The organism is Kitasatospora sp. NPDC001095 (assembly GCF_053598615.1).
In genome coordinates this window covers 85,876-141,829 of the sequence record NZ_JBSFKQ010000007.1, presented here as the reverse complement: position 1 = coordinate 141,829, position 55,954 = coordinate 85,876, and the positions used below count along the sequence as shown (strand labels likewise).

General features: G+C 70.6%; 56 protein-coding genes and 1 pseudogene (1 of these 57 cut by a window edge). 23 read left to right on the top strand and 34 right to left on the bottom strand.

Annotation, left to right across the window (positions count from 1 at the left end; all coding sequences use genetic code 11):
* A pseudogene (locus tag ACWDBB_RS09460) lies at positions 1–421 on the top strand (IS5 family transposase) (it extends 446 nt beyond the left edge of the window).
* Positions 422–468: 47 nt separating this feature from the next.
* Here the strand turns inward: ACWDBB_RS09460 and ACWDBB_RS09455 are convergent.
* Together ACWDBB_RS09455 and ACWDBB_RS09450 are read right to left on the bottom strand one after the other, a co-directional pair.
* Positions 469–1,503 carry a SpvB/TcaC N-terminal domain-containing protein gene (locus ACWDBB_RS09455; RefSeq protein ID WP_449789017.1) on the bottom strand — a complete coding sequence of 345 codons (1,035 nt, stop codon included), beginning with the start codon at positions 1,501–1,503 and terminating at the stop codon, positions 469–471.
* A gap of 93 nt (positions 1,504–1,596) precedes the next feature.
* Positions 1,597–1,989 carry a lipocalin/fatty-acid binding family protein gene (locus tag ACWDBB_RS09450; protein ID WP_449789016.1) on the bottom strand — a complete coding sequence of 131 codons (393 nt, stop codon included), beginning with the start codon at positions 1,987–1,989 and terminating at the stop codon, positions 1,597–1,599.
* 297 nt (positions 1,990–2,286) lie between these two features.
* Here ACWDBB_RS09450 and ACWDBB_RS09445 point away from each other — a divergent pair, with 297 nt between their 5' ends.
* A complete protein-coding gene (locus ACWDBB_RS09445) occupies positions 2,287–2,892 on the top strand; it encodes a 2'-5' RNA ligase family protein (RefSeq protein WP_449789015.1) in 606 nt (201 codons plus the stop codon).
* Between the two features lie 282 nt (positions 2,893–3,174).
* Complete coding sequence (locus ACWDBB_RS09440) at positions 3,175–4,467, top strand: hypothetical protein (protein WP_449789014.1); 1,293 nt, start codon at positions 3,175–3,177, stop codon at positions 4,465–4,467.
* Positions 4,468–5,327: 860 nt separating this feature from the next.
* Here ACWDBB_RS09440 and ACWDBB_RS09435 read toward each other — a convergent pair.
* From ACWDBB_RS09435 to ACWDBB_RS09320, 24 genes are all read right to left on the bottom strand, one after another.
* Positions 5,328–5,681 carry a helix-turn-helix domain-containing protein gene (locus ACWDBB_RS09435; RefSeq protein WP_449789013.1) on the bottom strand — a complete coding sequence of 118 codons (354 nt, stop codon included), beginning with the start codon at positions 5,679–5,681 and terminating at the stop codon, positions 5,328–5,330.
* Positions 5,682–5,700: 19 nt separating this feature from the next.
* Positions 5,701–6,804, bottom strand: a complete 1,104-nt coding sequence (locus ACWDBB_RS09430) for a tyrosine-type recombinase/integrase (RefSeq protein ID WP_449789012.1) — start codon at positions 6,802–6,804, stop codon at positions 5,701–5,703.
* A 113-nt stretch (positions 6,805–6,917) separates the two neighbouring features.
* Positions 6,918–7,430, bottom strand: coding sequence for a hypothetical protein (locus tag ACWDBB_RS09425; protein WP_449789011.1), 513 nt, complete (start codon positions 7,428–7,430; stop codon positions 6,918–6,920).
* Between the two features lie 8 nt (positions 7,431–7,438).
* A complete protein-coding gene (locus tag ACWDBB_RS09420; protein ID WP_449789010.1) occupies positions 7,439–8,413 on the bottom strand; it encodes an endonuclease/exonuclease/phosphatase family protein in 975 nt (324 codons plus the stop codon).
* A 41-nt stretch (positions 8,414–8,454) separates the two neighbouring features.
* Positions 8,455–8,967 (bottom strand): NUDIX domain-containing protein, encoded by a 513-nt coding sequence (locus ACWDBB_RS09415; protein ID WP_449789009.1) that lies wholly within the window; start codon positions 8,965–8,967, stop codon positions 8,455–8,457.
* A 35-nt stretch (positions 8,968–9,002) separates the two neighbouring features.
* Positions 9,003–9,341 (bottom strand): HIT domain-containing protein, encoded by a 339-nt coding sequence (locus ACWDBB_RS09410; RefSeq protein WP_449789087.1) that lies wholly within the window; start codon positions 9,339–9,341, stop codon positions 9,003–9,005.
* 2 nt (positions 9,342–9,343) lie between these two features.
* The gene (locus ACWDBB_RS09405; RefSeq protein WP_449789008.1) at positions 9,344–10,684 is read right to left on the bottom strand and encodes an NUDIX domain-containing protein; all 1,341 of its coding nucleotides are present in this window, start codon (positions 10,682–10,684) and stop codon (positions 9,344–9,346) included.
* A complete protein-coding gene (locus ACWDBB_RS09400; protein ID WP_449789007.1) occupies positions 10,681–11,052 on the bottom strand; it encodes a glutamate ligase domain-containing protein in 372 nt (123 codons plus the stop codon). Before ACWDBB_RS09400 ends, ACWDBB_RS09405 begins: the two co-directional genes overlap by 4 nt.
* Positions 11,049–12,293, bottom strand: a complete 1,245-nt coding sequence (gene fxlM, locus ACWDBB_RS09395) for a methyltransferase, FxLD system (protein ID WP_449789006.1) — start codon at positions 12,291–12,293, stop codon at positions 11,049–11,051. The genes ACWDBB_RS09400 and fxlM overlap by 4 nt, the downstream gene beginning before the upstream one ends.
* The gene (locus ACWDBB_RS09390; RefSeq protein WP_449789005.1) at positions 12,290–14,248 is read right to left on the bottom strand and encodes an ATP-binding cassette domain-containing protein; all 1,959 of its coding nucleotides are present in this window, start codon (positions 14,246–14,248) and stop codon (positions 12,290–12,292) included. Before ACWDBB_RS09390 ends, fxlM begins: the two co-directional genes overlap by 4 nt.
* On the bottom strand, positions 14,245–14,571 hold the full coding sequence (locus ACWDBB_RS09385) for a MazG-like family protein (protein WP_387710294.1): 327 nt from the start codon (positions 14,569–14,571) through the stop codon (positions 14,245–14,247). The genes ACWDBB_RS09390 and ACWDBB_RS09385 overlap by 4 nt, the downstream gene beginning before the upstream one ends.
* Before the next feature lie 119 nt (positions 14,572–14,690).
* Complete coding sequence (locus tag ACWDBB_RS09380; protein ID WP_449789004.1) at positions 14,691–15,293, bottom strand: 3'-5' exonuclease; 603 nt, start codon at positions 15,291–15,293, stop codon at positions 14,691–14,693.
* Positions 15,294–15,723: 430 nt separating this feature from the next.
* Positions 15,724–16,212, bottom strand: a complete 489-nt coding sequence (locus tag ACWDBB_RS09375; protein WP_449789003.1) for an NUDIX domain-containing protein — start codon at positions 16,210–16,212, stop codon at positions 15,724–15,726.
* A 66-nt stretch (positions 16,213–16,278) separates the two neighbouring features.
* Positions 16,279–16,863 (bottom strand): AAA family ATPase, encoded by a 585-nt coding sequence (locus ACWDBB_RS09370; protein ID WP_449789002.1) that lies wholly within the window; start codon positions 16,861–16,863, stop codon positions 16,279–16,281.
* The gene (locus ACWDBB_RS09365) at positions 16,860–17,300 is read right to left on the bottom strand and encodes an NUDIX hydrolase (RefSeq protein ID WP_449789001.1); all 441 of its coding nucleotides are present in this window, start codon (positions 17,298–17,300) and stop codon (positions 16,860–16,862) included. Before ACWDBB_RS09365 ends, ACWDBB_RS09370 begins: the two co-directional genes overlap by 4 nt.
* Positions 17,301–17,586: 286 nt before the next feature.
* Entirely contained in the window at positions 17,587–19,653 is a 2,067-nt protein-coding gene (locus tag ACWDBB_RS09360; RefSeq protein ID WP_449789000.1) for a hypothetical protein, read from the bottom strand.
* A 26-nt stretch (positions 19,654–19,679) separates the two neighbouring features.
* Positions 19,680–21,575, bottom strand: coding sequence for a glycoside hydrolase family 15 protein (locus ACWDBB_RS09355; protein ID WP_449788999.1), 1,896 nt, complete (start codon positions 21,573–21,575; stop codon positions 19,680–19,682).
* Positions 21,576–21,605: 30 nt separating this feature from the next.
* On the bottom strand, positions 21,606–22,121 hold the full coding sequence (locus ACWDBB_RS09350; protein ID WP_449788998.1) for a hypothetical protein: 516 nt from the start codon (positions 22,119–22,121) through the stop codon (positions 21,606–21,608).
* 70 nt (positions 22,122–22,191) lie between these two features.
* Positions 22,192–22,437 carry a hypothetical protein gene (locus tag ACWDBB_RS09345; RefSeq protein ID WP_449788997.1) on the bottom strand — a complete coding sequence of 82 codons (246 nt, stop codon included), beginning with the start codon at positions 22,435–22,437 and terminating at the stop codon, positions 22,192–22,194.
* On the bottom strand, positions 22,434–22,952 hold the full coding sequence (locus tag ACWDBB_RS09340) for a helix-turn-helix transcriptional regulator (protein WP_449788996.1): 519 nt from the start codon (positions 22,950–22,952) through the stop codon (positions 22,434–22,436). Before ACWDBB_RS09340 ends, ACWDBB_RS09345 begins: the two co-directional genes overlap by 4 nt.
* Positions 22,953–22,984: 32 nt before the next feature.
* Positions 22,985–24,493 carry a glutamate ligase domain-containing protein gene (locus ACWDBB_RS09335; protein ID WP_449788995.1) on the bottom strand — a complete coding sequence of 503 codons (1,509 nt, stop codon included), beginning with the start codon at positions 24,491–24,493 and terminating at the stop codon, positions 22,985–22,987.
* 99 nt (positions 24,494–24,592) lie between these two features.
* On the bottom strand, positions 24,593–26,029 hold the full coding sequence (locus tag ACWDBB_RS09330) for a glutamine synthetase family protein (RefSeq protein WP_449788994.1): 1,437 nt from the start codon (positions 26,027–26,029) through the stop codon (positions 24,593–24,595).
* A complete protein-coding gene (locus ACWDBB_RS09325) occupies positions 26,026–27,525 on the bottom strand; it encodes an amino acid permease (protein ID WP_449788993.1) in 1,500 nt (499 codons plus the stop codon). Before ACWDBB_RS09325 ends, ACWDBB_RS09330 begins: the two co-directional genes overlap by 4 nt.
* 51 nt (positions 27,526–27,576) lie before the next feature.
* The gene (locus tag ACWDBB_RS09320) at positions 27,577–28,560 is read right to left on the bottom strand and encodes a hypothetical protein (protein WP_449788992.1); all 984 of its coding nucleotides are present in this window, start codon (positions 28,558–28,560) and stop codon (positions 27,577–27,579) included.
* A 276-nt stretch (positions 28,561–28,836) separates the two neighbouring features.
* On the opposite strand from ACWDBB_RS09320, the gene ACWDBB_RS09315 reads away from it, so the two are divergent.
* A complete protein-coding gene (locus ACWDBB_RS09315) occupies positions 28,837–30,156 on the top strand; it encodes a helix-turn-helix domain-containing protein (RefSeq protein ID WP_449788991.1) in 1,320 nt (439 codons plus the stop codon).
* Here the strand turns inward: ACWDBB_RS09315 and ACWDBB_RS09310 are convergent.
* The 3 genes from ACWDBB_RS09310 to ACWDBB_RS09300 form a co-directional block, all read right to left on the bottom strand.
* Positions 30,134–31,909, bottom strand: coding sequence for a prolyl oligopeptidase family serine peptidase (locus ACWDBB_RS09310; protein ID WP_449788990.1), 1,776 nt, complete (start codon positions 31,907–31,909; stop codon positions 30,134–30,136). The genes ACWDBB_RS09315 and ACWDBB_RS09310 overlap by 23 nt on opposite strands.
* A gap of 133 nt (positions 31,910–32,042) precedes the next feature.
* A complete protein-coding gene (locus ACWDBB_RS09305) occupies positions 32,043–32,726 on the bottom strand; it encodes a RibD family protein (protein WP_449788989.1) in 684 nt (227 codons plus the stop codon).
* Positions 32,727–32,766: 40 nt separating this feature from the next.
* Complete coding sequence (locus ACWDBB_RS09300) at positions 32,767–34,140, bottom strand: helix-turn-helix transcriptional regulator (protein WP_449788988.1); 1,374 nt, start codon at positions 34,138–34,140, stop codon at positions 32,767–32,769.
* A gap of 176 nt (positions 34,141–34,316) precedes the next feature.
* Between ACWDBB_RS09300 and ACWDBB_RS09295 the strand changes: the two genes are divergently transcribed.
* Genes ACWDBB_RS09295 through ACWDBB_RS09270 form a run of 6 tightly spaced genes read left to right on the top strand, consistent with a single transcriptional unit; the run spans position 34,317 to position 38,926 of the window.
* On the top strand, positions 34,317–34,445 hold the full coding sequence (locus ACWDBB_RS09295) for a hypothetical protein (RefSeq protein WP_449788987.1): 129 nt from the start codon (positions 34,317–34,319) through the stop codon (positions 34,443–34,445).
* 13 nt (positions 34,446–34,458) lie between these two features.
* Positions 34,459–35,649: a cupin domain-containing protein gene (locus ACWDBB_RS09290; RefSeq protein WP_449788986.1), complete on the top strand. Its 1,191-nt coding sequence runs from the start codon at positions 34,459–34,461 to the stop codon at positions 35,647–35,649.
* Positions 35,646–36,491, top strand: coding sequence for an aldo/keto reductase (locus tag ACWDBB_RS09285; protein ID WP_449788985.1), 846 nt, complete (start codon positions 35,646–35,648; stop codon positions 36,489–36,491). Before ACWDBB_RS09290 ends, ACWDBB_RS09285 begins: the two co-directional genes overlap by 4 nt.
* Positions 36,472–37,320: a hypothetical protein gene (locus tag ACWDBB_RS09280; RefSeq protein WP_449788984.1), complete on the top strand. Its 849-nt coding sequence runs from the start codon at positions 36,472–36,474 to the stop codon at positions 37,318–37,320. Before ACWDBB_RS09285 ends, ACWDBB_RS09280 begins: the two co-directional genes overlap by 20 nt.
* A 3-nt stretch (positions 37,321–37,323) precedes the next feature.
* Entirely contained in the window at positions 37,324–38,154 is an 831-nt protein-coding gene (locus ACWDBB_RS09275; protein WP_449788983.1) for a hypothetical protein, read from the top strand.
* A gap of 52 nt (positions 38,155–38,206) precedes the next feature.
* Positions 38,207–38,926 carry a class I SAM-dependent methyltransferase gene (locus ACWDBB_RS09270; RefSeq protein WP_449788982.1) on the top strand — a complete coding sequence of 240 codons (720 nt, stop codon included), beginning with the start codon at positions 38,207–38,209 and terminating at the stop codon, positions 38,924–38,926.
* Between the two features lie 46 nt (positions 38,927–38,972).
* Here the strand turns inward: ACWDBB_RS09270 and ACWDBB_RS09265 are convergent, their stop codons facing one another.
* Positions 38,973–39,272 carry a DUF397 domain-containing protein gene (locus tag ACWDBB_RS09265; RefSeq protein ID WP_449788981.1) on the bottom strand — a complete coding sequence of 100 codons (300 nt, stop codon included), beginning with the start codon at positions 39,270–39,272 and terminating at the stop codon, positions 38,973–38,975.
* Positions 39,269–40,126, bottom strand: coding sequence for a helix-turn-helix domain-containing protein (locus ACWDBB_RS09260; RefSeq protein ID WP_449788980.1), 858 nt, complete (start codon positions 40,124–40,126; stop codon positions 39,269–39,271). Before ACWDBB_RS09260 ends, ACWDBB_RS09265 begins: the two co-directional genes overlap by 4 nt.
* A gap of 247 nt (positions 40,127–40,373) precedes the next feature.
* Here ACWDBB_RS09260 and ACWDBB_RS09255 point away from each other — a divergent pair, with 247 nt between their 5' ends.
* Genes ACWDBB_RS09255 through ACWDBB_RS09225 form a run of 7 tightly spaced genes read left to right on the top strand, consistent with a single transcriptional unit; the run spans position 40,374 to position 46,510 of the window.
* Positions 40,374–41,663 (top strand): cytochrome P450, encoded by a 1,290-nt coding sequence (locus tag ACWDBB_RS09255; RefSeq protein ID WP_449788979.1) that lies wholly within the window; start codon positions 40,374–40,376, stop codon positions 41,661–41,663.
* Positions 41,660–42,163: a dCTP deaminase gene (locus ACWDBB_RS09250; RefSeq protein ID WP_449788978.1), complete on the top strand. Its 504-nt coding sequence runs from the start codon at positions 41,660–41,662 to the stop codon at positions 42,161–42,163. The genes ACWDBB_RS09255 and ACWDBB_RS09250 overlap by 4 nt, the downstream gene beginning before the upstream one ends.
* Positions 42,160–42,699, top strand: a complete 540-nt coding sequence (dcd, locus tag ACWDBB_RS09245; protein WP_449788977.1) for a dCTP deaminase — start codon at positions 42,160–42,162, stop codon at positions 42,697–42,699. The genes ACWDBB_RS09250 and dcd overlap by 4 nt, the downstream gene beginning before the upstream one ends.
* Entirely contained in the window at positions 42,692–43,345 is a 654-nt protein-coding gene (locus ACWDBB_RS09240; protein WP_449788976.1) for a hypothetical protein, read from the top strand. The genes dcd and ACWDBB_RS09240 overlap by 8 nt, the downstream gene beginning before the upstream one ends.
* Complete coding sequence (locus ACWDBB_RS09235; protein WP_449788975.1) at positions 43,342–45,108, top strand: amino acid--tRNA ligase-related protein; 1,767 nt, start codon at positions 43,342–43,344, stop codon at positions 45,106–45,108. The genes ACWDBB_RS09240 and ACWDBB_RS09235 overlap by 4 nt, the downstream gene beginning before the upstream one ends.
* The gene (locus tag ACWDBB_RS09230) at positions 45,105–45,950 is read left to right on the top strand and encodes a class I SAM-dependent methyltransferase (RefSeq protein ID WP_449788974.1); all 846 of its coding nucleotides are present in this window, start codon (positions 45,105–45,107) and stop codon (positions 45,948–45,950) included. Before ACWDBB_RS09235 ends, ACWDBB_RS09230 begins: the two co-directional genes overlap by 4 nt.
* A gap of 20 nt (positions 45,951–45,970) precedes the next feature.
* A complete protein-coding gene (locus ACWDBB_RS09225; protein WP_449788973.1) occupies positions 45,971–46,510 on the top strand; it encodes an AAA family ATPase in 540 nt (179 codons plus the stop codon).
* 95 nt (positions 46,511–46,605) lie between these two features.
* Here the strand turns inward: ACWDBB_RS09225 and lysS are convergent, their stop codons facing one another.
* Positions 46,606–48,267, bottom strand: coding sequence for a lysine--tRNA ligase (lysS, locus tag ACWDBB_RS09220; RefSeq protein ID WP_449788972.1), 1,662 nt, complete (start codon positions 48,265–48,267; stop codon positions 46,606–46,608).
* A gap of 397 nt (positions 48,268–48,664) precedes the next feature.
* On the opposite strand from lysS, the gene ACWDBB_RS09215 reads away from it, so the two are divergent.
* The gene (locus ACWDBB_RS09215; protein WP_449788971.1) at positions 48,665–49,642 is read left to right on the top strand and encodes a hypothetical protein; all 978 of its coding nucleotides are present in this window, start codon (positions 48,665–48,667) and stop codon (positions 49,640–49,642) included.
* A 69-nt stretch (positions 49,643–49,711) separates the two neighbouring features.
* On the opposite strand, the gene ACWDBB_RS09210 is transcribed toward ACWDBB_RS09215, so the two are convergent.
* Positions 49,712–50,563, bottom strand: a complete 852-nt coding sequence (locus ACWDBB_RS09210; RefSeq protein ID WP_449788970.1) for an IclR family transcriptional regulator — start codon at positions 50,561–50,563, stop codon at positions 49,712–49,714.
* A 104-nt stretch (positions 50,564–50,667) separates the two neighbouring features.
* Positions 50,668–51,558 (bottom strand): quinone oxidoreductase family protein, encoded by an 891-nt coding sequence (locus tag ACWDBB_RS09205; protein WP_449788969.1) that lies wholly within the window; start codon positions 51,556–51,558, stop codon positions 50,668–50,670.
* Positions 51,559–52,401: 843 nt separating this feature from the next.
* On the opposite strand from ACWDBB_RS09205, the gene ACWDBB_RS09200 reads away from it, so the two are divergent.
* The 5 genes from ACWDBB_RS09200 to ACWDBB_RS09180 form a co-directional block, all read left to right on the top strand.
* Positions 52,402–52,755, top strand: a complete 354-nt coding sequence (locus ACWDBB_RS09200; RefSeq protein ID WP_449788968.1) for a hypothetical protein — start codon at positions 52,402–52,404, stop codon at positions 52,753–52,755.
* Positions 52,755–53,747, top strand: coding sequence for a hypothetical protein (locus tag ACWDBB_RS09195; RefSeq protein WP_449788967.1), 993 nt, complete (start codon positions 52,755–52,757; stop codon positions 53,745–53,747). Before ACWDBB_RS09200 ends, ACWDBB_RS09195 begins: the two co-directional genes overlap by 1 nt.
* Positions 53,747–54,451 carry an ATP-binding protein gene (locus ACWDBB_RS09190; RefSeq protein ID WP_449788966.1) on the top strand — a complete coding sequence of 235 codons (705 nt, stop codon included), beginning with the start codon at positions 53,747–53,749 and terminating at the stop codon, positions 54,449–54,451. Before ACWDBB_RS09195 ends, ACWDBB_RS09190 begins: the two co-directional genes overlap by 1 nt.
* A 95-nt stretch (positions 54,452–54,546) precedes the next feature.
* Positions 54,547–55,110 carry a WhiB family transcriptional regulator gene (locus ACWDBB_RS09185; protein WP_449788965.1) on the top strand — a complete coding sequence of 188 codons (564 nt, stop codon included), beginning with the start codon at positions 54,547–54,549 and terminating at the stop codon, positions 55,108–55,110.
* 32 nt (positions 55,111–55,142) lie between these two features.
* Positions 55,143–55,954: DUF2637 domain-containing protein (locus tag ACWDBB_RS09180; protein ID WP_449788964.1), on the top strand; the 812-nt coding region annotated here is incomplete at its 3' end.

The following is a 55,954-nucleotide window of genomic DNA, read 5'->3' as shown; positions in this document are numbered from 1 at the left end:
GTCGATGGCAGGGGCCTGCCGCTGTCGATCGTGCTCACCCCGGGCAACACCAACGACGCCACTGCCTTCGCCCAGGTCCTGGACGGCATCCGCATCCCGCGCCCCGGAGCGGGCCGGCCGCGCACGACACCGGAGCGCGTCCTGGGCGACAAGGCCTACTCGAGCAGGTCAATCCGCCACTGCTGCGGCGCCGGGGCATCGCCGCCACCATCCCGGAACGCCGCGACCAGGCCGCAAACCGCAAACGGCGCGGAGCCGCCGGAGGCAGACCACCGGGTTTCGACCGCACCGCCTACCGCGACCGCAACGTGGTCCCGCTTCGACAAGCTCGCCGACCGCTACCACGCCGGACTCGTCCTCGCCTCACTGATCCTCTGGCTCCGAGGACCCACCAAGTGATCATTTGTCAGACAGGCTCTAGCGGCAGACGGCGGGCTCCCGCTGCAGGTTAGCGGGAGCCGCCGATGGTCAGGAAACGGCGAGGATCACCGGCGGCAGCATTTCCGCCTTGCCGTCCGAGTCCCAACTCACCAGGGTGGCCGAAGCGAGTTCGCTTCCGGCCGGCCGAGACTCGTACGCCAGCTGCAGCGCCGCCACGGCCGTGACCTCGCCGCTGCGCACGGACGTGTCGAGCATGTCCTTCGTCCGGTTGAACACGATGACCTGGCGGGCCAGGTGGCGGGTGGTGACCGCGAAACCATAGCCGGTGTCGGTGACCGGGTCGGGACGGCCGACCCAGGCGCCGACGGCCTCGAACGGCGGCGTGCCGTCCAGGGCGCTGGCCCGCTGGCCGTAGTCGAAGACCAGGTGAGCGAGGAAGTCGTCCGCCGCAGGCTCGGCTGCGGACAGCATCAAAGGCGCGACGGAGGGCGTGCGGTTCATCTGGTCGACGCGGACCAGGTACCGCTGCGCCGAGGCGTTCGTCTCCGCGCCGCCCGGCTCGCCGGCCCACCGGTACACGATGTGCTCGCCGCGGGCGCTGACGCTTTCCTGGATGAGCCAGAGGGCGACTCGGGTCGCGTCCGTAGGGTCGCTGATCCGGCCGGCTGCGGTGCAGCCCAGCACGTGCAGGGTCCCGTCGGGCGCGTAGAGGATCCAGAAGGAGGTCTTGTCCTCACGCACCCAGTGTTCCCAGCGATCCGTACTGCTGCGGGTCGCCCACGTGGTCACGGCGTAGGTCGGCCCGTCCTCGGTGCCGAAGGGGACACGCGAGGCCGAGCGCGGTTCATCTCCCGTGGGCGTCAATTGACCGGCCGGGGTGATCAGGTCGTCGGTGTCATCGAAGTTCGGTGCGCGGCCCGGGGTCGCACGGGACACGTCTCGAATCTGCTCCAGGCGCCACCGAAGGCCGAACGGCCCGTTGCCCTGAGCCCCTTCCTGCAACGAAAGGCCCAGGCCGAAGGCTCCTCCACCTGTCGAAGGCAACATGATCTGACGCTCCGCCAGGCTGTCGGGGCCGCCGACCGGCAGCCCGCTCGGTGGCATGAAGAACGACTCGGACATGGTTCCCTCTCCGAAGTGCTTCCGTGTACTTGCCGCGATCATCACAGGGCCGGCGCCACCCTGGCGGGAAGACGGCCGGCGCGGGGAGAGCGGTCAGAGGCGCTTGAAGACGCGGGTGGCGGTGACGCCCTTGGCGCTGTAGGTCGCGGTCATCTCGGCCTCGCCGTAGGTACGGATCGTCGTGCTGGACTCGCCGCCGATCTTCTGGACCTGGATGAGCTTGTTGCCGTCCCTGGTGAAGGACGTCTTCGAGGCCCGGCCGTCCACCGTCGTCTCGTCGAACTCCACGCCGAGGGAGAAGGTCATCGTCTGGTTCTTGAGCGCGGTGGAGATGAGCAGCGTGTGCTGGTAGCCGTCAAGGGTGAGTTCCTCGGTGGGGACGGCCTTCTCCGCCAGGTTCCGCTGGATCATGCCGACTCCCACGGCCTTCAGGTACTCGCCGTAGTTGTCACTGCTGGTCATCTCCCACTTACCCAACATGGTCATACGAACCCTCCCGCTGTCCTGCGTCTTACGCCCGGCGCGTCCTACGCCGTGTTGATCACACGCTACTGAAAGAGATCCCCGCATGGGGCGTGATCTTGGAAACCCCCGGTGGCGGGCATCGACGTGACGTGCAGCTGCGGGTTGGCGGTCCAAGCGGCTGGTCCTGCGGCTCGCCGGGCCTGCCGCGGACACCCCCGTCCTGCGGCGCACGCCGGTGGCTTTCGGCAATCGCCAGTCCGCGCTGTCCTGCGGTCGCTACCGTGCTGTGCCGAGGTCTGACGATGCCAGGAGCAGACGGTGAAGAACTTCTTCGGCCCGAGCCGGATCTGGAAGGGCGCAGGGCCGCGCCCTCACGTTCTCGTGCTGTTGAGCGAGTATCCGGAGGTCCGCGCCTACGCCCGTGCCCACCACGAGCTGCTTTCGGAGTACGCCGGCCGGCTCGGGGTGATCCCCGAGGAGTGGCTGCACTCCACCGTCCAGGGCATCCACCACCCGGTCGACGGCGAGCAGATGGCCGCCCTCCGCAGCCGCCTCGGCGAAGAGCTGGCCGGTATGCAGCCGTTCCGGGTACAGCTGGGTCCGACCTGGCCCGGCGTCACCGCCATCACGGTCGCCGTCTACCCGGAGGATGGGATGGCGGCCTTGAACGAGCGGGTGCGGGCGGCGGCCGAGCGGGTGCCCGGGATCGAGCTGCGTCCCCGCGAGCGGCGGTTCTGGGCGCATGCGTCGATCGGCTATGCCACGGACGACTTCGACGGCGACCGCCTCAACCGCTCGCTGCGCTCGCTGCGCCCTCCGCGGGTCGACATCACCGTCGACCGTGTCCACCTCGTCAACCAATATCAGCATCCGGAGAAGGGGTACTACACCTGGGACGTGGTCGAGGAGTTCCCGCTCGGCTGAGCACCGGTGCGATCCTCGTGGGGCGGCGTCGCGGAGCGTGCGGCCACACTGGCGGCGTAGGTCATCCAGTCGCCCCCGCTGGCCTGGCCAGGCGACGGCAACGGAGACGTGGACGCCGAGCATCTTGGCGAGCAGCCCTGCGGGGACTTGTGAGGCGAGCGTGAACAGGGCGGTGCTGCGGCCCTGCCGTGCCTTGACGCCGAGTCGGGCAAGTCGCCGCTGCAGCTGGGACTCGTGGATCGGCTGGCCGGCCACGCGGCCGGGGAACAGCCAGCTGCTCGTGTGGGAGATGAGCGTGTCGCTCGTGCGGGTCGCGACCAGGTCGAGCATGAGGGCATCGAGGGGTTCGGGCAGCTGGATGGGCCGCTCGCCGAGGTGGAGAAGGACGTGCTGCCCGTCCTGGCGGACGCGGTCGCAGGTCAATTGGCGGATGCTGCTGGTGGTCTGGGCGTACAGGAGCACGAGAAGGCCCGCGACGCGGTCGGCGGTGGCAAGGTCCTGGTCGTGCAGGAGCCGGCGGGCGGTGGCCCAGCGGGCGTCCTCGTCGTGCGGGCCTGCCGGGCCTGGCCACCGGATCGCCCGGGCCACGAGATCCCGCGGGGCGTAGCGGTGGCGTACTGCCCAGCGGATGAAGGCCGAGCACTGCCGCAGGTACGGGGGCTTGGTCGCGGCGTAGCCGTCGAAGTCGGCCTGCGTGCACGTGCCGAGGGTCTTGCCCTGCTTCTCCAGCCGGTGCAGGAACGTTGCGGCCGCGCTCGCGTGGGAGCGGACGTTCTGGAGCTGCTGGTGACTGGCGGGCGAGCCGTCAAGGCGGACGCGGAGGTGCCGCAGCAGGTGCCAGTCGAGGAAGCCGCGCAGGGCTCGCTGGTGCTCGCCGGGCTCGAAGGTGTCGATCGTGGCGTTGATCTCGCGTTCCAGACGGGACAGTCCTTCGTCGCGGAACTCGAGCGCGCCGACGGACACCAGCATCGAGCGGAAGTGGTCGACCGTCTTGCCCGGTGTGATGGCGTCGAGCGCGGCGTGGGTGACGTCAGGGTGCTCGCGGACGAGGGCGGTGATGGTGGCGCGGACGTTCTTCTTGCGCAGCCAGGTGATCGCGTAGTTGGGATGGTCGACCCTGACGAGCCGCTCGCGCAGCCGGTCCAGCTCGGGTGCGATGGTGCCGTCGGTGGCGGTGAACAGCTCCCGCAGGCGGGCGTCGAGGCTGCATCGCGTGCAGGGGGCGGTGGTGAGCTGCCAGGTGGTGTCGCAGGAGCGGCACCGTTTCCAGAAGGATGGGTCGGGGTTGGCGCAGCGGGCGCACAGTGGCTCGTCGAGTGTTCCGGCCCGTACGATGCCGCCCTCGCCGCATCGGCAGCACACGGTCCAGTGGCCTTTGCACAGGTCGCACAGCGGCTGGCCGGTGACGCGGGAGATCGTGCCGCGGCCGAGCCGGCCGCAGATGCCGCAGGTGCGTTCGGGGCGGGGCCGGCACTGCTGGCACACGGGCCCGGCCTCGGTACGGCCGGCGACCCGGCGCCGTACTCCGCAGCCCGAGCAGACCTGCGCGTTGCGTGGGTCGCCGGCCCAGCATGACTGGCACAGGCCGTTGCCGTGCTCGTCCGTGTGGCTGACCGGCTTGGTCTTCGCGCACCGGCTGCACAGGGCGGCGTGCGCCTTCGCGTAGCAGTGTCCGCAGACCCGCTTCCCGCCGAGTGGCGAGCCCAGGGGGCGTAGGCGACCGCATCCCGGGCAGGGCGGCACGATCACGCTCCGGGCGCCAGCTTCGCGCAGCGTCTCGATGAAGCGCAGGACGCCCGGCACCGGAGCCAGCGCACCGTCGCCGGTCAGCAGGGCGGGCCGCTCAAGGACCGCGGCGGCGATCTGCCGGCGTCCGGACGGCCGCCCGTGCGCGAGCGAAAGCGCCCGTTCGACTGTCTCGGCGGACAGCGACGGGTCGATCCCGCGGACCACGGCGGCCAGGGAGAGCGCCGGGTCGTCCCCGACGGGGCAGCGCCGGCAGTGCGGGCGGCCGTCCCGGTCCCGGCCGCGGACCTCCCCCTCGCGGCCGCAGGCACTGCAGGTCTCGCGGGTGCTCGGCGCGGCAAGGCACCTGGAACACCCCCAGTCGCGCTTCGCGAAGGCCAGGACGCGCGGTTCGCGTCCGCACCTGCGGCAGACCGGAGCGGACAGTTGGACGGCGCCGGCGTTGAGGGCGAGCAGGAGCCTGGCGATCAGGATTTCGCCGGGAGCCGTACCTGTGCGAAGCACGCCGGGTTCCGCCGACAGCTCGGCCGCGAGCCGGCGCTGACGGGCCCGCTGCCCAACTGTCGCCGCCACGACCTCGCGGATCCTGGCCCGCTCCAGTGTGGTCTCCACCCGGCACAGGACATCCACGAGCAGGTCGAGCGGTTCCCGCTCCGCTTCCGCACGCCGGTCCGGTGCGACGGCGGTGGTCACCGATCTCCGCCGGTGATCCTGGCTCGCTTGGGCCGCAGGCTGCCTAGCGCCGCGGCGGGTGGCTCCGCCGAGCCGCCGGCCGCCGCCTTCTTCCGCGGCCGGGCGCTGGTGTCCGCCGCGCTGACCGGCTCGATGAGGTCATCCATCCGACACTCCAGGATGTCGAGCAGGGACATGAGGATCTTCAAGCTGAGCCGTTCGGGCCGCTCGACCACGAGCCGGTAGACCTGGCTGGAGGAGAGCGTGATCCCGCGCTCCGCCAAGGGCTCGATGAGCTCGGTCGTGGAGAACATCCCGCGCTCGGCCATGACCTTTCGCAGGTTCCACCGGTAGTCGAGTTTGGCTGGCATCGCGGGTTCCCTCTCCTCGTCACACCCCGGCGAAAGCCGGAGCCAGGGCATTCTGCAGAGAAGTGTTCATGAAGTCGTCGCTGACGTGCGTGTAGATGGCGAGCGAGCTGTCGCACTCATGGCCGACCTGCTGCTGGATGAAACGCCGGTCGACCCCGTCCTCGGTCAGGTGGGTGACGTAGGAGTGCCGCAGCGAGTGTGGGGTGAGCTCCATCGGGAGCTTGAGGGCGGCCCGGTACTCCTCGAACCGGTCGTTGATCGAACCGGGCTGAAGCCGGCCTCCGCGCTCGGTGACCCACAGCGCGGGGTGGTCCGGGAACCCGAAGCGCGGCCGGACGTTCTCGACGTAGTCCGCGACCGCCTCGACGGCCCAGTCCATCACCGACAGCACGTTGCGCCGACGCGGCGGCTGGCCCTTCTTCGCCTTGCCGTACCGGACGTTGAGCGTTCCGTACCTGCCGAACCGGCGGGCCTTCGGATTCCTGCCGAAGTCGACCACGTCCAGCTTCGACGTCTCGGTCCGCCGCAGACCCCACCCGTAGATGACCTTGAACAGGGTCGCGTCGCGGTAGGCGGCCAACGCGCCCTTACGTCCGCTGCGGACCGCGCGCTCCACCTGGCCGTCCGCGAAGTCGAGGAACCGCTGGAGTTCCTCGCGGGTGAACGGGCGGGCCTCCGGATCCCCTTCATAGCCCTGGAGATGGGGGATGGTGTTCCACTCGTGGCAGATCGCCACCGGGTACGTCCCGAACTCCTTCTCGCAGACCGCCACCCAGCTGTACCGCGGATCGATGAGGTACTCGGAGAACAGCCGCACGGTGCCCTGGTATCCGCGGACCGTCGACGGCGCGAGGTGCCTCTCCGAAGTCAGCGTGGCCGACCACTCGTCCATGTGGGCGGGCGTCCAGCTCCACGGGTACTCGTTCGTGAAGGTCCGGAACGCGCGGACGAGGCCCTCGCGTGGGTTGACCGTGCCGGGCTTGAGGTTGCGTGCCAGCTGCTGGGACTTCCACCCGCGGAGCATCGCCTCCCACGTGGCGTCCTCCGGGTGGAGCTGGATCACGCCCGAGACGAGTTCCAGCTTCGCCGATCCCGCCAACTCAACGCCCGGTAGACGCACCACAGCAGATCCCTTCTGATGCTCAAATCATGCATCAGAAGGGATCTGCAAGCCAAACATGCAGGTAAACCCGGCGTGTCACGGAGCTGTCGGGGTAGCCTCAGCGAGCGCCCTCATCAGGCGACCAAGGCGAACGAGCCCATCTGATGCAACTCCCGATAGTCACCGTAGCCGCACGACATGTGGCACCAGAAGTGCTTCTCGACGGGCGGGAGTTCCAGGCCCGCGGCGGTGAGCCCGGCCCGCACACGCCGGTACAACAGGTCCGGGCCGTGCTCCGGCCAGATGTCCACGATGCCGGCTGAGCCGGAGGCGCGGGCCGGGCCGATCTCGATGGTGAACGGCTCCAAGTAGGCGAGTTCCTTCTGGGAGGCGGTGGCGGCGCTCGCGAGCATCGCCTCGTCGACCCGCGCGCCGGCGGCGGTCAGCGGGTGGATCTTCTGGATCGTCATGTGCAGGTCGTCGTCGGCGATCGGTGCGATCACGTCCGGGTACTGCTCGGTGATTTCGCGCAGCCGGGCGAAGTACTCGAGGACCTGCGGCTGGTCCTGGGGTAGCCACAGGACGTGTGGTCGCACCCAGTCCTCAGCCGGGCCATCCTGGCGTCCCCACCAGCGGCTGGTGGTCATGAACTTCCTCACCGCGTCTCCTGCCGCGCCGGGATAGCGCTGACGTCCAGGTCGGCGTAGACGGGGCGGTGGTCGGCCGCAGCCTCGCTGGCCGGGCTGACATGGGCACGGTAGTGGACCAGGGCGGGGGCCACGGGCCGGGTCGCCAGGATCAGGTCGATCCGTCGCTCGCCCCACGGGTCCGGATCGCCTTGCCCGTCGGCCCAGTAGCCGACGGTCGGCTGCCACCGTGCCGCCAGCTGGGCGGCGGCGTCGACCATGAACCCGCGCCGCAGCAACGCTGCGGTCTGCCGGCGGTCGGCCAGGTTCTCCCCGCCGACGGTCTCGGCGATGCACTGGTACTCAAGGTCGTCGTGGTCCTGGTCGGTGTAGGGCTCGGCGTCGTAGTACACGTGGTCGGACGTGGTGGCGGCGGAGATGGAGTTGAAGTCGCCCGCCAGGATGCCCGGCTTCGCCCCGCCGGTGCGGCGGAAGATCCCCTTGAGCCGTAGAGCCTCGTTCGCGCGGCCGTCGGGCCGGAACGGGTCACCGTGGTAGCTCCCGACAAGGAGGGGCTCCGCCGCGCCGACATCGAGTTGCAGGGTCGTGCAGCTGTGCCAGAAGTCCGGTGCGCCGAACGGGCGGAACCCACCGGGGACCGCGCGCACGGTGTCAGGGTTCCAGAGGATGGCCGTGTACCAGCCCCGGTGCTGGTTGTTCGCCATGGCGATGCCACCAGGCGTTCCGTCCGCACGTATCGTCGTGGCGGTCAGGCCGCAGTCGGCCGCGAGAGATCCGATGATCTCGCCGGCCTCGGCCCGCCACCGCTGCGCGCGGTCAAGCTCCGTCTCGCCTTCCTGCAGGTCCTCGTCGACGAGGACCTCTTGGAGGGTCAGGATGTCGGGCGCCACCTCCCGAATGGCAGTGACGCGGGCTCTCCAATCAGCGGTGTTGCGAGCGGTGAGTTTGAGCTTGTAGGCGTTGAAATTGGTGATGCGGACCAAGGTCGGCTCCTCTGGTAGGACTGGCTGTGGTGTCACGGGTGCTACATCGGACGCCCGTTGTGCAGGACGAGCTGGCGGCTTTCCGCGCGGGCCTGGGTGAGTGAAGACAGCAGGTCGTAGCGGTTGGGCAGCAGGATCGGCTGCCAGTCGGTGAGGCTGCGGAAGGCGTAGCTGTCGTGCTCGTCGGACAGCCGGATCGCTTCGGCCTGGGCGGCGGTGAGCCAGCCTCCGTCGAAGTGGTAGTCCGTCATGGCCGGCCGGTGCTCGGTTGGGTCGCGGAAGTCCGTCGCCAGGGGGCGCAGGATGCCGGTGAGGTCGAGGCCGGTCTCCTCCAGGGTTTCGCGTGCCGCGGCACGGCGCGGGTTCTCGCCGTGGTCGAGGCGTCCTCCGGGGAACAGCCAGCGTGGCTCGGCGCCGAAGGCGTCCCGCTGCTCGTCCGGGGCTTCGTGGAGCAGCAGGACCCGGTTGCTCTGGTCGGTGAGGAACACGGCGCAGCCGTGGAGCGCCTGCGGCATCGTCTTCAGGTATTCGGCGGGGGGAATCCACTGCGGCATCGTGGGCGGTCTCCTGTTCGTTGGCGCAGCCGGGTTCAGGCCAGGCCCTCGGGCTTGTCGCCGCGGTAGAGGACGTGCACGTGGAGGTGCTTGGACTCCTGGTAGTCGCCGAGGTTCGTCACGACGCACGCGGCGCCGTGCTCGGCCTTGACCTGGGCGGCGACCTGCCGGACGACCCGCATCACCTCCAGCAGCAGTTCCTCGCCGCCGTCGCCCAGGTCCTCGATGGAGGGGGTGTGCTGCTTCGGGATCACCACGATGTGTACTGGGTAGCTGGGCCTGGTGTGGTGGAAGGCCAGGACCGAGTCCGTCTCCTGGACGGTATCCACCTTCGTGAGGCCGGTCAGCACCTGCTCGCAGTAGAAGTCGGACATGCTCACGCTCCGATCAGGGCGAGGTAGTGGGCGACGTACGGCGGGGTCTTGAGCGCGGCGACCTCGGCGAAGGGCACCCAGGCGATGCCCACGCCTTCGTCGCCGAGCCGGATCGCGTCCTTCGGGCCGGTGTACACCGCGTGCAGGACACGGGTCATCGCCGAGACGCGCTCGTGGCGGGGGCCGGGCAGCTCCCGGACGTCGGTGATGGTGATCCCGGCTTCCTCGAACACTTCCCGGGTCGCGGTCTCGGACGGTGTCTCGTCGTGCTCTCGCCACCCGCCGATCGGGGTTCGGAATCCCGGCCAGGCGATGCCCTCCTTCTCGTCCCGGTGGTGCACCAACAGCTCGCCGTCCGGGGTGGTGACGAACACCACGATGCCCTCGAAGTCCTGGTGCTCCGGGGTAGGACGTTCGATGTAGAGCACCCGGCCGGAGCGGGCGGCGCGCAGCACCTGGAGGTCTTGCCGGTACTCCTCGGGCGTCAGGTAGTGGCGCCAGTTGTACTCGGTCTCAAAGCGGAACTCGCAGTGTTCGGCCGGGTCGAGGACGATGCGGGCCTTCTGCTCCTCGGTGAGCGTGCCGCCGTCGAAGACCCATCCGATCGACGGCACGGGGCGGACGTGGTCGGCCTGCTGGTGGATGACGGCGATCAGCCGCTGTCGGCCGACCGGGTCCGGGTTCTCGGTGAGCAGGTCGAGACCGATCTCTTCGCGGGCCTCGCGCAGCGCGGTCTCGAACGGGGACTCGCCGGGCTCGGAATTCCCGCCGGGCCAGTCCCATCGGTCGGTGTCCACGGCGTTGCGCATGCCCAGCACCCGGCCCTGCTCGTCGCGCACGAGAACGCAGGCGTACGTCATCGGCCGGTCGATCGTGGCGAGGTACTGGCTGGCGGGCTTCCATCCGGCGGCGAGGCGGTGGGTGAGCCAGGTGATCACCTCGCGGTAGCCGTCGCTGGTCGGCGGCAGCTCGTCGGGGTGGAACCAGTCGAAGGAGTCGTGCTCGGAGAGGGTCACCGTGGTCTCGTCCGGGACGGTGCAGGTGAAGACGAACTGGCGGGTCAGGCGGCCTCGGGTGTTGACGAAGTCCAGGGCCCGCACGTACTCGATGTCGGCGCGGTGGATGCCGGTCTCCTCGGCCAGCTCCCGGATCGCCCCGTCCCGGGGGTCCTCGCCGTCGTTCAGCCCGCCGGCCGGGTAGTCCCACAGGCCGGGTAGCACGTCGTCCTGCTTGCGGCGCAGCATGAGGATGCGGCCCTGCTGGTCGCGCACCACGGTTCCGGCCGCGAGCTTCTGGACGCCTTCGGCCAGGGCCTGTTCGGCGAGCAGCTTGTACGAGATCATGCGGTGGTCTCCTCCTTCGCACGGTTCCAGTCGCCCCAGGCTGTGACCGGCTGCCCGGCCAGGGTCTCGGCGACCTGCCAGAGCATCCCGGCGCGGGAGCCCTTCACGAGGACGACGTCGCCGGGGCGTACCTCGTTCTGGAGCCAGGCGGCGGCGGTGGCGTTGTCGCGCACGATCGCGACGGTCTCCACGCCCGCGGCACCGGCGGCGAGCGCCAGTTGCTCGGCCAGCGCGCCGCCGACAGCGAGGACCAGGTCCACGCCGAGTTCTCCTGCCTCCCGTCCGACAGCGCGCTGTCCTTCGACGGCGTCCTGTCCGAGTTCGGCCATCTCGCCGAGCACGGCGATCGTCCTGCGCTGCTCGTTCAACGGGGGTCCTCGGTGTTCCAGGTGACGGTCATCGGGGTGGTGGGGCGGGCCAGGACGAAGCGGCCCTGGTCCGGGTCGGCGGTCGGCACTATGGCCGGGATAGCGATGACGGCGGGGTGGTTGCGGAAGCGGTGGTCCCACAGTGCGGCTTCGGCGGCGAGCTGGGCGGCGAGGTCGGCGCCGCCGGGGCCGTAGCCGTGGAAGTCGAGTTCGAACCGGTCGCCGCCGTTCTTGGCGAGGTGGTAGCCGAGGTGGGCGAGGGAGCCGCCTGCGGTGGTGGCCATCGTCTGGGCGGGCGGGCCCGGGACCGTGTCCTTGGAGGACCGCAGCCACATCGGCGGGTTGGGCAGGCGGCAGGCGAGCCACAGGTACAGCTGCTCGAACGACTCCTGTCGGCTGACGAACACCCCGGTGGGCACGGTGGTGTGCCGGGTGTTCAGGACCCCGGTCAGGGCGGCCGGGTCGGTGGCGTGGAGGTTGTCCCGGTTGGGCTGGAGGGTGGCCGCGCCGGTGCCGGTCAGGTCGATGGCGCTGGAGGCGGCCGGGGTGGTGCCGGGGTCGCGCAGCGGCATGAAGCCCGCCATCTCGCTGCCGTCGCCGACCCAGCCGCCGTGGCCGTCGCTGACGAAGGGGACGGTCCGCGACACCGCCCCGGCCAGGCGCACCGGGACGAGGAGACGGCCGGCGGGGTGGAGCTGGTCCAGCCAGGTCCGAGGGACTTCGAAGGCGCCGACGGTGGCGGTGATCCGGTCGAACGGCGCCTCGCTGGGGTGGCCGAGCCTGCCGTCGCCGAGGACGACGTCCACAGATCCGATGCCCGCCCGGGCGAGGTTGGCGCGGGCACCCCGGACCAGGTCGTCATCGACGTCGATGGTGACGACCCGTCCGGCCGGTCCGGTCAGGTGCGCCAGCAGGGCCGCGTTGTAACCGGTGCCCGCGCCCAGCTCCAGCACCCGGTGGCCGGGCTCGACCTGGAGCTGCTCCAGCATCATGGCCACGATCCGCGGTTGGGACGCCGCGCTGATCGAGGTCCCGGCCTCGTCGGTCTTGATGGACACGATGTCGTCGGCGTAGGCGGTGGTGAGGGGGACGCCGGGGACGAACAGCTCGCGCGGCACGGTGCGCATCGTCGTCTCTACCGCGCTGGTGCGGATCTTCCTGTCGGCGAGCAGCCGATCGGCGAGCTGGTGGCGAAGCTCCTCGGCGGTGCTGGGCCGGGAGGTGGTCTGCTGGTCGCTCACGCGGTCTGCTCCTCGCTGGTCGTCTCAGGGGTCTCGGTCAGTGGCGGCCTCTGCGCGGGCACGCCGCTGCGGTCGTGCTGCAGCGCCCGGAGGTCGGCGAACATCCCGGGTGTGGAGGCGAGTTCGTCGAAGGTGCCTTCCTGGATGACGCGGCCGTGGTCCAGGACGACGATGCGGTGCGCGACCCGGGTGTTCTCCAGGTTGTGGGTGACCAGCACGGTGGCGCGGTCCTTGGCGATGCCGGTCAGGCCGTTGAAGATCCGGTGTTCGGCCCTGGGGTCCATGGCGCTGGTCGGCTCGTCCAGGATGAGTAGGTCGGACTGCCGGTGGAACGCGGCGGCGGTGACCATGCGTTGCCACTGGCCTTCGGACAGGTCGGTGCCTCCCCAGAAGTCCCGCGACACGAGGGTGTCGAGTCCCCGGTCGAGTTCGGCGATCACCTCGTCGGCGCCGGTGGCGGCGGCAGCCTCCATCACGGCGGCGTCGCCCCGGCTGGTGGGCTGGCCGAGCGTGATGTTCTGCCGGGCGGTGAGCGGCCAGTGGGAGAAGTCCTGCTGGACGAAAGCGGTGTGCCCCCACAGCAGGTCCGGGTCCATGTCGCGGGTGTCGCGCCCGTCCCACGTCACCGCGCCGTCTGCGGGCAGCGTCAGGCCGCACAGCAGCCGCATCAGGGTGGACTTCGCGGCACCGTTCACCCCGACCACGGCGACGATCTCTCCGCGCCTGACGCGGAAGTCCACGCCGCGCAGGGCCTGCTTGTCGGAGCCGGGGTAGGTGTAGGTGACGCCCCGGGCCTCGATCACGGCGGTCTCCTCCGGCGGGGCCTGGGTGCCGCGGTTCCGGCGCTGGGCGCCGGCCAGCTCGATGAAGCTGCTCCAGTCGCCGACCCACAAGCCGGTGCGGTGGACGGCGGCCGCGTAGCTCGCCGCGTTGCGTAGGCTCGCCGAGGCCGCCCGCAGGGCGATGACGGCGGTTCCGGCGGCGGCAAGGGAGACCCGGCCCGTGGCCAGGAGCCAGGCCAGGCCGCCCCACACCAGAGCGGCGCCGATGCCGGACACCACCGACCCGTACAGGTTCAGGCGGGCGGAGCGGGCGGCGGCCTCGTCGGTGGTGGCGCTGATTTTCTTCACCGCGCGGGCGTGGTGGCGCAGCAGGAACGGGACGAAGGTGTTGGAGCGGACCTCGGCGGCCGAGCGGCGGTCGCATAGGTACCAGCGCAGTACGGCGGCGGCGCGCAGTGGTCCGTAGATGGCGAGCATCGCGCGGTGAAGGGAGGTCGCGGCGGCGGTGCGGGCCAGCGCCTGGGGCAGGACGGCCAGGACGAGCAGGGGCAGCAGCAGGGGGTGGATCGTGGCGATCACCACGGCGGCGGCGGCCAGCGAGGCGGCGTGGGTGATCAGGTCGCGGACCTGGGAGACGAGGTCGCGGGTGGAGACTGCGCCTCGGTCCCCGGCGTCCCAGGCGGCGTGGAACTTCGGGTCGTTGTAGGCGGACAGTTCGGCGCGCGTCGCGGCCTCGATCAGCTCCATCTCGGCCAGGCGGTTGATCTTGGGGCCGAGCCGGTCGGATACCCAGCCGCCGACGATGTCCAGCAGCGAGCCGGTCGCGGCCATCGCGGCCAGCACGATGATCGAGGGCAGGGAGTCGGAGAGGCGCTGGCTGATCGAACCGGTGCTGGCCAGCAGGTGGGTGATCATGCCGGTGGTGGCCAGCAGGCCGAAGGCGCTCGCCGTCGAGGCGACGACCGCGCACACCAGCATGATCGTGAGGGAGCCCGGGTCGGCCTGGCGGCCGAGGCGCAGCGCGAGGAGGACCAGGCGGGGCAGGGCGCGGGCGGTGGCCAGCACGCTGGCCTTGCGGCCGGAGATGAGTTCGGCGTCGCTCTCGGGCGGGCGGTACTCCATCATCTCGGCCTCGTCCTCGGCCGTGAGGTCGAGCTGCTGCGTGGTGCTCAAGCGGTGCCCTCCCAGCCCTCGGCCTTGGTGCGGATGGTGCGCAGGTGCTCGGTGAGGAACCATTCGGGGTCGCCGCCGAGCATGCAGAGCGTGACGAGGGCGGTGAGGGCGGTGTCGCACGCCTCGGCGCGCACGTGGTCCCAGGTGTGGGAGTGGCCTTTGTTCGGATTGAGTCCGAGCGCTCCGATGATGGCCTGGGCGAGTTCGCCGGCCTCCTCCTGGACTTTGAGCCCTTGCAGCATCCGGAGCTTTTCGGGATCGTCCTTGAAGCGTGAATTCAGCTTATTAGCAACCAAGTTGGCGACTTGCAGCAGCTCTTCCATGGGGGTTGATCCTGCTCCCTGTTCGATTTCGCATCCAAGCGCCGGGAGGTTCCCGGCGGTTCTCGGCGAGCCCGGGTCGAAGACCCCGAAGACCACGTTTTCGATTCGGGCCGGGCCGCTCACCACAAGGTCGCGTCCTCCTGCGGCTGGGGGTGGCCGGGCAGGCCGGGTGGGACAGCGGCGGTCAGCAGGGCGGTCCAGGTGGCGTGGTGCCCGGCGAGGTGGATCAGCAGCAGGGCGGCTGCGTGGGCGTCGAAGGCAGCTCGGTGGCGCTTCCCGGGGACGGCCGACAGGTCGATGCCGCACAGCTCGATCAGCGCGTCCAGGCCGTACCCGCCGGCCTTCGGGTAGGTCGCGCGCGCCAGGCGCAGGGTGTCCAGCACCCCGGCCGGCTGCCACCCCGGCAGGTACCGCAGCAGCACGCCGTAGTCCACGTGGGCGTTGTGCGCGGCGATCCACGCGCCCTCCAGATCGGCGCGCACCCGGGCTCCGATCTGCGGCCACGACGGCGCGGAGGCGACGGCCTGGTTCGTGATGCCGTGCACCCGCACGGCCATCGGGCTGATCGGCCGGGGCGGTCGGATCAGGGTGGAGCGCACGGAGGAGGGCACCAGGCTGCCGTCCACCACGGGGACGGCGGCGAGCTCGACCAGGTCCGGCGGTTGGGCGCCGTTGCCCTCCACGTCCAGGACGATGACGGGGGGCCAAGTGCTGTAATCCATGCGTTCCCTATCGGCTGGCGGTCAGGCAGGCGGTGACCGTTTGGCCGCCCATTGGTCGCCGGGAAGGGTGGCGGCCAGCAGCGCGAGCGCGGCGACGGTGTCACGAAGTGGTCTTGGCGGTCAGTTGGCTTGGCGTGCAGGGACGTCCGAGGTGAGGCGTTAGCCGGGGATGTTGGTGGTGTACTGGCGGGCCTGGAGGAGGTAGGAGGCGCGGTAGCGGGAGGCCGGTTCCTGGGCCATCAGCTCGGCGTGGGTGCCCTGTTCGATGAGGCGACCGTGGTCGAGGTAGAGGCGAACGCGATGGTCGGGCGCCAGTGCCGTCCGGGTTCGGCGTAGCCGTGGGGCGACCGGTGCGGACCGGGCAGGACCGACCTGGCCGGCACTATGCCGGGCGGGCGCACTCGCCCGGCATAGTGCCGGCGGGCGCCAGTCACGTCTCGACGAGCTGCCGCTGTCCGGAGGCAGGGTCGAATCCGTGGGTGGAGAACGCGGGCCCGCCGGCCAGGTACGCCTCCACCGCGGCCTTGGAGGTCGGGAACATCGGGCTGGGCAGGACCTCGGAGGCAGGGTGCCAGCGCACCTCCAGGTGCTTGTCCGGCTCGACGTTGACCAGCTCGCCCGTGAACTCGCTGGTGGCGAAGACGAACAGCACGAACCCGCCGCGCCCGTCCCAGCCCTCCTTGGCCTGGATGGTGTGGATTAGGCGCAGGTCGGACGGCTTGGCGATGAGCCCGGCTTCCTCACGTAGCTCCCGGGCTGCGGCATCGGGGATCTCTTCCCCGGGGTCGACCTTTCCACCCGGGATCGTCCACGCGGGCCCGGGGGTCCAACTGCGCTGCGCGTAGTGGACGGTGGCGATCCGGTCGGTGCTCAGGTCGTGGGCGATGACGCCGACCGACAGCCTGCTCGTCTCGTGCATCAGAGGGCTCCTGGTTGAAGGTTGAGGGGGCAATGGAGGGGACGCGACGGTCAAGTAACTGCGCGTCTACGTGTCGCGCGGGGGCAACTCCGAGAGCGCGGTCTCGCGCATGATGCGGTCGACCGTGTCGTGGAGGGTGCTGTCGCTGCCGATGACGGTCTCGATGCCGCCGGGCAGATAGTCGTGTTCGCGGTACCAGTCGCGCAGTTCCCGCTCGGTGACGGCCGTCAGGTACTCGCGATCGGCCTTCGAGGCGTGACGGACCAGCGTCTCGTCGATCGGGATGTCGAGGTAGTAGCAGCGGGTGACGCCGCGGTGGTCGCCCACCAGGCGTGTGAGCATCGCGCCGTAGTGATCGGCGTACAGGATGCCCTCGATGACGACGTGGTAGCCGGCGCCCAACGCGTACCGGGCCACGGTGTCGATCAGGCCGATGTTCGCGCCGCCCGGCCGGTCCCGCTCGCGCAGCACGATGCGTCGGAGGTTGTCCTGCGCGACGATGGCCAGGCCCCGGCCGAACCGGTCCCGGATGCCCGCGGCCACCGACGACTTGCCCGACGCTGAGTTTCCCCGGACGACCACGAGCCGGGTCTCCGTGCTCCCCGCAGGCGCCCCGGCCGCCAGGAGTCCGGGGTGGCTCGTGGTGCTCATGCCGGCCATCCGACGACGGACAGCGGGCGGCCGGCAGTGATCTGCGCGAGCGCGTCGGCGTTGTAGCCGACGATCGGCTCCGGAAGCCCGTCCAGCGGCCAGAAGCGGAGGGCGGCGCACTTGTCCGGTTCGCGGTTGGTGATCTTGCCGGTGTACGCGCGCGGAGTGAAGAACAGCTGGAGGCGTCCGGCGCCGTCGTCGGCGTCGAGGTGGTGGAGGGTGTGCACCAGGTCGAGGTCCTCCTCCCGGATGGTGATGCCGAGTTCCTCGTCAGCCTCGCGGGCCATGCCGGCCAGCACGGATTCTCCCGCTTCGAGGTGGCCTGCTGGAGCGTGCCAGTGTTGATCGGCGAAGGTGGTGTTGGCGCGCTGTCCGAGCAGCACCCGGCCGTTCTCGATCAGGACCAGGTGGACTCCCACAACCAGCGTGTGCGGCACGGGATGTCTCCTTCCCAGGGGGTGAGGGAACCAGCGCGGGGAGCGCGGCCGGTTCAGGGCATGGCGAAGCTGCGATCAAACTGGTGATCGTTAGTCGTACGTGAGTGCGTGGGCAGGTGTCCCACCGTAGGCGGCCCGGCGGGGCCGCGTCGGCGTGTCGTGGCAGAAGCCACACGATCCGGTGAACGGCCCCAACTCGTCATACTGGTACGGCGGTTGCGGGTCGAACAGGGCAGTGTGCCACGGGGTACTGACAATCGCGCCGTGCTCGGCGGGAGGCGGGCGTTCACGTCTCCGCCAGGGCGGTGATCCGGCTCCGGAGGCGCTCGGTGTCGCGGGTGCTTCCGAGGTTTTCGTACTGCCGGAGGCTCGCGGTGTACCAGTCGCGGGCGGTGTCCGGGAGGCCGGAGCGTTCGGCGGCCTGTCCGAGGAACTCGGTGGCGTAGGCCGTCCAGTGGTCGTGGCCGAGGTCCGTGAACTCCCGGCGGGCCTCGCTGATGGTGGCGACGGCGAGGCCGTGCTCGCCTGCCAGGGACTGCGCCTCGCCGAGGAAGACCTTCGCGCGGGCCATGTTCAGCGGGTCGGGCGGGGTGAGTGAGCCGAGGTCGACGATGGCCTGCCACAGCAGCGGTACGCCGAAGTCGGTGTTGCCCTGGCGGGCGGCGGCGGAGCCGAGGAGGATCTTGGCAAGGCCGGTACCGCGCCGGTCGTCGAGGTCGGCGTAGAGCTCGATGGCGCGGGTGAGTTCGGGTTCGGCGGCGGCGTACTGCTCGGCGTCGTAGAGCGTGGCGCCGATTCCGGCGGTGCACTGGGCGATGCCGCGGGGGTCGTGGTCATCGGTGGCGAGAGCGAGGGCCTCTCGGTAGAACCGGCGGGCTTCCTCGTGGTCCCCGGCGCGCTTGTGCGAGATGGCCAGGGTGGTGGTGATCTCCCGGATGGCCATGTGGTGGCCCCAGATCCGGGCGGAGGCCAGGCCCAGCTCGTGGAAGGCAATGCTGAGGTCGGTGCGCCGCAGGCGGTGGAACAAGGGCCACAGGTCATGGGTCAAGACGACCAGGGCCTGGTGCTCGCCGAGTTCACGGGCAGCGGCGAGGGCCGATGGTATGGCGGGGGCGATGGCCTCCAGCCAGTCGAGGGCGGCGCGGTCGTCGGCGATGTGCACCGGCTCGGCAGGGTGGTGGCGGTGTTGGCGCGGCAGGACGAGGTGGTGCGGGGTGAGGCGCTGGACGGTCTCCTGGGCGGTGGCGATCAGGTAGTCGAGGCAGCGCTGCACGATGAGCAGGCGTGTGTCGTCCGAGCTCCGGAACAGCTCCGGGACGCCGGGGCGGATGCGGTAGACGTCACCGCGCACGGGCTGGCGGCCGGCGTGCGCCAAGAGGTGCCGGGCTGCGAGTTCTTCGAGTAGCTGCCGGGTATGGGTCGCGGGGGTGGCGGTGGCGGCGGCCACCGTGAGGTGATCGAGGTCAGGCGCGGGGATCAACGCGGCGAGTCGGAGAAGGCGTGCTTCGCTTTCGGGTAGCGCTGCGCAGGCGACGGCGATGGTCATCGGAACACTGTCCAGTTCGGGCGCGGCGGTCAGCACGGGGTGGGAGGCGAGCGGGCGAGCGGGGGTGAGGACGGCTTCGCCGGCGGCCAGCCCCAGGGCCAGCGGCATACCGTCGCAGGCCCGAGCGAGGGCTTCGGCAGCGGCCGGCTCCGCCCGCATCCGGTCCTCGCCGAGGATGCGGCTGAGCAGTTGGACGGCGTGGGCAGGCGCGAGCGGGCCGAGGTGCTGGTGGTGCGCGCCGCGGGCGGCAAGCGCGGGGATCGGCGAGCGACTGGTGACGACCACCAGGCAGTCGGGCTCCGCCGGCACTAGCGGCACCACCTGATCGGCGCAGGCCGCGTCCTCCAGGAGCACGAGCAGCCGCCGCCCGGCGGTCTCGCTGCGCCACATCCCGAGCAGGTCCTGCTCGGCCCAGGGAAGGGGGACGTGTTCGCCCAGCCCGAGCGAGCGCAGCAGCGACCGTACGGTCTCGGCAGTCGGTGCCGGAACGCGGGGCGCACCCGTGCGCAGCCGGGCCACCAGCTGTCCGTCCGGGTAGCGCGCGGCGATCCGGTGCCCCCACTTCGCGGCGAGGGACCGCTTGCCGACTCCCTCCGGGCCGGTGACCACGACGACGGGTGCTGTCTCGACGACCGCGCGGCTGAGGACGCCGTCCAGCGCGAGCAGAACCTCGTCCCTGTCGGTGAACACTGCGGGAACCGGGGCGAGTTGGCGCGGCACCGGGCGCGGCGGCGGGCCCGGGTGAAGGTGCACACCACCGGTGATGCTGGCGGCCTGGACAGCGACGTTCACCTTGGACCCGCGCACGGTGTTGCGTACCTCGCTGCCGCCCACTACGCCACCACAGTGGCGGGAAGCGTCTGCTCGACGACGGCGCGCGGCCCAGGGAGCACCGGGCACTGCGCTTGCAGCCTGGCGGCCAGGCGGACGGCCGCGTCCGCCAGACTCCAGTGGGAGAAGCCCTGCGGGTAGTTCCCGAGCTGTCGGCGGGCGAGGGGGTCGTACTCCTCGGCGAGGAGCCCGAGATCGCTGCGCAGGCCAAGCAGCCGGTCGAACAGCTCGTGGGCCTCGGCGTGCCGACCGATGACGGCAAGACTCTCGGCCAGCCAGAACGAGCAGGCCAGGAAGGCGCCCTCATGGCCGGCGAGCCCGTCCACGTTGCCGCCGGCATCCTCGCGGGTGGAGTATCGCAGCACCAGCCCGTGGTCGGTGAGTTCGCGTTGGACGGCTTCGACGGTGCGGATGACGCGCTTGTCGTCCGGCGGCAGGAAGCCGACCAGCGGCAGGAGCAGCAGGGAGGCGTCGAGGGCCCGGGTGTCGTAGGACTGGGTGAAGGTGCCGGTCTCGGAGTTGAAGCCGCGCGTGCAGACGTCGGTGTGGATCTCCGCGCGCAGGCGGGCGAGGCGGACGAGGACGGCAGGGTTGGTGGTGCTCCGGCGTTCCAGCAGCCGCAGCGTCCGGTCCACGGCGACCCAACACATGACCTTGGAGTGGGTGAAGTGCCGTGCCGGGCCACGGATTTCCCAGATTCCCTCGTCCGGCTCGTGCCAGCGCTGCTCCAGCTGTTCGGCGAGCGCCAGGAGCAGAGCGTCGCACTTCGGAGACGGGGGGAGGCCGGCGTCCTCGGCGAGCAGCAGGGTGTCGGCGAGTTCGCCGTAGACGTCGAGCTGGAGCTGGTCGGCGGCGCCGTTGCCGATTCGCACCGGCCGGGAGCCGTCGTAGCCGGGAAGGTGGTCCAGGACCTCCTCGTCGAGGTCGGCGTCGCCGTTGACGCGGTAGATCGGCTGGAGGCGCTCGGGGTCGACGGTGTCGACCAGCCAGTTGCGCCACTGCCGGGCCTCCTCGAGGAAGCCGAGTCGCAGCAGTGCGGCGATGGTCAGCGCGCTGTCGCGCAGCCAGACGTACCGGTAGTCCCAGTTCCGTTCCCCACCGAGCTGCTCGAGCAGGGAGGTGGTGGGCGCGGCGACGACACCGCCGCCCGGGTGGCAGAGTGCCTTGAGGGTGAGAGCGGAGCGCACCACGGCCTCGCGGTAGGGGCCGCGATAGGTGCAGCCGGCTGCCCATTGCTCCCAGAACTCCGCGGTGGCGTCGAGCTCGGAGAAGGCGTCGGGCGGCTCGGGTGCGGGACGGTGAGAGGGAGCCCAGGTGAGGGTGAGTACGACGATCTGGCCAGCGTGGACGGTGAAGTCGGCCCGGCACACGCCCCGTCCGTTGGCGGTGTGCTGGGGGCCGTCGAGCCAGTACGAGTCCGGGTGGGCGGCCACCCACAGCCGCGAGGCTCCGCGGGTGATCCGCTCGATGCGCGGCCGGGTGGCGCCGTAGCCGGGGCGGGGGCGGAAGACGCTGGCGACGCGGACCGCGCCGCTGACGCCTTCGACGATCCGGAAGATCCGCGGCTCCGCGTGGTCGCTGACTGTGGGGGCCGGCATGAAGTCGGTGACCGCGACGGTACCGGTGGGCGTGTCCCACTCCTGGCGCAGGACCAGGGAGTTGCCCACGTAGTGGCGGCGGTCGGCCGCAGGGGGTGGTGCGCCGTCGTACACGGCCGGGCCGACGCGCCATAGGCCATGGTCGGCATCGCCGAGCAGCGAGGCGAACACCGCCGGTGAGTCGAAGCCGGGCAGGCAGGCCCAGTTGATGGAGCCGTCCGGGCGGACCAGGGCGGCGGACGCGGTGTTGCCGAGGAGGGCGTGCTCCTCGATCCAGGAAGGGGCGGTGGTGGTGCGCATGGGGTCCTGACGTGGGCTGGTGGTGGGTGGTCAGCGGCGAGCGGGGGCTGGGGCTGCGAGTGCGGCGAGGACGGCGGCGACGGTGTCGGCGAGCGTGCCAGCTACCGGCAGCCACGGCATGAGGTTCGCGAGTAGCACGCGGTTGGCCTGCTGAACGGGGTCGGCCGGGTCGCAGCCGACGACCACCGTCCCGCCGTACGGGGAGAACAGGCCGGCTTCGTAGCAGTCGTGCACGCGCACGTGGCCGATCGGGTTCCAGAACAGGACGACGTCGGTGCGCCGGATGTTGCGGTCCTGCCAGCCGAACGGCTGCCACGCGAGGTAGGGGTCGGTGGCCGGGTTGCGCGACGGTCGGGGGTTGAGCACCGTGCCGTCGAAGCCCGCAGTCGCGAACAGGTCAACCGCGTCGCTCTGCCAGTCCGGGCAACCAACGGTTGCTCCGGCGAGGAACACCGCCGGGCGGCCGTCCGGCTCGTACGGCTGCGGTGCCTCGACGTATCGAAGGTTCACCGGGCGCCGCCGCAGAGGGTAGGTCTGGGTGATCATCTGCTCTCTGAGGTCGAAGGGGTGCGGCCCTGGCCCGAATGGCCGCCATGGGTTGCTGCGGTTGTGCTGTTCAGCCGGACCGGCGGCGGTCGCCGGGACGATCCGGGTCGTTCGGGGGCGGCGGACGGTGGCTCACCAAGCGGTCGGCCACGCCGAGGGTGCACAGGGCGACGACGGCGAAGGTGCCCAGGTAGAGCGGCTGCCTGAAGGCGGCGCGGTGATCCAGCAGGTAGATGGCGCCGCCCCCGACCAGAACGCCGAGCAGGAAGCAGAGCACGGCGAGCCCGATGCGCCCGATGCTTCGGTGAGCGCTCACGGGGCCACCGCCCGCGGCTCTGCGGTGGGAACGAGCGGGCTGGCCGGCCAGGAGGGGTCGATGCAGTTCAGCCAGACCAGCTGGGCGAGGACGCCGACGACGACGGCCTGAGGCTGGGAGTCGACGTTCAACTGGCTGAGCAGGCTCTTGGAGTAGGTACGCATCGTGCTCGGCGCGATGCCGAAGTCGGCGGTCAGCTCGGGCGTGCTGCGCCCGCCCGCCCAGCCGCGCAGGATCTGCAACAACCGGGGGGCCAGTTGGGGGTTGATGGTCAGCGCGCCGCTGGGGTGTACCGGCTGGGTGACGATCCGGTGGGCGGTGGCCCAGGCGGCGAGGTGCAGCACGGTGCGGGTGCCGGTGGTGACGAGCACCGCGTCGATCGCGCTGCGGACGTCGGCCGGTTGCAGCTTCGTGTCGGGGTCGGCGGCGATCTGGTCGTGGCTGGCGCCGGCGGCGACCAGGACGATCAGCCGGCGCTCGGAGGCGGTGAGGGCGGGCAGGGGGCCGATGGCCACGGCGTCGTCTCCAGCGGGATGGTGCGGGCGGGTCACAGCTGCTGCGGGATCGGCATGCCGGGGGCAGCGAGGTGGAACAGCAGCCTGGGACCGAGCCGCTCGGCCTGGCCGGTGCCGATGACCAGGACGAGGTCGCCCTCGGCGGTCATCTCGAAGATCCGCTGCTCCGGGGCGGGTTCGTCCGGCCCGAGGCGGATGCGGTGGACCGCGCCCTGTCCGAGCTTGTGAAGAGCGGCCTGCTCGACGGCCTCCAGCGGGTCGGGCCCGGGGCCCTCGGTCAGCGGGGTGCTGACCGGCAGCAGTACCGCGTGATCGGCGTCGCCGAGGGCGGCGCCGATTTCGGCGGCGTGTGCGCTGGTGCGGGCGACGCCGTCCGGTTCCAGGACGACGACAACCGAGCCCTCGGTGAGCATCCGGGCGGCCGTGACGTCCTGCGCGATCTCGCGCGGGTGCCGGGCACGGGAGTCGACGACGGTGACGCCGGCCTGAGCGCCGAGCACAGCCAGCGACCGGTCCACCCCGCGGAAGCCGCCGGCGCGCTGGGCGACGGCCTGCGGGTCCTCCCCGACGATGAGGGCGGTGGCGATGGCGGCGCACACCGCAAGGGCGTGGTGGCGGCCGGCGACCGGCACGGTGAACTGGTGCCGCTCACCCCGGTGGTGGAGGGTCAGGAGGTACTCGGTGCCGAGCCAGCGGGGCGGGAGGACCCACACGTCGGCGCTCTCCTCCAGGCCGACCGTGACCACGGCGGGGCCGGGGCGGTCGCTGAGCCGCTCGTGCACGATCTTGGCACCCTTGTCCCACAGCGGCAGTACCACCGTGGCGGAGGCGCGGGCGAGGGCGGTGGCGGCGTCCAGAGCCTCGATGGTGTCCGTGAAGTGCGGGGCGTTCATCGCGGCGGCGGTGATCAGCGTCACGGCCGGGGTCGCCCTGCGGACGAGCTGAGGGCCGTGCGGGAGGCGGCTCCAGGAGGCGGCCTCGTGCGTGCCGGCGTCCGGGCACAGGTCCACGACCAGGCGCTGGCCGTGGATGCCCTGTCCGGGAACGCCGCCCTGGGTCGCAGCGGTGAGAATCCAGGAGGTGCGTCCGTCGTCGAGGACAGCGGCCAGGGCCGCCGCCGCGGTGGCGGTGTCGTGGCTGCCGTAGACGGCCACCAGCGGGTCGGCGTATTCCCCGGTCAGCGCGGTGAGCGCGAGCGCGCGCGTGAGCACCGGCAGCCCCAGGGCCTGGGCCTGGTCGAGTTCCGGGAGCGGGCCCGTCGTCGCGCCGGACCACACCACGGCGCTTCGGTCGGCCTGGACGTGGTCGGCGTCGAAGCCAACGGCGACCTTCACGCCAGCCGTGCGCAGCCGGTTGGCGGCCGGGCTGTCCTGTTCGGCTTGGGTGATGCTCGCGGTGACGTCGAGCTGGCGCGTGGCCAGCCACAGTGCAAGGCCCTCCATGCCGGGTGCGGTGGCGTCGACCAGGTGGGCCCGGGTCAGCAGATCGGCCCCGGTGGGTCGCGGGCCCGTACGAGTTGGGGGGCGGGTGGTGGTGTCCATAGGAAGGGCTTCCTCAGCGGGGTCGGGGACAGAGAGGTGGGGGTTGGAACCGGGCCGGTCGCGGGTCTCGGGGGTTAGGCGCCGCGACCGGCCCGGGGCTCATGCCTGGGTGAGACCGCGCTCCAGTTCGACATCGCTCACGGCGGCGACGTGGTGGTCCAGGTCCAGGCGGGCGACGGCGGCCAGGTGGGCGACGACGTGCTCGTCGAGTAGCTCGCCGGCCAGCGGGCTGGTCTCGAACGCGGAAACGGCCTCGGCCAGTGACTGCGGTACGGGATCGGCCTCGCGGTTCAGGTAGGCGTCGCCGTGGGTGGCGGCGGGGGGCTTGAGTCCGGCTTCGATGCCGTGCCGGATTCCGGCCAGGACCGCAGCCAGCGCCAGGTAGGGGTTGGCGTCGGCACCGGGGAGCCGCACCTCCATGCGCAGGCTGCGGCCGTGACCGACCACCCGAACCGCGCACGACCTGTTGTCCCGTCCCCAGGTGAGGCGGGTAGGGGCGAAGGAGTGGTCCCGCAGGCGCTTGTAGCTGTTCACGTACGGCGCCCACAGTGGGCCGAGGGCGGGAAGGGCCGTCAGGAGCCCGGCCACTGCCTGCTCACCCAGCTCCGACAGGCCGCTGCCGTACTCGGGGCCGGCCAGCAGGACCGGCTGGTCGTCGACATCGTGCAGCGAGACGTGCAGGTGCATGCCGCTGCCGACCCCTCCCGGCAGGGCCGCCATGAATGACGCCGTCATGCTCTGCTCGTCCGCGACCGCCTTCGCGGCGTGCTTGAACAGCACGTGCTGCTCGCACGCCGCCGTCACCGGTCCGTAGGGGAAGGTGACTTCGATCTGGCCCGGTGCGCCTTCACCCTTCACGGCCTCGACGGGAAGGCCGGCGTCGGCGAGGACCTGCCGCAGGCGCCTGCTGAACTCCCGTACCGGCAGCGGCTGGTCGAGGGCGTAGTCGCGGTTGTCCCAGACGGCGGGGCGAAGTCCGCGGAAGCCGGCCGCCGCCGCGTCCCGGGCGGTGCCCTCGAAGAGGACGAACTCCGTCTCCACCCCTACCTTCGCAGTCAGCCCGAGGCCGGCGAGGCGCTGCTGCTGCTCGTCGAGCACGCTGTCCGGGGCGAGCGGGTGCGGCAGGCCCATGCTGATCGGCTCCGCGAGCATCAGGGCGGTGGACGGCAGCCAGGGCAGGACGCGGGCGTGCTGGTAGTCGGGCAGCAGCGCTACGTCCCCGAAGCCGGACTCCCACGAGAACGACCCGCTGCGCGCAGCGGTCATCCCCAAGTCAGTACCGAGCACGTACCCGCACATCTCCGGCGAGAGCCCACCCGAGCGCAGCCGATCCACCAGCGAGGCCGCGTCGAACTCCTTGCCCTTGAGACGGCCCTGCACGTCGACAGCCGCCAGCAGCACCGTCGTGATGCCGAAGGAGTCCACCAGGTGGTGCAGCGGCCCGGCGGGCGAGGCCGCCACCGGAGAATTGCCGGCGGCGCGGTACCGGGCGGCCCGCATCGTGGCCCGACTGCCCGGGCGTCGGCGGCTGGTCACACGACCTCCTCGGTCAGCTCGACCAGCTCGGCCGACTGCTGGACCGGCGGCGCGTACGAGCGCCCGGCCTTGAGCCACCACGCCCAGGCCAGCAGCAGCACCACCCCGAGCGCCACGGGCGCGTAGTTGAAGGTGTCGACCGTCACCGGCGAGGACTGTGGCAGGCACACCAGCACGCTCACCACGGCCACCCAGCCCACCGCGATCCACCCGATCACCGGCCCCCGGCGACCCAGATTCCACGGACCGGGCCTGAAGCGGCGGCCCTTGCGCAGCCGGAGGTAGACCGGCACCGCGTACGCCGGGGTCATGCCCACGACGTTGACGGCGGTCACCGCGCCGTACGCGGTCGCGCTGTACAGCGACGGCAGCGCGAGCACCAGCGCCGCCCCGAGCGACAGCCACACCCCGGCCACCGGCGTCCCGGTGCGCTCCGACACCCGGCTCCACAGCGCCGATCCGGGAAGCGCCCCGTCCCGGGAGAACGCGAACACCATCCTCGACGCCGCTGCCGTCTCCGCATTGCCGCAGAACAGCTGAGCACCGATCACCACCAGCAGGAGCGCCTTCGCCCCGCCGGTGCCGAGCCCGTCGATGAAGATCTGCGCGGGCGGGACGCCGGTAGGCGAGTTGAGGACGCCGTCGTAGTCCTGGACGGCGAAAAGCATGCCGCCAAGCAGGAACGCGCCGGCGATCCAGCTGACCCAGATCGAGCGGACGATCCCCCGCGGAGCTGACACCGCCGCCCTGGTGGTCTCCTCGCTCATGTGCGCGGAAGCGTCGTAGCCCGAGAACGTGTACTGAGCAAGCAGCAGGCCGATCGCGCTGACGTAGATCGGGTTGTCCCAGCCGGTATTGTTGACGAAGTGCGTCAGCACCCAGCTGGCGTCCTGATGCTGGGCGGGGACGATCGTGAGCGCCCCGACGATCAGCACGACACCACCGATGTGCCACCACACCGAGATGCCGTTGAGCACCGATACCAGCCGCACACCTCGCAGGTTCAGCACCGCGTGGAGCAGCAGGAGCACGGCGAAGATCCCGAACAGACCGCCCGGCGTCGGCGAGTACCCGATCTGCATGTTGAGGAAGGCGCCGACGAAGCTCGCCGCACCGTAGTCGATGCCGCAGATGCCGCCCACCAGCCCGAGCAGGTTGAGCCAGCCGGTCATCCAGCCCCACCGGGGGCCGCCCAGCTGGTGGGCCATGAAGTAGAGCGCGCCGGACGTCGGGTAGGCCGAGGTCACCTCGGCGAGGGCCAGGCCGACGAACATGACCAGGGCGCCGACACCGATCCAGCCCCAGAAGATCACCGCCGGCCCGCCGGTGTTCAGGCCGAAGGCGAGCATCGTCATGCAGCCGGACAGAATGCTGATGACGGAAAAGGAGCTGGCGAAGTTGCCGAACTCGCCCATCCTGCGGCGCAGTTTGGGATGGTAACCGAGCTGGCGCAGCCGCTCCTCGTCAGTCGGCGGTGCAGCCTGGGCGGGGGACATCGAGACAACCTCCGTGCGAGAAGAAGACTGATAAGGAAGGGCGGCCGGGAATCAGGCCAGAGCGGTCGCGCGGCCGGCAAACGCCTGGTCCTGGGCGGTCAGCAGCAGGGCCTCTGCCTGGTCCGGGGAGTCGGCGACATGGGCCCACGGCGCCTTGGACGCGAACTGGCCCAGTGCGCTGAATACTTCGACGGCGGCAGCCATCTGGGCCGACGCCCACAACGCATGGGCGAGGTAGCTGAGATCGACGACCGGCCACGCCCCCGGCTCAGCCACCGACCAGCTCTCGAACGCGCGCCGAGCACGGGAGAAGTGCGGCTCCCGTAGCCACTGCCGGAGTACGACCGCGTTGCGCCTCGGCTCGTTGCGGTACTGCTCGACCGACAGGTACAGCGGCAAGGCGGCGAGCGGTGATCCGGCCGAAGCCATCGGCATGACGACGTTCACGAAGTCGGAAGCCGCCGGCCGGTAGACCTGCTGCCAGTATCGGAGCATGCGGTGGTGCGCTTCCCGATTGCCGGGATCGCGCCTGAGCGCCTCGCCGAGCAGCCCCCACGGCCCTGGCGGCAGCATCGGGTCCGACGAGCGCCACTGGTGCTCGGGACGGGACTTGGAACCGTCCAGCCCTGCCAGGGCCAGCAGGCACACCCACGGCACCGGGTCCCCCGGCACCGCCCGGGCGGCGGACAGGCACGACTCGCGGGCCTCCTGCTCCAAGCGGGCGGCATTCGGCGAGCCAGCCTCTGCTGCAGCCAGGGCATGCTCAACCAACACCCTGGTCCGCAAGACGGCGAGCCCAGGATCGTCCGGGTCTTCCCGGGCCCAGTCGCTGAGCACCGTCGACCGCGCCGCGACCACCGCCAGCACCTGCGTCCGAGAAGTTCGCAGGCCCGCAGGCTGCTCCCTGGCGGCCAGCAGCCGCTGCGTCGACAGCCAGCGCCCGGCACGCAGATCGTCCACCGCGGAGCGGAGCGCGCCGTCGAACCCGGCAGGGTGGTAGACCGGCGCCAGCCGTGTCGGACGTGCGGGGTGCATGGTTCGAGCGCTCCATTTCATGGGCATGACAGACTGGTTCGTTCGAAGCCGTTGCGCGGATCGAACCGTGATCAACCGGGGTTCCACACGGCGGCGAGCGGGCCCGGGGGAGCCGGGGATGCCTCCTGGATTCCTGGTCTCCGGAAGCGAGTCACACCAAAGCAGCACGAAGAGTGGGAGGACAGAGCAGACTTGACGCACTGCTGACGCATTGCTGCGGCAAAGTGGATGCTGAGCTGCGTCTTTGGCGTGTGGACAGAGTTTGGGAATCAGCCGATGGCGGTCAAGAAACGCACCGAACTGGCCCTGCAGCGAGCGGCGGCCGGCCATTCACAGGAGACGCTTGCGGCAGCGATGGGTGTCGAGCGGACCACAGTGGCGCGCTGGGAGCAGGGCAAGGCCGAGCCGCGACCCTGGCAACGCCCCAGGCTCGCAGAACTGCTGACCATCGGGGCTGCAGAGCTCGACCGGCTGCTGCGGCTGGCCCGTGAGCACGCGGCAGCGAAGTCCTCTGCTGCATCTGCCAGTCAGACAGAGCGCCGACCGGGCGGCCATCCCCTGCCGGACGGTGGTGCCGCACACCTCCTCACGATGGACCTGGCGATCGGCGACTGGGCAGCGGCACGCTCGGCAGGCCACGGGGCCGGGGCCACGCCGTGGGTCACCGGCGAGGAAATCGGCGTCGCCGAGGGCATGCTCGCCATGTTTCGTCAGCTCGACCACACCCACGGCGCCCGCCACTACACCGGACAGGTGCGCCAGTACATCGACACTGAACTCGCCACGATGCTCCGCCGCCCCGCCGCTGACGGGGAGGCCGCCCGGCGTCGTGCCATGCTCGCCGCGGGATTCTGCGAACTCGCCGGCTACCAGGCCGTCGACACCGGGAACCCGATCCGCGCTCAGGAGTACTATCAGCGCGCCCTTTCCCTCACCGCCACCACCGACACGGCCTACGGCGCCTACCTGGTCGCCGTGAACTGCGCACACCTCGCACTGCACTGTGGACAGCCGGAGGTCGCCCTGCGCTGGGCCTCCTCAGCCCGAGCCGCAGCCGGTACCGCCGCCAGCCCCTCCGCCCGGGCGGCTATCACCGCCGTCCTCGCCCGCGCGAACGCCCGCATGCAACGCGAAGCCGAGGCGACCCGGGAGATCCGGCAAGCCGAGGAACTTCTCGACGCCGCAGACGGCGACGAACCTGCCTGGATCGGGTACTTCACCCACGCATACCTGGCCGACGAGATCGCACACTGCCTCCACGATCTCGGCCGCGCACCCGCCGCGAGGACCCAGCTGACAGACGCCCTCCAAGGCGTCGGCAAGGACAAGGTCCGCCGGCGCGCCATCGACGCCGCCTTGCTCGCCGCCACCTGGCTGCGCACCGGAGACCTCGATCAGGCGTGCGCGGCTGGCCGGGAAGCGGTCACGTACGCGGCCAGAACCGGCTCCGGCCGGTGTATCGACCGTGTGGCAGGCGTCCTCGTCGACCTGAAGGCCCACGCCGACTACGCGCCCGTGCGCGACCTGCGGGAGTTCACGCGTGCGGTGCTGCCCGAGGCCGACAACGTCGCGATCACCCTGTCCCGCGGTGCATGATGCGCTGGTAGAAGGCGAGTTCGGCGGCGAGTGCCTGCTCCCGTGACGCGGGGTCCGACAGGTAGTGGTCACCGCCTTCAAGGAACAGGCGCTCGTGGCCTTGGTCCCTGGCGAACAGAGCGTCGGCGAAGCGCCTCGCGTCATCGGCGGAGGTGATCGTGTCGGCGGTGCCGTGGATCACCAGGACAGGAACCCGGACGTCGTCGGCCGCCACCGCGCCCATGGGCCCGCGCAGCACCGCGGCGTGCGGACGCTGGAACGGCGGCACGGACTTCTCCCATCGGGCCGGGTCGATGATCGCCGACGTGGCCGTAGCCGCGCGGAAGGGACGAGGGCGGCACGCGGAGCGGAGCGCGGTGTACCCGCCAGCGCTGGCGCCGCTGATGAACAGGGCTCCGGGCCGTGCGACGCCGGCGGCGAGGAGATGCTCGCCGACAGCGGCGCAATCCTCGGCGTCGTACTCACCCCAATGACCGTGCAGCGATTGCCGGAAGTTCCGTCCCTGTCCGGTGCTGCCCCGGTACAGGACCTCGGCGACCGCGAAGCCGTGGCTGACGAAGAACTGCGTCGTCCAGTCCAGCCGCAGGGGGACATCGTCGGTGGGCCCGGGGTGAGCTCGGACGATCAGCGGCGCCGACCCGGTGCCGTCCGGGCGGTGGAGCAGGAAGCGCAGCGGCCCGCCAGCCGTCTCCACGGCCTCCACCGAGGGCGCTGGAGCCGTCCAAGGTGATGGGGACGACAGGTCCGGTGCCGCCGGACGGGCGCGGCCGTCCGATCCGGCCGCGAGGTCGACCAGCCAGATCGCGGGGGAACTGCTTGCCGTGGAGCCGATCACTGCCACAGCGGCTTCTGTCGCGGCGACGTAGGGCTTTATCGATGTGAGGTTCGAGCCTATGCGGCGCCGGTCGGCCCCATTGACGAGGAGCAGCTCGGTGACGATCCCGTCTGTGGCGGTCAGCACGATCTCACCGTGGGGTGTGAAGCCGTACGACTGGTAGCCGCCCTCCCACGGCGCGGGGGCGCAGTCCGCGTCGACCGGGGCGACTGCCTCCACCATGCCGTTCCACTGGTACAGGTTCCACCAGCCGGTGCGGTCGGACATGAAGTGCAGTCGGCCGTCCGGCCCCCAGAACGGCTGCGTCACAGACTCCTGCCGGCCGCCTGCGACGACCACGTCCGGTGTTGCGGTGCCGGGCTGGACGGCTGCCAGCAGCAGACGCGAGGCGTCCCAGGGCATCCGATCGCGGTCCCACACCAGGTAGGCCAGCCGGCCCGGCGCAAGCCGCGGGCTGGCCAGGAACCCGGAGGAGCGGACGAGGACCTCGATGTGCCCCGTCCTGGAGACGGAGACGATCTCGTCGGCCGCGTCGTCACCACGGACGGCCAGCAGGAGCCCGTCCCAGGACAGCGCGAGGTCCCCGTACTGGACCCCATCGTCGCCGGGTGCGACGCACACCGCGGTGCCGCCAGTAGGAAGGTGGAAGAGGGAGCCGCCGGAAACGAACCACACACCGTCCGGCGCCACCACGAAACTGCCGCCGCCGTAGGCGTGGAGCCGGCTACCGATTGGGAACTCCGGCGTCGTCACCGGCAGGGTCGACCCGGCGAAGCTGCGCATGAGTCGCTGGCGGCCGTCGTGGTCGGGATCAGACTGCAGCCACCACAGCGCGCCCTGTGCGAACCGGAGTTCGTCATAGGACACTGCGGTCTGGGCCACCCACGCGGGCGCCAGCCCGGTGCGGTCGTCGCTCATGCGGTGCAGTCCTCCCGGCATCGCCACTGGCCTGCCCGCAGACTACCGGCCGGCTCTGGCTGGGGACGAACCCGCCATCCACAGCGGAGGGGCCCATGCCCGGCACGTGGCGGCACCGACCCGGCAAAAGGAGTCAGCCAGCCTCGGTCTTGGGCGCGTAGCGCAGCACCACCACGTCGCCGACCTGCTCCGACCCGAGGAGGCGCATCCGCCGGCTGCTGCCACCGGGGTAGTCGGCAGGGTGGAGGAAGCGGGGTGCTGCGGCGTCGCCGACAAGCAGCGGCGCGATGGCGAGGTGGATTTCGTCTGCCAGGCCCTGGGAGAGGAACTGGGTGTGGATCTGCCCGCCGCCCTCGACCATGAGGCGCTCGACGCCCCGGGAGGCGAGGTCGTCGAGCAGTGCGCCGAAGTCGACGATCTCGCCGGTGCTGACGATGTCGGCCAGGTCGTCGAGTTCCTCGCGGAGCTTGGGCGCGGCGGCGTCGGTGGTGTAGACGACCTTCTTGTCACCGAAGTGCCAGAACTTGAGGTCGCGGCTCAGGTCACCGCTGGCGGAGATGGTGACCTTAAGCGGATACCCCGGCTTCCCGGAAGCGATGCGGTCGGCGCGGCGCTTCTCGCTGTTCACGAGAAGCCTCGGGTTGTCGCTGCGCAGTGTGTTGCCGCCGATGAGGATGGCGTCGGACTCCGCCCGGACCTGGTCGACACGGTCGAAGTCGGCCTCGTTCGAGAGTAGGAGACGCTGCGGCGAGGTGTCGTCGATATGGCCGTCGACGGAGGTAGCGACGCTGAGCAGGACGAAGGGGCGGCTGGCCATTGAGCGTGGTCCGTTCTCTCGGTGGTACGGGCTGTGGTGATCACACTTCATGGAGGAGAAGGCTGTCGAGGGCGTGCCGGAACTGCTCCACCTCGGGGACACGCCTGCATCGTTGCAGCAGCGCATCGAGCGCGGCCAACTCGGTGATGACCCGGGCGGAGCCGGCGGCGGAGGCGATGGCCAGCGCCGCCAGGCCGGTTGTCGCGGCCTGCTCAGGGCCGTTGACGGTGACCTGGGAGATGGCCGAGCGGGCGAGGTAGACGCCACGGTCGCGGCGAAAGTTGGGAGGCAGCGCCCGGATCGCCTGGTCGAAGCCAGCCACCGCCTCGTGATGGCGGCCGAGCAGCGAGAGCGAGCGAGCACGCTGGGCCTCCACGTACGCGGTGTCGAGCCACCGGCCGCGGCCGACCGGAGCCTCGGACGGGTCGGCGAGCATCGCGAGCGCGCGGTCGTAGGTGTGCTGGGCACTCCGCTCGTCACCGAGAAGCGCGTGGCCGTGGGCACCGTAGACGGCGCCCATCGCGCTCAGCCGGCTTCCGGGGCGGGCTAGGCGCTGAGCGTAGTCCGCGAGGTCGACAGTGTCGGTGGACTCGCGCATATCGCCAGCGAGTTGGGCCTTCCTGGCAGTGATGTAGGCGCTCAGGTCGTGGTCGCCGCAGGCGCCCGCCCAGTCGCTCGCGCGGTCGGCCCAGTACTGGGCGGCCTGGTGGTCGCCGCCGTCCTGGTGCAGCCAGCTGCAGAACTCAGCGTACTCGGCGAGGACTTGCAGCAGGGCACGGCGGTCCTGGCCGGAGGCTTCCCGGCGGAGGTCCTGGATCAGCCGGATGTGCTCCTGGGCCGTGGCCACGACCTCGCGCGGCCCGAGGACGTTGTCGCACTCTACGAGGGACCGGCGCAGTGCCCGCAGGTCCTCGACCGGGTGAAGGCCGCCGGTGAGAACGGCTGGTAGAGCCTGCACCACGGGCACCACGAGTCCGGACGGGCGCGAGAGCCCGGAGGGCGCCGATGCACCCTGCGCCAACGCCTGGCGCGGCAGGGTGACGAAGATGATCCTGCCGTCTGTCGACCGGCAGCCGACCCGCACGCCGCCGTCCATGAGCGCCATCGTGGCAGCCCCGCGCCCCGCAGCCGAGTCGGCTGTCCAGCCGGTTCCCTCTCGATCTCGGGCGTCCGTCATGGGTTCACGGCTTCGCCCGGGGGCCGGGGAGGCAGCCAAGGCGGCGGCAAGTTCTTCCTGGCCGACGCCCAGCAAGTCGGCCAGCTTGCCCATCTGCCACGGCCGGGGCGAGTACTCGCCCCGCTCCCACCGGCTGGCCGTCGAGCGCTCGACGTTCATGGCCGCGGCCAGCGACTCCTGGGTGAAGCCAGCCTTCCGCCGAAGCTCGATGAACCGCTCGCGCCGCACCCCCACCATCCACCCCCTTGACGCGCGGAACTCGTCCTGACCGCGAAGTATCCTGCTCAGCAGCCGGTTTGCCGCACAGATGCCTCATCAACGCCTCAATTCTGCTCTGTTCGGATGCGCTGCGCAGCGATTCCCTGGTGATTGCCGGAAGGCCCGGCAAGCACCAAGGAAGAAAGGCAAACCGCATGGACAACTCCGTGACGAGCGACGACGAGGGCGTGCTGGTCGCCGTCCGCAGCATCCGGGCGGCGCGTTCGCGGGCCGACGTGCCGTCCGACAACACGGGCGGCAAGTCCGACCAGAACGACACCTGAGAGACCGCCCACGATGCATAGGACCGCCTCGTGGGCGGTGCGCCTGGGCGGGGACCAGTTCCTCACCCAGGCGCTCCACCGCTCCTACGCCGTGATCCCCGCCGGGAGCACCGACACCGCCCCTCTCCTGTCCTGGGACGACCTGAACACCATCCTCGCCACCCACCGCATCGACCCGCCGCGGCTGCGGCTGTCGATGGACGGGCAGACCGTTCCCGTCAGCCGGTACTCGACCCCGGCGACTAACCGGCGTGGGGCGACCTGGAACCGGCTGCACCCCGCGCAGCTCCACGCTCAGCTCGCCGAGGGCGCCTCGCTCGTGGTGGACGCGATCGACGAGATCCACCCGCCGATCCGCACCGCTGCTGAAGCGTTGGAGCGCTTCATCGGCACGCCCGTGCAGACCAATCTCTACGCTTCCTGGACGGAGAAGGAGGGCTTCGGCCGGCACTGGGACGACCACGACGTGGTCGTGGTCCAGCAGTACGGGGCGAAGCGCTGGCGTCTGTGGGAGCCGACCCGGCAGGCCCCGACCTTCCGCGACGTGGACTCCCCGGAGGAACCCGAGGGTGAACCGGTCGCGGACGTCGTCCTCCACCCGGGCGACGTCCTGTACCTGCCGCGCGGCTGGTGGCACAGCGTCACTGCTGACCAAGGCAGCGAGTCGCTGCACCTCACGTTCGGACTCGTCGCCCAGACCGGCGCCACGTTCCTGGGCTGGCTGGTGGACGAGCTGCACGAGAGCCCCACCGTGCGGAAGGACGTGCCGCTCCACGCCGGAGCGGACGAGAAGGCCGAGTACCTGGCCGATCTGAGGGCTGCGGTGCTCGCCGCGCTGTCGGACCCTGACCTGATCGACCGCTGGGCCACGGCCTCGGGCACCACCCACTTCGGCCGACCGGCCCCGTCCCTGCCCTTCGTGGACACCCTCCCCGCGGACCCGGGGGTCAAGGTGCGGATCACCGCCCCTCGCGCCGAACTCGCCGGCGACCCCACCGCCCGGACCGTCACCCTGTCTGCCGCCGGAACCGCATGGGACTTCTCCGAACGGGTCGAGCCCGCCCTGAAATCCCTGCTGGTCGGAGACCCGGTCAGCATCGGGGAACTCGCCGAAGCCGCTGGCCTGGAGGTCAAGGACGTGACCAGCGTCCTCACCGTCCTCGTCCAGGGCCAGGCCATCGCTGTGGTCGAGGCTGGCCGGTGAACCCGGAACTTGGCCTGGGGACCTACCGGGTGCGCGCCGCCGGCGAAGCGGCGCGCACCGTCCTCACGGCCGGGGCGAAGTGGATCGACACCGCCCCCAACTACGGCCACAGCCGAGCACACCACGACCTGGCCCCGGTGCTCGCCGAGCACCCGACCGCCAAGGTGACGACGAAGACCGGCTTCTACCCGGACGGCCGCCACAGCATCGCCCCCGTGGACGTCCGCGCCCAGACCGAGGAATCGCTCGCCGTCCTCGGTCGTGCCGACATCGTCTTCGTCCACAACCCCGAACGGTCCGACCACGACCGGCAGCAGCTGCATCACAACCTCCGCGCCGCGTTCGCTGTGCTGGAGGAGTTCGCGCAGGCCGGCCGTATCGGGGGGTACGGCGTCGCCACCTGGGCCGGCTTCACTAACCAGGCGTTCACCGTCGCCGAACTGATCGCGCTGGCCAGCGAAGCAGCCGGGTCGGCGAGCCACCACCTCGCTGGCGTCCAGCTGCCGGTCAGCCTCGTCATGGCCGAGCCCATCGCCCAGGCCCTCGATGGAGCTGGGCCACTCGTCCACGCTCGCGACGCCGGGATCATGACGTTCGCCTCCGCCCCCCTGCACGGAGGCGAACTGCCGGGCCTGATGACACCCGAACTGGTGAACCTCATCCAGCCGGGATCGACCCCGCACACCGCGGCGTTCCAGCTCATCGGTGCCTGCCCCGCGCTGGACGTCGTCCTCACCTCGACCAGCACCCTCCAGCACTGGGAGGATGCCCGGGGCGCTCTCGCCCAGCCGATCCCCGACGCACGACTCAGGACGGTGCTCGATGTCCTTTCAGCCGGATGACGACACCCGGCACGACCTGACGGCAGCGCACCAGAAGGCCGCCGGATTCCTCGGCCTGGTGTGCACCGGACCGCCGATCTTCGGCACCTCCGGAACCACTGTCGGCCGCCGGGCCGTGAACGTCTGGCTGCGGGTCTCCAGAAGCAGCCGCCGCAGGGCGCCCCGGCCGACCGGCCAGGGCGCCCTCGGCGCTGAACAGCTCGTCCCTGCCTCCGTCCCGCGCCCCCGACTCCACGACACTCTCGACTGGACCGAGGGCGGGTGGTTCTACCAGGCCGACGTCTTCGACCTGGTGGGTCCCGCGGTCTCCTCGACTCCGGACCTTCGCGAAGACCCCGGCCTGGACGACGGCTGGTGGACCGGGCTGCGGAACGCGCTGGCCGCCATTGCGGAAGCACCGGGCGCGAAGATCACTCTGCGCCAGGCGTGGGTCGACGAGGTCTTCCCGAAGTACCTCGGCATCCCGGCCCCGGCCGAGATCGAGCGGACCACCGGGCACGGTGATCTCCAGTGGGCCAACCTGACCGCCCGGCCGCTCAAGATCCTTGACTGGGAACGCTGGGGTCTCGTGCCGGCCGGCTACGACCCTGCGGTCCTATGGGTCAGCAGCCTCCTCGTGCCCGAGGTCGCGGACCGTATCCGCACGGAGTTCGTCGACATCCTCGACACCCCGGCCGGACGCGTGGGTCAGCTCATCGCAATTGCAGAGATGCTCCAGGCCGTTGACCGCGGGCACTACCCGGAACTCGCCCCGCTCCTCGCTGACCAGGCACGTGAGCTGACCGGCGTCACCCCACCGCAGGGCACCGACGCCGGCCTCGTCCGGTAGACCATGGACCTCCGGCAGGAGCCCGTCGATCACGTCCTGGACCAGGTGGAGCAGCGCCTCGGCACGAGGCTGGACCGGCGCAGCATGGTGCGCAAGCGCCGGACGGTCGGAGCCAGCACCGACCGCGGCAGCTGGACCCGGGTCGAACGCCGCCCCTGGGCGCGGGCACGAGAACAGGGCTGGGGCGGATTCGAAGCCGCAGCGGTGTTGCCCGGCGTGGCGATGCCACGCTGGTATAGGTCGGCGACATGGCAGGACCCGGACGACCAGGCGGTCTGGCACGTGGACGAGACCTCGCTGCTGCCCGAACTCCCGGTTGGAGCCGCGGTGGTGACCGTCGACCCGGAGCTGCCGGACGATTGGTGGCGCTCGCTGAACGCCTCGCTGGCAGCGCTGGCCCTTCAACGAACGACCCGGGTGGCGGCCCCGGACACCGAATGGATCACGAAGCAGCTGGTCGACGACACAATCAAGGCCGCCTTTCCAGGGGCGCACGACATCCGGGTGGACCAGTGGTGTCCTGCTCACGCCGACCTGAACTGGGCGAACGTCACCGGCCCTGGTGGGTTCTGCATGTTCGACTGGGAGGACTGGGGAATGGCGCCACGCGGACTCGACTCGGCGTCGCTGTACGCCGCCTCGCTTGCCGCACCGGCGCTCGCGGACCGGGTACGCAGGGAGCGCCGGGTAGACCTTGAGAGCCGCGACGGGATGGCGATGCAGCTGTTCGTGCTGGCGAAGATCGTCGGGCCACAGGCCGGTCCGAACGACCCGCGAATTGGGCCGGCGCATCGGGAGGCCGTGCGGCTGATCCACGTTCTTCAAGGGGACTGAACGTCACCCTGCCGGCAAGACGCCAACGTGAGCGAATAGGGAAGGAGAACGCATGGACCCCACCACGCGCCGTCCGGTCGGCCACGACGCCGAGGACATCGCGAGCGCGAAGGAGCGAGGCTGGAGCGATCTGGCACCCATTGACGACGCGTACCAGGCGGGCGAGATCACGGCCATCGAGTGGCACGCCGCCGTCCTGGGCGTCATCGAACCGGCCTACCTCAACGGCGACAACCCGCGGGCCCAGTCTGGCCACAGCGGCGACGAGACCCGCTGGCGAGAAGCCCGAAGCCTGCTCGTCGACCTGCTCCCGCCCCACGGTGGGACGTTCCTCGACATCGGATGCGCCAACGGCCACCTGATGGAGAGCCTGACCGACTGGGCGGCCGAAGCCGGGATCATCATCGAGCCCTACGGGGTGGAGATCTCCACCGCCCTCGCCGACCTCGCCCGAACGCGCTGCCCGAAGTGGGCGCGTCGAATCTGGACCGCCAACGCGATGGGCTGGAAGCCTCCACACCGCTTCGACGCCGTCCGCACCGGCGTGGACTACGTGCCGGCGGACCTGCGGGGAGCGTACGTGGGCCATCTGCTGGACCATGTCGTCGCCCCGGGTGGCCGATTGATCATCGGCGTCTACAACGAGGAACGAGACCAAGTCACAACGGCGGACCTGCTGCGCTCCTGCGGCTACACCCCAGGCGGTTCCACCACAAGAGACCACCGACACCCCGAGATCCGATACAAGGGGCTGTGGCTGGCCAACGCCTGAAGCTCCCAGGTGTCGCTGCCGTGGAGGGCTCTGGGGGCTTCCGGTATCAGGTGCTGGCCGATCCCCGGCGATCGAACAGGCCGGCCTTTGCCCCGGCGAGGAAGTCCTCCCACTCGCCCGACGAGAGGAGCAGCGTGTCCTTGGCCTTGTTCAGGGAGTCGCGGAAACCGACCATGCCGCGGTCCAGGAATGCGACTTCGAGGCAGTTGCTTCCGCCGGTGCTGGCTGTGATCCAGTCCGCCCGTTCCAGCTGTTGCTCGACCCATACTGGATCGAGATGGTTCTTCTCGTCGGCCGTGACGATGCTGTCGAAGTCGATGGAGGAGGAGCGGGCGTCGCGAGTCACGAGAGATCCTTGGCGATTTGAGCGAGGAGTTCGAGCGATTCCCTCGGCGGCAGGGCGTCCGTCTTCAGGTGATCGCTTGTTGTGCGGTAGTCCGCGACCGTTGCGGGGTCGTTGAGATGGAGGGCGGTCTTCATGCCCTCGATGGTGACCGAGTCGTGGCCAGTCGGGAACGTCCAGGCCATGAACGGGCCGTCGCAGCCGGCGTGTGCGCCATGCGACAACGGGATGACCTGGATGACGATGCTCCGGTGGGTGCTGGCGAGTTCGATCAGGTGGAGAACCTGCGCGCGGGCCGTCGCCCGGCCGCCGACCTCCTGCCGGAGCTGGGCCTCGGTGAGCACCGCCCAGATCCGGAGCGGAGTCTTGCGGGAGAGGGCGGCACGGCGGCTGTTCCGTCGCACGGTGATGAAGCGCTGGATATCGGCGTCGCTCTTCCAGGCACGGCCGGCGATGATCACGGCCAACTCGTACTCGTCGCCCTGGAGCAGGCCGTGGACGGCCACCGGGGACCAGATGAACAGGCCGTCGGCGATCTCCAAGTTCACCAGGTAGTCGCCGAGGGGATCGTCCGCGACACCTGGGTACTGCTGGTGCCAGTCGCGGTCGCGCGCGTTCCGAACCATCTCGCGCCATGCTGCTTGGACCGCTGGGTCGGTGATCTCCAAGACGGCGAAGAAGTGCGGGAGCTGCTGAAGCTTGATGCCCTGTGTGCCGTTCTCGATCTTCGAGATTGTGGACGCAGAGCTGTACCCCAGCTCGGCGGCGGCCTCCTCGACACTCCAGCCGAGACGCTGCCGGGCGAGCTTGACCTCCATGCCGAGTCGGCGTCGGCGCGGTGTCGGCTCGACGGCCACCCTTGAGCACCTCCTCTTGCTGGGTTGAGGAAAGGCTAGCGCTTGGGCAGCAGCTCGCATATGCCTGTTCGTCGAAAAGGACAGAGTTTCCTTTTCGACCCTCTTGCCGATTGCCTGACGTAGCGTCATCATCGGTTCACGGTCGGGATCGGGACCGCGCGCCACCCTGCGACCGGCAGGCGCCATCCTCCGACACGTTGACCTTCGTTACGCCACAGCCCGATTGCCGCCTGTGAGTCCATGCCTGGTGCTGCGCCTGTCGGTTTTGCGACGGCCTGGGACGGCTCTCTTTGTGACGTTCGGGCCGATGGGAGGCAGCAACATGGACCAAGCCACTGTCTTAACGGCGCTCTCCTTGGGAGCAGAGCGCGGAGCCGCGCTCGCAGCCCTGGCCGAAGGGCCTCGGGCCATCGACTGCCCGGACCTGGGCAGCGGTCGGCTTGTCTTCACGCGTCACCAGGAGGTGCGCTACCTGCTCCGGCACTCGGGCTTCGTGTGCGCGCCGACCGCGGCCGGCATGCTGGACGAGATCAGCCCCGTGCTCCGCCCGGTGCTCGAACCGGTCGCATCGTGGGTGCTCTACGCGGACGCGCCGCAGCACCCGCGGTTGCGGGGCCTGCTGGCGAAGGCATTCTCGCCGCGCCGGATCGCTGCCCTGAAGCCGCAGATCGCGGCGGCGGCGGACGCGCTCGTGGCCCGGTTCGTGGATGCCGGCGGCGGGGACGCGGTGTGCAGTATCGCGCAACCCCTGCCGGTCCATACGATCTGCGCACTGCTGGGCATCCCGGACAGCGACCGGGACCTCGTCAAGGCCTGGTCCGACGATGTCATCCTCCTCACCGAACCCGCCCTCACGGACGACCAGGAGAAGCAGCTCGCCGCCGCCTGGGCGGGTCTGTGGGACTACTTCACCGGCCTCATCGAGCACCGTCGCGCCCGAGCGGCCGACGACATCGTCTCGGCCCTGGTCGAGGTGGAGGAGCAAGGGGAGCGCCTTTCGCTGGAGGAGGCGGTGGCCAACCTGATCGCCCTGCTGGTCGGTGGCCACGAGACGACCACCGGGTTGATCGGCGCGCTGCTCGCCGCGATGGCCGGTCACCCGGGATTGGCGGAGGCGGCGGCCGGATCGGAGCAGTCCGTCGCCGGGTTCGTCGAGGAGGTCTTGCGCTTGGACGGGCCGGCGCTCATCACCGCCCGGACGGCGTCCGAGGACTGCGAGGTCTTCGGTGTCCCGGTGCCGGCGGGCCGACGGCTGGTGCTGCTGCAGGCGTCCGCGAATCGCGACCCGGAGGTGTTCGAGCAACCGCTGGAGTTCCGCCCCAATCGGCAGCCGAACCCGCACGTCGGCTTCGGCCACGGTCCGCACGCCTGCTTCGGTGCCGCGCTGGCCCGCATGGAGGCCGCCGCCGTGATGCGCTCGGTCCTGCGGCGCGGCTGCCGGCTCCACGTGGAGGACGGGGTGTCCTGGAAGCCCTCGCAGGTGATCCGCTCCGCGACCTTCCTGCCGGTGCGCGTCGAGCGGGAGGCGAAACGGTGATCCTCACCGGCGAGGCCATCCGGCGGTTCATCGACCAGGGCGACATCGTCTTCTCCCCCTACGACCCGGCTGGCGTCAACCCCAACTCCATCAACTACCACCTGGGCCGCGAGCTGAAGGTCTTCGACGACCACACCGGTACGTGGCTGAAGATGGAGCTGCCGGATGAGGGCTACGTACTGGAGCCTCACCGGATGTACCTCGGGCACACCGAGGAGACGATCGGCAGCGACCTCTTCGCGATGCGGCTGATCGGATGCAGCAGCAACGGCCGCCGCGGGCTCTTCCTCCAGCTCTCTGCCGACCTCGGACACACCGCCTCCTGCCACCGGTGGACGCTGGAGATCGTCGCAGCCCTGCCAATCCGGATCTATCCCGGCATGGCTGCCGGCCAGGTCAGCTTCTGGCACAACACCGGGCTCATCGCTCCCACCGCGGCGACCTACGCCCACTTCAACCACGCCTGCGAGTCCCAGACGCTGATCGGAGCGCGCCCGTGATCCTCACCGGACACCAGATCGCCCGGGAAGTCGAACAGGGCCGCATCAAGATCGACCCGTTCGACCAGGCCCGGTGCACCACCAACAGCTACGACCTGGCCCTGGGAAACCTCGTGGGCGTCTATCTGGACGAAGTCCTCGACCCGACACGCGAGCCCGAGGTCGAGTACCGCGAGATCCCACCGACCGGCTACCTCCTCGAACCCGGAGACTTCGTCCTGAGCCACACCGTCGAACGGTTCGGCAGCGACGAGCTCGTCCCCATCGTGCACGCCAGGTCCGGGTTCGCCCGCCTGGGCTGCTTCGTCCACTGCACCGCAGACCTCATCGACCTCGGCTTCTACGGCCGATCCACCCTGCAGCTGTACGCCACCCTCCCCATCGTCCTGCGGCCCGGCACGCTGGTGGCGCAGGTCAGCTGGTGGACGACCTACGGCGAGATCAACCAGCTCTACACCGGCAAGTACCAGGGGGCGGACGGCCCGCTGGCCTCGCGCAGCCACCTCGACGCCTGGGCGGAGGCCGCCCGTGGCTGACGACGGCTTCGCCCGCATCCAGCGCGGATCCGCCTGCCTGTTCGCCGCCAGGGCCCGTATCGAGACGGCACCCGCCTACGGGGGAGCAGACCCGTACGAGGCCGGGCGAGCGGCCGGGCCCGCCGTCGCCGACTTTGCCCGGCGCGTCGAGCGCGAGGAACTCGACGGCCTGGTCCTCCAGCTCGCCGACCCCCGCCACGGCGCCACCCTCGATGCCCTCACCGCTTCGGTCCGGGAGACCGTCACCGGCCTCCTGGCCGCGACCGGCGCCGACCCTGCCACCGAACTCGCACACGCGGGCGCCGACGGGTGGTGGTTGCGCATCGCGGGCGTCCGATGGTTCCTGGTCGTCTTCGCCCCCTGCTACCCCGACACCTCCCCGCGCTCCACGCGCGGATCGGCCTCCACCTTCCTCCTTCTCCAGCCTGTTCATACTTTCGACCGGCACGCCACCCCCAAGGGCACCGTCATTGCGCCCGCCATCCGGCAGCGCATTCGCGACGCCCACCAGGCGGCGGGCACCCCCTACGACTCCGACCTTGCCCAACAAACCTGCGAGGCAGCCAAGTTCGTCGCCGGGCTCAACCCCGGCGACCCGCCCGTCACCTGGTGGCACCCAGGCCCGACCAACCCGGAGACGACATGACCACCACCAGCCTCAGCACCCTGACCGACGCCATCACCGCCACCCACGCCTCCACCCCGCCCACCACCTGGGACGCGCCCACCGACCTGCTCAGCGCCGCTGCCGTCCTGTTCACCACCCACCTCACCGACGGCGCCGACGAACTCCTGGCCGGCATCGCCCGCCTCCTCGGCCACGGCCCGCACCCCGCCGTCAGCCTCCACGCCGACCCGTCCACCCGGGGCCCGCGCGAACTCGACATCCTCCACCACGCCCTCGCCACCGCCGCCGAACCCGGCCGACCGCCCTGGCCCCATGGCACCGCCGACCCCACCCGGCTGGCCGCCACCACTCGCACCCTCACCGCCACCATCCCGTGCCGCCTCATCGCGCTGCGCGCCGCCGCCGTCCTCCACCTCCTGCGCCTGCTGCCCGACACCGGCAGCCTTCTCCACCGAGACCTGCTCCGCCGCACCGCATGGCTCCTCGACCCCCGCACCGACGACCCGGTAACCCTCCTGCTGACCCTCACCGCCCCCAGCGATCCGCTCGCCCCCACTCCTCGAAGCCGCGCCCGCACCGGCGACCGCAGACCCGCCCCGCTGCCGCTCGCGGACTGGGCTGCCTGGCCGGCTCTCGACCAGGTCGTCACCCTGTCCGGCCGCATCACCGCAGTCCGTACCCACAGCCACGTCGCCTTCGTCGACCTCGCCTGGGACCGCCACACCGCCCAGCTCGCCTTCGACCCCGCCATCGCCGCCGGCCTGTACACCGGAGACCTCGTCGCCGTCCGAGGAACCTGCTCCACCAGCCGCACCGGCCGCCCCACCCTCTTCGTCCGCCACCTGGAACGCCACGAACCCGGAGCACCACCGCCGTTACCGCCCGCCACGCACCTCACCCCGGTCCTCGGCCCGCTGCGCGCTCACCTCGCCGCAGGAGGCTTCCGCGAGACCATCAGCCCCGTCCTCACCGACAGCTACGTCGGTGGATCGGCACGACCGTTCACCACCTGGGCGCATGCCGCCGAACGCCGCCAGTACCTGCGCGTCACCAGCGAACTCGACCTCCTCGCCGTCATTGCGGCCGGCACCACCCGCTGCTACGAGATCGGCCCGAGCTTCCGCAACGAGGGCCAACGGGCACGCCCCACCGTCGAGTTCGTGATGCTGGAGGCGTACGCCGCCGACCTCACCCTCGACCAGGCCACCGCATACCTCGCCGACCTCGTGACCGCCGTCACCGGCCTCACCGCCCCGCTGACCCGTCGGACGTTCGACGGCGCGTTTCACGAGATCACCGGCATCGACCCCGCCGACACCGCCGCCGTCCATGCCCTCGCCGCCGAACGCACCCCCTACACCGCCGAGCGTACCGACGACCCCGACCGTCTGGCCCGACGGCTGTGGCGGCACAGCGTCCGCCAGCACCTACGCGGCCTGACCGCGATCACCGACATCCCCGGCCCTGCCTCACCCCTGATCGCCGGTACTGGCCGCCAGGCCCGGCGCGTCTGGCTCTACTCCGACGGCCTCGAACTCGCCGAGATCGCCGCCAACGAACGCGACCCCGCCCTCCTGGCAGCCGCCTTCAGCGCCCAGTTCGCGGCCGACCGGCATCTCGCCCACCGCACCTACCAGCAGGTCATCGACCTTTACGACAGCGGACTGCCCCCATGCGTCGGCTTCGGCATGAGCGTCACCCGCCTCGCCGGCCTCCACCCCGCCCACGTACCAGCCCAACGCCCAACCTCCACGTCGCCCACCGCAGAGAGGACTCCATGACCACCACGCTCACCTGGCCCCTGCCCACGGTGCCCAGGTCCGCCGACGCCGTCCGGGCCGCCAGCTACCCCGACTTCGTCGCCATGACCAACCAGACCAACGTGATGCCCGGCGCCCATGCCACGCTCAACACCTGGGCCCTGCACTCCCGCCTCGGACCGCAGCACCACCTGCTCGACGTCGCCTGCACCACCGGCTTCACCTCGCGCGAACTCGCCCGCCTCACCGGCTGCACCGCCACCGGCTTCGACCTCAGCGCCGACGCGGTCGCCCTCGCCCGCTACAACCACGGCCTCCTCGACCCCGCCCTGCGCCTCACCTACCACCAGGCCGACGGCACCACCTACCAACCCGAGCACACCTTCAGCCACATCGCCGTCGGCGCCGCCCTCGGGTTCTTCCCCGACCCGCCCACCGCGGCTAAGCGGCTCCTCGGCTTCCTCGACGACGGCGGATACGTCCTCGCCGCGCCGTTCTGGGCCCCCGAACCCCTACCCGAGCACGCCGCCGCCGTTCGCCGCGAGATCTTCGGCATCACCAGCCCCATGGAGACCCGCGACCAGGCCCTCGCCCTCTTCACCGGCCTCGACGTCCTCCACCAGGCCGACCACACCCTCACCCCCGAGCCCGACGAGGCCATCGAGCACTACTGCCGCTCGACCGTCGACCGCGCCGTCGCCCAGAGCGGCAACACCGACCCCGCCGTCCGCACCGCCATGACCGACCGCCTGCGCGAGATCAAGCACGCCACCAACATCCTGCGCGCCCACCAGCGCTACACCGTGCTCGTCCTGCGCTACGACGCCCACACCTACCCGAACCGCTACGTCGAACTCTTCTGAGCAGAAAGGCCCCACGGCCCGTGATCGTCTTCGTCAACGGCCCGTTCGGCGTCGGCAAGAGCACCACCACCGGCCTGCTCGCAGAACGCCTACCCCAGGCCCTGGTCATCAACCCGGAGGACATCGGCCACATGCTCTGGGCACAACTCCCCGCAGCGCTGCGCACCGAGGAGTTCGAGCTGGAGCCCGTCTGGCCGCCGCTCACCCGCTGCATGCTCGACCAGGCCGCCCACGCCTACGACCGCCCGATCATCGTCCCGATGACCATCGCCCGCCACGCCGTCTTCGAGCACATCGTCCACCCCCTTCGCGAAGCCGGCCACGACGTCCGGCACTTCACCCTGCTAGCCCCGGCCGCCACCATCCGCGACCGCCTGCGCGAACGCGGCGAAGGCCCGGACAAGTGGGGACCGCTCAGCTGGGAGGGCAACCAGGTCGAACGCTGCCTCGCCGCCCTGAGCCGACCGGAATACGCCGTCCACCTCGACACCGAACACCGCTCGGCCGCCGAGATCGCCGACGAGATCCTCACCCGCACCGGACTCCAACCGGCAGCCTGACCCAACACCGAGGGCCGGGTCGGAGCGCGCTGCTCCGACCCGGCCCTCGACCGCTTCTCCGAGAAGGCCGGTGGCCATCGCCCCGGCCGCCCCAGCTACGCGACGGTCAGCAGCGACCGAATCCGGTCCGCACCGAGCGCCAGCAACAAGGTAGGAAGCCGCGGGCCGGTATCCCGACCCACCAGCAGCTCGTACAACAACACGAACAGCTCCCGCTGGGCCACCTTCAGCTCCGGCGACGCCGGAGCATCCAACGGCAGCCCCGCCTGGATCTTCGGCACCCCGTACACCAGCGACGTCAACCCGTCGAGCGACCAGCGCTCGTCCAAGCCGTCCAGCAACAGCTTCAGCGCCTCTCGCTGTGCAGGTGCCAGTTGTTCCAGCCGGGCGCGGTCGGGCTCGGTGCGTACCTGGGTTCGGTCTTCAGCCGGGACATAGGTGGTCACCCACGCCTGTGCGCGGTCCAACCGGGGCTGAGCCTCGTCCAAGCTCGCGAGCGGCTCCTCGACGGTGAAGTCCCGAAGGATGCGCAGCGTCTGGTGTGGGTCACCGGCCGCCACGTCTGCCACCGACGCCAGCGTGCGGAACGGCAGAGGCCTGGGCGTGGCCGGCAATGGCCCGGAGGCCGGTCCGACCGAGCGGGTCCGCACCGCCACATCCAGCTCTGTCGCGGTCCCCGCATCCACCTTGCGCCCGAGTGCGTCCCACTCGTCGTAGAGCCGCAAGATCTCGGCATCCAGCGCGATCTGGAACGATTGCCGCGGCTGGCGACGGTTGTACAACCATCGCACCACCGCAGGCTCCAGCACCTCCAAGATGTCGATCGGGGTCGGCACACCGCCGGCCGAACTACTCATCTTGGCCATGCCACTGATCCCGACGAAGCTGTACCCGAGGTACGAAGGCGGCAGCCCGTCGAATACCTCGCGCACCAGCTGCGACCCGACGGTGAAGGACGAGCCCGGTGACGAGTGGTCCACACCACCGGCTTCGAAGGTCACGCCCTCGAAGGCCCAACGCATCGGCCAGTCGACCTTCCAGACCAGCTTCCCGCCGTCCGTCTCAGACAGCGCGAAGCCACCCGCATGGCCGCACTCGCACCGGTACCGCATCTGCGTGCTGGCGCCATCGAACGCGACGACCGTGGTGGAGTCCCGCCCGCAGACCTCGCAGTACGGCCGGTACGGGAAATACCCTCCGGCGCTGGCGGCGGCCAAGTCCTCGTCGTCCTGCTCCACCTCGGCATCGGACTCGGCCTTCTTCGTCCGGTACCGGCCGAGGACCCCGTCAATCTGCGCTCGGTTCCGCATCGCGTGCACGATCTGCTCGCGATAGGCCCCCGAGGTGTACATCTGCGTCTGGCTGATCTCCTCAACCTCAACGCCCAGCTGCGCCAGCGCCGCGCGCAACGGGGCCTTGAAGTGCTCCGCCCAGTTCTCGTGCTCGCCACAGGGATCGGGTACCGCCGTCAGAGGCCGGCCGATGTGCTCGGCGAAGCTAGCCGGGACACCAGCCGGCACCTTGCGCAGCCGGTCGTAGTCGTCCCACGACAGCAGATGCCGACACTCCAGGCCCCGGCGGCGGATCTCGTCCGCGACGAAGTGCGGCACCATGATCTCGCGCAGGTTCCCGAGATGCACGGGGCCGGACGGGCTGATCCCGGACGCGCACACCAGCGGAGCCCCGCCACGGCGTTTCCCCTCGGCGATCACCTGGTCCGCAGTTGCGACCACCCAATCACCTTGCTTCACTGCCACGGCACGTTCCTCCGGCTGATGGATATTCAGGTACGCATAGCCTAGAGCGGGTTGAGCAAGATCCAAGCCATATCGGTCGGTGCGTCATCAGCATCGACTCCTCGAACCGCTAGGCCGTCGCGCCAGTGGCCTCCGCCCAGCACCGTCTCCGCCCCCAACCCATGTCCGCACAAGGCGTCGGACTCAGGGGTGCCGCCACACTCCACTCATCGGGCGGGAGCAGCTGATCGGTCCATGACTGTGACCGATCTCTGTGATCGACGTCGCTCGCGGTCGCCCGTCAGCATCGGCGGCGTCCTGTGCTACGTTCCGTGATCCAACCGAACACAGAAAACCCTCGGCGGGTGCAGCGAACACCATGTGCCGAGGGCTCTGGCATAAGGAGCGGTCACTCCCGATGCTCGTACATCGTAGCGCCCACGCGCGCAGCTTCACCGTGCTGCCCAACGCAGCCCTCCAGGACCGGCGGCTGTCATTCACTGCCCGCGGCCTCCTTGTCGACCTCCTGTCGCGGCCGGTCCGGTGGCGCGAAGACGCGCGACAGATTGCCGACTCCAGCACGCAAAGCCGCGCTGCGGTGCGCAAGGCCCTGCAGGAGCTGACCGCGGCGGGGTACTACCGGGTGGATAAGGTTCGGATGCCCGACGGCACGATCCGCTCGGAGGCACACGTCTACGACACCCCACAGATACCTGGGCTGGAGGAGGCGAAGGAGCTGCTGGAGGCGGAAAATCTGCAGGTGGAACCGGGTGTGCCCCGTCCGGCGTCCGGTGCGGCGAACTCCGGTGGTGCTGGCGTCCCTGTTGTAAAGAACCTGATCCAAGAACCCTTCCTCCCCACTCGCGGTGACGACGTACACCGCCCTCCGGCGGCGACCACCCGGCGGCGGAAGCCTGAGGGCGGGTGGGCGGTCGCCTCGCTCGCAGACCTGGACGACGGCCCCCTGCGGGCTGCGGCGCAGACGCTGTACCGGACGCTCAGGGACCAACCGCGCCTGCGGCTGGGTGAGGCGGAGGTTATCGAGCTGGCACCGCTGGTGGCGCGCTGGTTGGCGGTGGGTTGTGGCCCGGCGGAGCTGGCCGCCGCGCTGCTGCCCGGCCTGCCGGAGACGATCCACTCGCCGGCGGGGGTGATTCGGGACCGGCTGCTGCGCAAGCTGCCGCCGTCGCAGCGCCGAAGCGCGCCCGCACGCCAGGAACACGAGTGTGACGTGTGCCGGGCTCCGTTGCGCAGGCCCGGCTTGTGCGGGCCGTGCTCGGGGATTCCCGGCCCGACGTCCACGATCGGCAGCGGGGAGCCGTACGCCGCAGCAGGGGCGGCGAGGGCTCGGGCGGCGATGCGAGGGTCGAAGTCGCTTGCTGCAGCGCGCTCGTGAGGCCAGGAGACGCCGGATGGCCGTCCCGCAGGGTGTTGCGGGACGGCCGCGGCCGGTGTCGCTGGTGGGCTACAGCCGGGCGCCGAGCGGGGTGGCGGTCAGATCGCTGATGTCCCGGGCAGTCCGCACGGTGTGGTGGATGAGCGGGCGCAGGTCGGCCGGCATCGTGCTGCTCGGCTTGAGCAGCAGGACGGAACCCATGACCTCTTCGCGCCAGAAGACCGGGGCGGCGACGGAGTCCCAACCGGCCATGCACTCCTGGCGACCGATGGCGTAGCCGCGTTCACGGATGGCGAGGAGGGAGTCGGCCAGCTGGTCGTTGTCGCGGATGACGCCGGGCCCGGCGGTTGGTGGCACTTCCTCGGCGAGGACCTGGTCCCGGACGTCCTGGCGCAAGTACGCCAGGATGGCCCGGCCGGAGGCTCCGGTTCGTAGGGACCGGGAGACCGAGACGACGTCCTCCGCCGTCATGCCGACCTTGGCCGGGTCCAGGCCGCCGATCTCGTAGTCGGTGCACAGCCTTTTCGCGCCGCCGAAGGCGCTGAGCACGTAGAGGAGTGCGAGGCCGCCGGTGGCCTGGTGAAGGCGGACGAGATAGGTGTGGGTGCACGCGGCACCTGGAGTCCGGGTCATCGCCTGGACGCCGGCTCGAGCGGTGCCGGTGCCGAGCCGGTAAGTGCCCCGGCCCACTTGCTCGAAGACCCCGGTCTCGACGCCGGTCTGCAGGATGCGGTGGGCGGTGGCGTCGGGCAGTCCGGCCGTGCGGGCGATGTCCCGCAGGGCGTGGACGTCACCGGGGAGCCGGGTGAACGCTTGCTGGACGGCGTAGGCGCGGGCGGCGAGCGAGGCGGATTTGGCTGGCGGCTCGCTGCTTTGGCGCTGCGCGGGAACGGCGTCCTCGCGCATGGCGCTGCTCTTCATTTGGCAGTTCCCCCCAGAGGGATCGTCGCGCCTTCTTGCGGCGCGACTGCGGATGTCGCGGGCCCGCCCCTGTGCGGGCCGGCGGGGAGGTGGAGACCGCAGGGTCAGTTGCGTACGTCGAGGACGACCTTGCCAGCGGTGAGGCGGGCGGCGAGGTCGTGATGGGCCTGGCGGGCCTGGCCGAGCTTGTAGACGGGGCCGGTGAGCGGCTTGAGCCAGCCGTCCTGCACAGCCGTGAACAGCGCGGTCATCGACTCGTTGATGTGGGTGCGCGACGGGTAGAGGCTGGGCAGCCAGAAGCCGGTGATGCTCTTGGAGCCGGCGACGAGCTGGGTGATCGGGACGAGCCCGTCGACGCCGGTGACCGCGCCGAAGACGGACATACGGCCCCGGGGGGTGAGGGCGCCCAGGGTCTCGTGCAGTACCTGGCCGCCGGTCATCTCCATGGCCGCCGTGACGTGACCGCCTGCGGCCTCCAGGATGCGCTCGGCGAGACCCTCGACGACGGAGGAGTCGACGACGGCATCGGCGCCCAGGTCGATGGCGGTCTGCCGCTTGGCCTCGGTGCTGGCCATGGCCACCACCTTCGCCCCGACGCGCTTGGCGAGCTGGACAGCGAGGGAGCCGACACCACCGGCGGCGGCAGGAACCAGCAGGGTGTCCTCGGCGGTGAGCCGCAGATCGGTGTGCAGGAGGTGCCAGGCCGTGTTGCCCTGGAGCATGAGCGCCACCGCAGCGTGGTCGTCGACGCCGTCCGGGACCTCGAAGGTCAGCTTGCGGTGGGCGGCGTTGATCTCCGCGTAGCCGCCGCCGCGGCCGAGGGACACGTAGCGGCGTCCGTCCTCGGCCTCGCCGAGGACCTCGTTGCCAGGGATGAAGGGGGCTGGCATCGGGGCCGGGTACGTACCCTCCCGCAGGTGGATGTCCGCGTAGTTCACGCCGGCCAGGCGGGTGCGCAGGCGAATTCGGCCCGGCTTGATCTCGGGCTCGGGCATCTCGCACAGTTCCAGGACCTCGGGTCCGCCGAACTCTCTCACAGCAATCGCGCGCATTTGGTTCAACCCCGGATATTGCTTGGCAGTTTCTTGGGGAAGCGCCTCGTCGGGGGGCGCTTCGGACAAGGAATATACCCGCCGCGAAAACAGCGACTTCGATCGCGCATATAGGTGTCTCGGGTGGAGAAACCCCAAGATCGTTTACTGAGTGTTCTCTGTCACGTCACTCTGGGTAGCTGCCATCGGAAGGTTGCTCACCGTGAACGATGCAGGTGGCGGTCATTGTTTTGATCACCGCGACCCGTTGCCGAGGGTGAATCGCCCGCGTATTCATGATCGTTTTCCAGTCTCTGAAAAATGGCCCCTGCTATGCGCGTAGATCGTTCGAATTCGTTGACCAGTATCCGGGCGACTACATATTGTCTTTCTTGCGGCGCAGACCTGCGCAGCCCATTTGATGGAGGGTCACATTTCGATGGCGAACCGGGAGCTCTGGCCGGTCCCAGCGCGGATCGCGCAGTGCCTGGACGGTCGGGCGACCGTAGCCATCACAGTCGGTGAAGAAATCGGCTGCGTGTGCCCTTCACGAACGGTGACATCGTCTGGCCCCGGGAAGGGCCAGACGGTGCTCGACAGCAGCTGGCGGTGACGCAGGGCAGCGGCCGGAGTCGGCCCTCGCCCGCGCCCCGGTTGTACTCATCGGGGCGAAAACACGACGGCGCCTGGAGCGGGAACTCCAAGCGCCGGTCGTAACACCGTGTGTGTCGTGCAACACAACCCAGCAGGTGGCCTGCCTTTTCGACGAGCCTGGCCGACTTGCTACCACACTAGGAGTAGTGAACCATGCCTACGCTTCGGCGTACAGATGGAGCGGCAGGACGCCTGTCCGTACTGCAGAGCCCAGGCGCTGCCGCCAGCGTCTCTGAGCGCACCATCCGCATCATCACGGACAGTCTTCGCGGCGCGGCCCCGGCCGCCGAGATCGTGCGGATCACCGTGTCCGAGCCGGACAGCCTGTGGCTGGCCCGGGCCTACGGTCCGGACGGCGCGGAAATCACCCTCCCCGCCGCACTCGACGAGGCTCTGGCCCGCTGGGTGGCTTGCGACCTGCCCGCACTCGACTGGCGCCACCAGCACGACCTCGAGATCGCCAGCGGACGCGTAGCCCAGGCCGGCGACATCGCGAAGGCGGCGTGATGGCCACCCACGACGGGCGCATCCGCACCCACAAGCCCGAGATGTCCAGGGACGCCAAGCTGGCCGAGGTCTCGTTGACGGCCGAGCGGACCTTCTTCTACTTGCTCAACTACGTTGACGACAAGGGTCGGCACATCGACGATGCCGGAATCGTCCGCGGGCTGGTCTGGAAGCGCAAGAAGAGCTGGGACGGCGGGGTCCACACCGCCGAGCGCGTCGAGGACGACCTGCGGCAGCTCACCGAGGCCGGGGTGGTGTGCCGGTACGTCAACCCGGCCGACGAGGGCGAGGAACTGCTCCACGTCACGAACTTCAACAAGCACCAGCGCATAGACAAGCCCTCGCAGTCCCGCCTGGCCCCCTGCCCTCTGCACCAGACCCAGGAAGTCGACGTCGACAAGCCGGTCCCCGCCAAGCGGATCCGCAAGAAGACCACGGAGACTCACCCGGAGCCGCAACCCGCGGCTGTCGCCCCGACCGCGAACACCGCCCGCGGGGGAGCGGCCGACACCAGCGACCTCGATCACCAGGGCCCGTGCTCGGGGAACTCCACGACACCCTCCACGACACCTTCCAAGACCGGATCCAGGATCACGGATCCTGGATCTACCCCTCCGGGGGGCGGCTGCGCCGCGCCCGCCCAGTCCATCTCGTCGGAGGAACCCTCGGCCGAGCAGGTCGCCGCGATGCACCCGCACGCCACCGGGGCCAGCGCCCTCGTCGCCGAGTACGTGCGGGCCTGCCCGCAGCAGCCCACCGAGCGGTTCCGCGGGCACCTCGGCCGGGAGATCAAGCAACTGCTCGCTGCCGGATACAGCCCCGAGCAGGTGCGGTCCGGTCTGCGGCTGCTCTCGCAGAACCCGAAGGGCCCCAGCGCTCTGGAGTCGTTCGTGCAGGAGGCACTGACCTCCCGTGGAGCACGTGCGGGCGCTCCCTACCAGGCGTGGACCAACCCGGTCGCCGGGGCCGCCGCCTACGCCGGGGACCTGTAGTGGCCGGCCGCGACCGAGAGCCGCGCCGTGCCGGCAACGCCCTGCAGGGCCTCGTCGAGCGGTTCGCTCGCCTGGGCGTCGACCCCGAGGTGATCGGCGTTCCCGAACAGGCCTCGGTGCCGCAGCCGAACCGGGACGCACTCGAGCTGGCGGCCAGCCGCATCCCGCCGCTGTACCAGAACGCGATCGCCGACGACCCGCAGGTCCTCGCCTGGGTCGAGCACGTCAAGCAGGCCGCCCGCCGAGGCCCGGAGGGACAGCTCGGCATCGCTCGCGCTCACTCCCTGCTCCTGCTCGGCGAGACTGGCACCGGGAAAACGCACCAGGCCTACGGCGCAGTCCGCGCATTGCTGGGCGCCGGCGTCAGGCTGCGCTGGCAGGCGATCACCTCCGTGACCCTGCACGCCATGATGCGACCGCGACCCGGGGCCGACCCGGAACGGGAGATGCGGGAGCTGGAGCGCACACCGCTCCTGCTGGTCGACGACCTCGGCGCCGGCCGCGCGAGCGAGTTCACCGAGGAAACCACCTACCGGTTGGTCAACCACCGCTACGAGCAGCAGCTGCCGACCATCCTCACCAGCAACATCACACCGGCCGAACTGTCCGGTCTCCTCGGTGACCGCACCGCCAGCCGCCTGCGCCAGATGTGCCACAAGGCCGTCCTCGCCGGCCCCGACCGGCGCAGCGCCCCCTCCTTCTAACCTTCCGCGATCCCGCGCGGGGCCGGCCGAGCCGCCCCCGGGAGACGCCTTGCCCGCGCGCCCGCCCACCGAGGCGCGACCGGAGACACCCCCGAATGAACACCGCCGTCAACGAACTCGACGCCGCACACCTGCAGCTGGACCGCGGCTCCCCGCGCTGGCGCCTCAAGGCTGCCTGCGTCGGGATCAAGAACCCCGACATCTTCTTTGCTCAGCCTCGGGCGGCCGCCCACCGCCAGGCCCTTGCGCTGTGCCGGCAGTGCCCGGTTCGTCGTGCATGCCTGAACGACGCCATCGAGTGCGGTGTCCGGGACGGCATCCGCGGAGGCCGCACCGAGGAGCAGTTGCGCGAGATCGTCGCGTTCCGTGAAGGTCGCCGCGTTGAACTCGACCGCGTTCGCGCCGTCCTTGCTGGCACCCACCGGCCTCGGCTGACCGAAGCGGAGAAGGGGTCCGTGGTCCGCGTCGCCCTCGACGCCGACTTCCCGATCGACGTCTGGGCCGCTGCCCTGGGCATCGGATACAAGGCGGCCACGAAGCGCCGTCGCAAGGCGACGACCCAGCTAGACGTCATCCCGGCGTCCATGCGGCGCGAGGAGATCACTCTCGCCGCGGAACTGCGCCGGGCTACCGCGACCACCCTGGCGGTGGCCGCGTGATCCCCCGCCGCCCCAAGGTCTCCCAATGGGACATGGCCGCGATCGGTCTGCTCGGCGCGACTGGCTTCGGACTCTCCTACGACGCTCTCCAGCAGATGGCCCAGGCGATCCACGTTCGAGGCCACCTCAGCTACGCGTGGCCGGTCGTCGTTGACGGGTTCATCGCCTACGGAGTCCGAGCCCTCGTCCTTCTCCGTGAGGCACCCTGGACCGCCCGCGCCTACGCCTGGTCCCTCTTCGCCGGCGCTACCGGAACCAGTGTCTGGGCCAACGCCCTGCACGCGGTCCGCTTGAACGAACAGACGGCCAGCCACCTCGGAGAGCTACACCTCGGAGACCTCGCTGTCGGAACACTCAGCACAATTGCCCCAATCGCTCTCGCAGGCGCGGTCCACCTCGGCATCATCGTCACCCGCCACGAGGCAACCCAGGGCGGCTCAGACGACAACGCCCATCAACTCGCCGACCCAACCCCGGGCGCCGTGGCGCTGAGCCGCGACGCAATGCCCGACCAGTTGGTCTCACTCGACAAACCGACACCGGTCGACCAAGCGACACCTGCGCTCACCGTAACCCGCACAAGCAGAGCGGAACTCACGGCCGGCAACCCGGAGGCCCGGACCAGAACCGCAGGCGAGAAGCTAGCCGCCCACCGCCACGGCTCACGTTGGCGAGACCGATTTGCCGCACGGATTCTGCGCCGGAGCGAGAACAGCTCCGACGGTCCGTCCGTCATCGGTCCGTCCGCGGGTGGTCCGGCTGAGGGCGGCGGTCCGGTCGGCGGCGGTCCGGCTTCTTCGCTCGGCGGTCCGTCCGACGGTGGTCCGGTTCCTCCGCCCGGCGG

Bases quoted from the DNA above. Each gene is read 5' to 3' on its own strand.
- ACWDBB_RS09415 (WP_449789009.1), bottom strand. From the start codon at position 8,967: ATGCCGCAGTGGATTCCCCCCGCCGAATACCTGAAGACGATGCCGCAG.
- ACWDBB_RS09185 (WP_449788965.1), top strand. From the start codon at position 54,547: ATGAACACCGCCGTCAACGAACTCGACGCCGCACACCTGCAGCTGGAC.
- ACWDBB_RS09290 (WP_449788986.1), top strand. From the start codon at position 34,459: ATGCATAGGACCGCCTCGTGGGCGGTGCGCCTGGGCGGGGACCAGTTC.
- ACWDBB_RS09270 (WP_449788982.1), top strand. From the start codon at position 38,207: ATGGACCCCACCACGCGCCGTCCGGTCGGCCACGACGCCGAGGACATC.
- ACWDBB_RS09210 (WP_449788970.1), bottom strand. From the start codon at position 50,563: ATGAAGAGCAGCGCCATGCGCGAGGACGCCGTTCCCGCGCAGCGCCAA.
- ACWDBB_RS09275 (WP_449788983.1), top strand. From the start codon at position 37,324: ATGGACCTCCGGCAGGAGCCCGTCGATCACGTCCTGGACCAGGTGGAG.
- ACWDBB_RS09380 (WP_449789004.1), bottom strand. From the start codon at position 15,293: ATGGATTACAGCACTTGGCCCCCCGTCATCGTCCTGGACGTGGAGGGC.
- ACWDBB_RS09370 (WP_449789002.1), bottom strand. From the start codon at position 16,863: ATGAGCACCACGAGCCACCCCGGACTCCTGGCGGCCGGGGCGCCTGCG.
- ACWDBB_RS09200 (WP_449788968.1), top strand. From the start codon at position 52,402: ATGCCTACGCTTCGGCGTACAGATGGAGCGGCAGGACGCCTGTCCGTA.
- ACWDBB_RS09350 (WP_449788998.1), bottom strand. From the start codon at position 22,121: ATGATCACCCAGACCTACCCTCTGCGGCGGCGCCCGGTGAACCTTCGA.
- ACWDBB_RS09315 (WP_449788991.1), top strand. From the start codon at position 28,837: ATGGCGGTCAAGAAACGCACCGAACTGGCCCTGCAGCGAGCGGCGGCC.
- ACWDBB_RS09195 (WP_449788967.1), top strand. From the start codon at position 52,755: ATGGCCACCCACGACGGGCGCATCCGCACCCACAAGCCCGAGATGTCC.
- ACWDBB_RS09425 (WP_449789011.1), bottom strand. From the start codon at position 7,430: ATGACCACCAGCCGCTGGTGGGGACGCCAGGATGGCCCGGCTGAGGAC.
- ACWDBB_RS09300 (WP_449788988.1), bottom strand. From the start codon at position 34,140: ATGGTGGGGGTGCGGCGCGAGCGGTTCATCGAGCTTCGGCGGAAGGCT.
- ACWDBB_RS09295 (WP_449788987.1), top strand. From the start codon at position 34,317: ATGGACAACTCCGTGACGAGCGACGACGAGGGCGTGCTGGTCGCCGTC.
- ACWDBB_RS09205 (WP_449788969.1), bottom strand. From the start codon at position 51,558: ATGCCCGAGCCCGAGATCAAGCCGGGCCGAATTCGCCTGCGCACCCGC.
- ACWDBB_RS09230 (WP_449788974.1), top strand. From the start codon at position 45,105: ATGACCACCACGCTCACCTGGCCCCTGCCCACGGTGCCCAGGTCCGCC.
- ACWDBB_RS09355 (WP_449788999.1), bottom strand. From the start codon at position 21,575: ATGCGCACCACCACCGCCCCTTCCTGGATCGAGGAGCACGCCCTCCTC.
- ACWDBB_RS09450 (WP_449789016.1), bottom strand. From the start codon at position 1,989: ATGACCATGTTGGGTAAGTGGGAGATGACCAGCAGTGACAACTACGGC.
- ACWDBB_RS09435 (WP_449789013.1), bottom strand. From the start codon at position 5,681: ATGCCAGCCAAACTCGACTACCGGTGGAACCTGCGAAAGGTCATGGCC.
- ACWDBB_RS09280 (WP_449788984.1), top strand. From the start codon at position 36,472: ATGTCCTTTCAGCCGGATGACGACACCCGGCACGACCTGACGGCAGCG.
- ACWDBB_RS09405 (WP_449789008.1), bottom strand. From the start codon at position 10,684: ATGATCTCGTACAAGCTGCTCGCCGAACAGGCCCTGGCCGAAGGCGTC.
- ACWDBB_RS09310 (WP_449788990.1), bottom strand. From the start codon at position 31,909: ATGAGCGACGACCGCACCGGGCTGGCGCCCGCGTGGGTGGCCCAGACC.
- ACWDBB_RS09305 (WP_449788989.1), bottom strand. From the start codon at position 32,726: ATGGCCAGCCGCCCCTTCGTCCTGCTCAGCGTCGCTACCTCCGTCGAC.
- ACWDBB_RS09325 (WP_449788993.1), bottom strand. From the start codon at position 27,525: ATGTCCCCCGCCCAGGCTGCACCGCCGACTGACGAGGAGCGGCTGCGC.
- ACWDBB_RS09215 (WP_449788971.1), top strand. From the start codon at position 48,665: ATGCTCGTACATCGTAGCGCCCACGCGCGCAGCTTCACCGTGCTGCCC.
- ACWDBB_RS09385 (WP_387710294.1), bottom strand. From the start codon at position 14,571: ATGGAAGAGCTGCTGCAAGTCGCCAACTTGGTTGCTAATAAGCTGAAT.
- ACWDBB_RS09455 (WP_449789017.1), bottom strand. From the start codon at position 1,503: ATGTCCGAGTCGTTCTTCATGCCACCGAGCGGGCTGCCGGTCGGCGGC.
- ACWDBB_RS09320 (WP_449788992.1), bottom strand. From the start codon at position 28,560: ATGCACCCCGCACGTCCGACACGGCTGGCGCCGGTCTACCACCCTGCC.
- ACWDBB_RS09335 (WP_449788995.1), bottom strand. From the start codon at position 24,493: ATGGACACCACCACCCGCCCCCCAACTCGTACGGGCCCGCGACCCACC.
- ACWDBB_RS09375 (WP_449789003.1), bottom strand. From the start codon at position 16,212: ATGCACGAGACGAGCAGGCTGTCGGTCGGCGTCATCGCCCACGACCTG.
- ACWDBB_RS09410 (WP_449789087.1), bottom strand. From the start codon at position 9,341: ATGTCCGACTTCTACTGCGAGCAGGTGCTGACCGGCCTCACGAAGGTG.
- ACWDBB_RS09235 (WP_449788975.1), top strand. From the start codon at position 43,342: ATGACCACCACCAGCCTCAGCACCCTGACCGACGCCATCACCGCCACC.